The 57,671-nt window shown below is 72.8% G+C and carries 37 protein-coding genes (2 of these 37 only partly in view); 17 read left to right on the top strand and 20 right to left on the bottom strand.

Annotated features, from left to right (window positions below; all coding sequences use genetic code 11):
- The 5 genes from WME76_RS45815 to WME76_RS45795 all read right to left on the bottom strand — a co-directional run.
- Positions 1-679 carry the 5' portion of a hypothetical protein gene (locus tag WME76_RS45815; RefSeq protein WP_437962523.1) on the bottom strand. The gene continues 353 nt to the left of window position 1, outside the view, so only the first 679 of its 1,032 coding nucleotides appear in the window; its start codon is at positions 677-679; its stop codon lies beyond the left edge, outside the window.
- Positions 676-1,350 carry a hypothetical protein gene (locus WME76_RS45810; protein ID WP_437962522.1) on the bottom strand — a complete coding sequence of 225 codons (675 nt, stop codon included), beginning with the start codon at positions 1,348-1,350 and terminating at the stop codon, positions 676-678. The genes WME76_RS45815 and WME76_RS45810 overlap by 4 nt, the downstream gene beginning before the upstream one ends.
- 680 nt (positions 1,351-2,030) lie before the next feature.
- Positions 2,031-3,677, bottom strand: coding sequence for a glycerol-3-phosphate dehydrogenase/oxidase (locus tag WME76_RS45805; protein ID WP_437962521.1), 1,647 nt, complete (start codon positions 3,675-3,677; stop codon positions 2,031-2,033).
- 152 nt (positions 3,678-3,829) lie between these two features.
- Entirely contained in the window at positions 3,830-5,842 is a 2,013-nt protein-coding gene (locus WME76_RS45800) for an ABC transporter ATP-binding protein (RefSeq protein WP_437962520.1), read from the bottom strand.
- A 255-nt stretch (positions 5,843-6,097) separates the two neighbouring features.
- A complete protein-coding gene (locus WME76_RS45795; protein WP_437962519.1) occupies positions 6,098-6,682 on the bottom strand; it encodes an NAD(P)H-dependent oxidoreductase in 585 nt (194 codons plus the stop codon).
- A gap of 269 nt (positions 6,683-6,951) precedes the next feature.
- Here WME76_RS45795 and WME76_RS45790 point away from each other — a divergent pair, with 269 nt between their 5' ends.
- From WME76_RS45790 to WME76_RS45780, 3 genes are all read left to right on the top strand, one after another.
- Entirely contained in the window at positions 6,952-7,296 is a 345-nt protein-coding gene (locus tag WME76_RS45790; RefSeq protein WP_437962518.1) for a response regulator, read from the top strand.
- Between the two features lie 361 nt (positions 7,297-7,657).
- Complete coding sequence (locus WME76_RS45785) at positions 7,658-9,073, top strand: multicopper oxidase family protein (protein WP_437962517.1); 1,416 nt, start codon at positions 7,658-7,660, stop codon at positions 9,071-9,073.
- Positions 9,074-9,309: 236 nt separating this feature from the next.
- A complete protein-coding gene (locus WME76_RS45780) occupies positions 9,310-11,610 on the top strand; it encodes a nitric-oxide reductase large subunit (protein ID WP_437962516.1) in 2,301 nt (766 codons plus the stop codon).
- A 49-nt stretch (positions 11,611-11,659) separates the two neighbouring features.
- Here WME76_RS45780 and WME76_RS45775 read toward each other — a convergent pair whose 3' ends face one another.
- Entirely contained in the window at positions 11,660-12,514 is an 855-nt protein-coding gene (locus WME76_RS45775) for a hypothetical protein (protein WP_437962515.1), read from the bottom strand.
- 115 nt (positions 12,515-12,629) lie between these two features.
- Here WME76_RS45775 and WME76_RS45770 point away from each other — a divergent pair, with 115 nt between their 5' ends.
- Positions 12,630-13,502 carry a PaaI family thioesterase gene (locus WME76_RS45770; RefSeq protein ID WP_437962514.1) on the top strand — a complete coding sequence of 291 codons (873 nt, stop codon included), beginning with the start codon at positions 12,630-12,632 and terminating at the stop codon, positions 13,500-13,502.
- A gap of 217 nt (positions 13,503-13,719) precedes the next feature.
- Here the strand turns inward: WME76_RS45770 and WME76_RS45765 are convergent, their stop codons facing one another.
- The 3 genes from WME76_RS45765 to WME76_RS45755 form a co-directional block, all read right to left on the bottom strand.
- Positions 13,720-15,138, bottom strand: coding sequence for a proteinase inhibitor (locus tag WME76_RS45765; protein WP_437962513.1), 1,419 nt, complete (start codon positions 15,136-15,138; stop codon positions 13,720-13,722).
- Positions 15,139-15,860: 722 nt separating this feature from the next.
- On the bottom strand, positions 15,861-17,630 hold the full coding sequence (locus tag WME76_RS45760; RefSeq protein ID WP_437962512.1) for an FG-GAP-like repeat-containing protein: 1,770 nt from the start codon (positions 17,628-17,630) through the stop codon (positions 15,861-15,863).
- Between the two features lie 235 nt (positions 17,631-17,865).
- Positions 17,866-19,137, bottom strand: a complete 1,272-nt coding sequence (locus WME76_RS45755; protein ID WP_437962511.1) for a hypothetical protein — start codon at positions 19,135-19,137, stop codon at positions 17,866-17,868.
- Positions 19,138-19,323: 186 nt separating this feature from the next.
- Here WME76_RS45755 and WME76_RS45750 point away from each other — a divergent pair, with 186 nt between their 5' ends.
- Complete coding sequence (locus tag WME76_RS45750) at positions 19,324-19,503, top strand: hypothetical protein (RefSeq protein WP_437962510.1); 180 nt, start codon at positions 19,324-19,326, stop codon at positions 19,501-19,503.
- Positions 19,504-19,647: 144 nt separating this feature from the next.
- Here WME76_RS45750 and WME76_RS45745 read toward each other — a convergent pair whose 3' ends face one another.
- Entirely contained in the window at positions 19,648-20,583 is a 936-nt protein-coding gene (locus tag WME76_RS45745; RefSeq protein ID WP_437962509.1) for a serine/threonine-protein kinase, read from the bottom strand.
- A 156-nt stretch (positions 20,584-20,739) separates the two neighbouring features.
- Between WME76_RS45745 and WME76_RS45740 the strand changes: the two genes are divergently transcribed.
- The gene (locus WME76_RS45740) at positions 20,740-21,741 is read left to right on the top strand and encodes a lipoyl protein ligase domain-containing protein (protein ID WP_437962508.1); all 1,002 of its coding nucleotides are present in this window, start codon (positions 20,740-20,742) and stop codon (positions 21,739-21,741) included.
- 499 nt (positions 21,742-22,240) lie between these two features.
- Positions 22,241-23,890 (top strand): gamma-glutamyltransferase, encoded by a 1,650-nt coding sequence (ggt, locus tag WME76_RS45735; protein WP_437962507.1) that lies wholly within the window; start codon positions 22,241-22,243, stop codon positions 23,888-23,890.
- Positions 23,891-23,944: 54 nt separating this feature from the next.
- On the opposite strand, the gene WME76_RS45730 is transcribed toward ggt, so the two are convergent.
- From WME76_RS45730 to tssC, 3 genes are all read right to left on the bottom strand, one after another.
- Complete coding sequence (locus tag WME76_RS45730) at positions 23,945-24,577, bottom strand: glutathione S-transferase family protein (protein WP_437962506.1); 633 nt, start codon at positions 24,575-24,577, stop codon at positions 23,945-23,947.
- Between the two features lie 55 nt (positions 24,578-24,632).
- Entirely contained in the window at positions 24,633-26,747 is a 2,115-nt protein-coding gene (locus WME76_RS45725) for a M13 family metallopeptidase (RefSeq protein ID WP_437962505.1), read from the bottom strand.
- 106 nt (positions 26,748-26,853) lie between these two features.
- A complete protein-coding gene (gene tssC / locus WME76_RS45720) occupies positions 26,854-28,326 on the bottom strand; it encodes a type VI secretion system contractile sheath large subunit (RefSeq protein WP_437962504.1) in 1,473 nt (490 codons plus the stop codon).
- Between the two features lie 596 nt (positions 28,327-28,922).
- On the opposite strand from tssC, the gene WME76_RS45715 reads away from it, so the two are divergent.
- The 4 genes from WME76_RS45715 to WME76_RS45700 all read left to right on the top strand — a co-directional run bounded on the left by WME76_RS45715 (position 28,923) and on the right by WME76_RS45700 (position 32,746).
- Positions 28,923-29,168 carry a hypothetical protein gene (locus WME76_RS45715; RefSeq protein ID WP_437962503.1) on the top strand — a complete coding sequence of 82 codons (246 nt, stop codon included), beginning with the start codon at positions 28,923-28,925 and terminating at the stop codon, positions 29,166-29,168.
- 49 nt (positions 29,169-29,217) lie between these two features.
- Positions 29,218-29,808, top strand: a complete 591-nt coding sequence (locus WME76_RS45710; RefSeq protein WP_437962502.1) for a hypothetical protein — start codon at positions 29,218-29,220, stop codon at positions 29,806-29,808.
- A 2-nt stretch (positions 29,809-29,810) separates the two neighbouring features.
- Positions 29,811-31,991, top strand: a complete 2,181-nt coding sequence (locus WME76_RS45705) for a heavy metal translocating P-type ATPase (RefSeq protein WP_437962501.1) — start codon at positions 29,811-29,813, stop codon at positions 31,989-31,991.
- 209 nt (positions 31,992-32,200) lie between these two features.
- On the top strand, positions 32,201-32,746 hold the full coding sequence (locus WME76_RS45700; RefSeq protein WP_437962500.1) for a cytochrome C: 546 nt from the start codon (positions 32,201-32,203) through the stop codon (positions 32,744-32,746).
- 19 nt (positions 32,747-32,765) lie between these two features.
- On the opposite strand, the gene WME76_RS45695 is transcribed toward WME76_RS45700, so the two are convergent.
- Both WME76_RS45695 and WME76_RS45690 read right to left on the bottom strand, forming a co-directional pair.
- Positions 32,766-37,838, bottom strand: coding sequence for a sensor histidine kinase (locus tag WME76_RS45695; RefSeq protein ID WP_437962499.1), 5,073 nt, complete (start codon positions 37,836-37,838; stop codon positions 32,766-32,768).
- 220 nt (positions 37,839-38,058) lie between these two features.
- Entirely contained in the window at positions 38,059-40,377 is a 2,319-nt protein-coding gene (locus tag WME76_RS45690; RefSeq protein ID WP_437962498.1) for a Kelch repeat-containing protein, read from the bottom strand.
- Positions 40,378-40,941: 564 nt separating this feature from the next.
- On the opposite strand from WME76_RS45690, the gene WME76_RS45685 reads away from it, so the two are divergent.
- The 4 genes from WME76_RS45685 to WME76_RS45670 all read left to right on the top strand — a co-directional run bounded on the left by WME76_RS45685 (position 40,942) and on the right by WME76_RS45670 (position 47,441).
- The gene (locus WME76_RS45685; RefSeq protein WP_437962497.1) at positions 40,942-42,162 is read left to right on the top strand and encodes a serine/threonine-protein kinase; all 1,221 of its coding nucleotides are present in this window, start codon (positions 40,942-40,944) and stop codon (positions 42,160-42,162) included.
- A gap of 167 nt (positions 42,163-42,329) precedes the next feature.
- Complete coding sequence (locus WME76_RS45680; protein ID WP_437962496.1) at positions 42,330-43,445, top strand: prephenate dehydrogenase/arogenate dehydrogenase family protein; 1,116 nt, start codon at positions 42,330-42,332, stop codon at positions 43,443-43,445.
- Between the two features lie 697 nt (positions 43,446-44,142).
- Positions 44,143-46,293 carry a response regulator gene (locus WME76_RS45675; protein WP_437962495.1) on the top strand — a complete coding sequence of 717 codons (2,151 nt, stop codon included), beginning with the start codon at positions 44,143-44,145 and terminating at the stop codon, positions 46,291-46,293.
- A gap of 824 nt (positions 46,294-47,117) precedes the next feature.
- Complete coding sequence (locus WME76_RS45670; RefSeq protein ID WP_437962494.1) at positions 47,118-47,441, top strand: hypothetical protein; 324 nt, start codon at positions 47,118-47,120, stop codon at positions 47,439-47,441.
- A gap of 656 nt (positions 47,442-48,097) precedes the next feature.
- On the opposite strand, the gene WME76_RS45665 is transcribed toward WME76_RS45670, so the two are convergent.
- The gene (locus WME76_RS45665; protein ID WP_437962493.1) at positions 48,098-51,025 is read right to left on the bottom strand and encodes a GAF domain-containing protein; all 2,928 of its coding nucleotides are present in this window, start codon (positions 51,023-51,025) and stop codon (positions 48,098-48,100) included.
- Positions 51,026-51,231: 206 nt separating this feature from the next.
- Entirely contained in the window at positions 51,232-52,467 is a 1,236-nt protein-coding gene (locus tag WME76_RS45660; RefSeq protein ID WP_437962492.1) for an NAD-dependent epimerase/dehydratase family protein, read from the bottom strand.
- Between the two features lie 417 nt (positions 52,468-52,884).
- Here WME76_RS45660 and WME76_RS45655 point away from each other — a divergent pair, with 417 nt between their 5' ends.
- Positions 52,885-54,111 (top strand): hypothetical protein, encoded by a 1,227-nt coding sequence (locus tag WME76_RS45655; RefSeq protein WP_437962491.1) that lies wholly within the window; start codon positions 52,885-52,887, stop codon positions 54,109-54,111.
- 33 nt (positions 54,112-54,144) lie between these two features.
- Here WME76_RS45655 and WME76_RS45650 read toward each other — a convergent pair whose 3' ends face one another.
- Positions 54,145-54,630 carry a gluconokinase gene (locus WME76_RS45650; protein ID WP_437962490.1) on the bottom strand — a complete coding sequence of 162 codons (486 nt, stop codon included), beginning with the start codon at positions 54,628-54,630 and terminating at the stop codon, positions 54,145-54,147.
- A 345-nt stretch (positions 54,631-54,975) separates the two neighbouring features.
- On the opposite strand from WME76_RS45650, the gene WME76_RS45645 reads away from it, so the two are divergent.
- A complete protein-coding gene (locus tag WME76_RS45645; RefSeq protein ID WP_437962489.1) occupies positions 54,976-56,292 on the top strand; it encodes a serpin family protein in 1,317 nt (438 codons plus the stop codon).
- A gap of 302 nt (positions 56,293-56,594) precedes the next feature.
- Here the strand turns inward: WME76_RS45645 and WME76_RS45640 are convergent, their stop codons facing one another.
- Together WME76_RS45640 and WME76_RS45635 are read right to left on the bottom strand one after the other, a co-directional pair.
- Positions 56,595-57,272 (bottom strand): methyltransferase family protein, encoded by a 678-nt coding sequence (locus WME76_RS45640; RefSeq protein WP_437962488.1) that lies wholly within the window; start codon positions 57,270-57,272, stop codon positions 56,595-56,597.
- A 44-nt stretch (positions 57,273-57,316) separates the two neighbouring features.
- Positions 57,317-57,671: the 3' portion of a Kazal-type serine protease inhibitor family protein gene (locus WME76_RS45635; protein ID WP_437962487.1), read on the bottom strand. 143 nt of this gene lie beyond the right edge of the window; only the last 355 of its 498 coding nucleotides appear in the window; its start codon lies beyond the right edge, outside the window; it ends in the stop codon at positions 57,317-57,319.

Below are 57,671 nucleotides of genomic sequence, written 5' to 3'. Positions count from 1 at the left end.
CGGCGCGGTGGAGGTTCACCAGCGCGGCGCGGAGATCCTGGACGTGCGGTTTGTTCGAGAGCTCCTCCCGCACGAAGGTCAGCTTCTCCACCTGCATGAGGTCTTCCTGCCGGGCGATATGGCGGGCGAAGCCCTGGCGGTACACGACGCCGACGCGACGGACGTCGAGGCCCAGCGTGCGCAACCCCACCATGGCCGTGACCGCCGGCACCTCGTAGGAGATCGCCACCGAGTTGGGGACGGTGCGCTGGAGCTCCTCGGCGAACGACGCCATGAGGATCAGCGCGACCGGCGGTGTCGGCGTGGTGCGCGCCCAGTTGCGGTAGAGGAGCACGGTCGAGTTGTTGACCAGCACCACCGCCCGCGGGCGATCTCGCGCCACGATCCTCCCCACGTTATCGGGGCTCGACTCCTCGACGCGCAGCGGCGAGATCGTGACACGGTAGTCGTCGGACAGCTCGACGCGGAGCGACTCCAGCATGCCGTCGAGCTGGGATCCCGCGGGAGCGATGACGGAGATGACGGGCCTCCCGTCCGGGGGCGGCGTCTCGGGCGGCGGCGCCGGATCCACGGCGACGTGCTGCGCCGTGCCCGACGAGCAGCTCAGCGCCAGCATCAGCGCCGCGAGGGCAGAGGCTCGCCACAGCGAGCGCCGGCGGAGGGGGCGGGTCGATCTCATTTCCATTCGTCCACCCCCAGGTCGGCCATCACGTGTTGTGGGAGCTTCCGGACGGCGTACTCGACAGCGTGACGATCGCTCAGGAACGTGACCGCCACGAGGCCTACCTTGGCTGTCGAAAGACTCAGGATGGTGAAGCTCATCTTGCTCTTGGACTCGAAATCAGCGCGGAACCGCTCCGGGAGGAGCACCGCGTCGGCCGTCTGGAACTGGAGGAGCTGCAGCAGATCCTCGATCTTCGTGACGCGCTGGACCTCCGGCGCGACGCTCACGCCGAGGAGCCCGGCGACGAACTTCGGGAGCGACTTTCGCTCGACCAGATCGACCATCCCGTACCGCAGCGACGGGAACATCTCCCTGGTCAGCCCCCTCGTCGAGATCAGGAGGTATTGCTCCGCGTCGCTCCCCGCCCTCATGCCCTGGAGGTCGGCGCCCCGGTTGAGCGAAGTCAGGACCGGCCTCGGCGAGAGCGCCGCGTTCGGCGGGTTCGTCTCGAGCGCCGTCTTGAAGTCGCTCAGCTTACCGAACACCGTGACATCGACGCCGGGCATCGACTCCTCGATCTTCTGCTCGAGCGCTCGCGCGCGGAGCGGCGTCACCGCATAAACATAGAGCGTGGCCTCGGGGCCGGCGGTGCTGGGCGGGCTGAGCAGCAGCAGGCAACACCCCACGAGCACCGCCGCCGCGAGCAGGACCGCCGGCGCGCGCGGGGCCCGGAGGATCCGGCGAGGCCCGCGGTGGGCCTCCTCGCGCCGACGGCGCGCGCCGAGAAGGCCGATCAGGGAGCGAAGCGCGCGGGACCGAACAGAAACAGCCGAATCATTGTCTTGCCGCGCACACGATGACATCCAGCGGTGCGCGATCCGTGCTTGACACGTGAGGTGCCACAGGGCCGCCTCGATCGCTGACCGCCGTGCCCGTGTGGAGCGCCTGCATATCCTTTTCACGCTCCTCATGTCCTCCCGGTCATCGTAATTGGCTAGCGTACCCGACGGCCAACCCTGCTTGTCAAGCGCGCCATCGAAGGGCCATGCGATCCGATCAGCCTGGCGAATGGGGACGTTGGAGAGGGCGACAACACGGGGCGGACGCGGCCGCGTGATCAGCGGGCCATCACGGCCCCGCGGGCGTCGAATCGTGAGCGGGGCGCGGTGGCGCGCCGACGTCTGGCGGCGTCCCGCCCGGCGGAAGTGGGAGATGACAACCGCAGATTCCCTCGGTGCTGCCTCGTTGACCTACATGTAGAGTGATGGTGCATGGGAGGGTCGACGACTCCCCATGATCACGCATCAGCCGCGGAATTCGTGGGTGAGCGCACGCCGTCGCCGCGCGGCGCGCGGCGCGCGCGTCGCTACCTGAGCGGCAGCTCCGCGGCGGGCGTGTTCGCGGCCCGCGGCGCGCGGCGCTCCTCGAAGTACTCCTCCAGCCGCCGGTCGGCGTCGTCGCCGAACAGGATCCGGCACGCCTCCCGGAGCCCGGGCGATCGCGCGAGCTCCTCGCGGCGGATCAGGAGCGCGATCTTCGTGCGCCGCCGCAGGAAGTCCTCGAGCTTCGCGACCATCTCGCGCCGCGCGGCATACGCGATCTCGCACCGCACGTCGTCCGCCCCGTCGATCAGCGCGTCGGCCATCCTCGGGTCGCGCCGGATCTCGTCGAGCAGCTCGAGCGCGTCGGCCCCGTAGCGGCGCCACAGGCGCGCGCTCAGCTTCTCGGAGGCGCGCGGCGGCGTCAGGGCGTCGAGGTCGAGCTGAAGCGCCCTTTGGAAGAACTCATGACGAACGACCCCGTCCGGCTCGCCGTACCAGCGCGCCGCCGGGCGGGGCAGCGCGACGCCGAGCTCCTGCGCGGCGGCGCAGACCTCGTCGCCCACGTTGATGCAGTCGGTGAGCTTGCCGCCGAAGATGCTCACGTGGCCCTGCGCCCGGTCGACCTCGAGGACGTGCTTGCGCGAGAGCTGCAGCCAGTCCGCCGCCCCGCCGCCGTCCTGCACCGCCAGGGGGCGCACGCCGCAGCGCTCGGCGATGATGTCTCCCTCGGTCAGCGGACGGGGCAGGTCGAGGCGCTTGTTGATGTTGGAGAGCACGAAGCGGCGGTCCTCGGCCGTCACCTCCGTCTGCGGGCGCTCGACGCGCGTGTCGGTCGTGCCGATGCACGTCCGCGAGCCCATCGGGATCACGAAGAAGAGCCGGCCGTCGTCCGCGAAGAACGTCAGCACGCGCCGGCTCGGGGTCAGCCGCTCCACGAGGAGGTGGATGCCCTTGGAGAAGATGTGGCGGTGGCCCGTCCGCTGCCCCGTGAGCGCGTTGTGCGCGTCCACGAACGGACCGCAGGCGTTCACGAGCACGCGCGACCGGACGGCGAGCTCCCTGCCCGACAGGACGTCGCGGGCCCGCGTGACCCACGCGTCCCCGTCGCGCCGCGCGCCCAGCGACTCGACGTAGTTGGCGGCGCACGCGCCGCGATCGAGCGCGGCGCGGACGAACCCCCAGACGAACCGCGCGTCGTTGTCGACCAGGTACGCGTCGGAGTACTCGAATCCTCCGTCGCAGCCGTCCAGGTTGATGATGGGCTCTTCCCGCGCGATCGTCCGGCGGGAGAGCAGGCGGGGGATCTTCGTGAAGAAGCTGCCGATGATCCAGTAGAGCCAGGTGCCGAGGAAGAGCTTGAACAGGCCGTGCCGGAAGCCCCGCGCGTGCGCGGTGTAGAACCGGATCTCCTGCACCGTCGAGGGGTAGCTCCGGAGCAGGAGGTTCCGCGAGACGCAGAGCTTCCGCACCAGCGGAAACTCGAGGTTCTCCATGTACTTGATACCGCCCCAGGCGAGGTTCGACGACTCCTGGCTGGTGAAGCCCGCGAAGTCGCCCCGATCGATCAGCGCGACCTTCGCGCCCCTCCCGGCGAGGGCGGCGGCCGCGACCGCGCCGTTGATCCCGGCGCCGAGGACGAGGACGTCGAACGTCTCGCGGCTCAAGCTGTCGATGTTCGTGGCCCGCAGCATCGATGGCGATCCGGCGTCAGGCGCGCGCGCGCCCCCGGACCTCTATCACGTCCGGGGGCGCGCCGGGGCGCCGGGCGGGCCGAAAAGCGCGGCTTCCGTCCGGCTCCGCCCCTCAGCCCCTCAGCCCATCAGCCCATCAGCCCCTCAGCCCATCAGCCCATCGCGGCGTCGTCGCCGCGGAACGGCTCCGGGTGGGCGCGGCGCGGGCCGGGCCGGGCCTCGGCGCGCGCGCCGGCGTGGCCGGTGTGGAGGTGCTGCCAGCGCGCCATGGTGGTGTAGACGCCGCCGCGCCGCAGGAGGTCCGCGTGCGCGCCGTGCTCGACGATGCGGCCGCGCTCCATCACGAAGATCTGGTCGCAGTCGACGACGGTGCTCAGGCGGTGGCTCATGAGGATGATCGTGCGCTGGCCCTTCAGCGCGCGCAGCGCCTCGCCGAGGGGCCGCTCGTGCGCGGCGTCGAGCCCGTCGGTCGGCTCGTCGATCACGAGGATGGGCGCGCCCGACAGGAGCGCGCGCGCGATCGCGATGCGCTGCCGCTGGCCGGCGGACAGGTTCAGCCCGCCGTCGGCGATCTGCGTCCCGTAGCCGTCCGGCAGCGCCTCGACGAAGCCCGCCGCCCCCGCCATCTCGGCCGCCTTGCGGATCTCCGCGTCGGTCGCGGACGGGCAGCCGTAGGCGATGTTCTCGGCGATCGTCGCCGGCAAGAGGATGCTGTCCTGGAGGACGAGCGCCATGTGCCGGCGCAGGTCGGCCACGCGGACCGCGCGCGTGTCGATGCCGTCGAGCCGCAGCGCCCCGTGCGTCGGGTTGTGGAAGCGCGGCAGCAGGCTGAACAGCGTCGTCTTGCCGGCGCCGGCCGAGCCCACGAACGCGACCATCTCCCCCGGCCGGATCGTCGCGTCGACCCCGCGCAGCACCGGGTGCCCGGGGCGGTACTCGAACCCGACGCTCTCGAGCGAGAGCGTGCGCGGCTCGGGCGGCAGCGCGGCCGCGTCGTGGAGGTCGGTCACCGCCTGGTCGCGGTCCAGCACCTCGAAGACGCGCTGCGCGCCCGCGACGCCGCCCTGCACCGCGGCGCCGGCGCCGGTCAGCTTGCACAGCGGGTCGTAGAGCATCCCGAGGTAGCCGAGGAACGCCGTCAGCGCGCCCAGGGTCATGCCGGCGCCGCCCGCGCCCGCGCGGGCCTCGACCACGAGGTGGCCGCCGTAGCCGAGCACGAGCGCGCCGCCGAGCCCGAGGATCGAGCCGACCGTGAGCGTGTGGCGGAGCTCGTCGTGGTGGAGCCTGAGCCAGGCCCTCACGCTGTGGCCCAGCGTCGCGTGGAAGCGCGCCTCCTCGTCGGCCTCGCGCCCGCACGCCTGGACGAGCCCGATCGACGCCATCGAGCGCTGCACGGACGTCGTGAGCTGGCTCTCGACCTCCTTCGCCTCGGTGCACTTCCGGTGCAGCGCGCGGCCGAACTTGACGTTCGTCAGGAGCAGCGGCGGCACCACGGCGAGCGCGAGCAGCGTGAGCCCCGGGCTGCGCGCGGCCATGATGCAGAGCATGACCGCGAGCGTCAGCGCGCTCCCCAGCACCGAGACCGCCACGTTGAGGATCCCGTGGAACCCGGTGGCGTCCTGGTTGAGGCGGTAGAGGGCGTCGCCCTGCGGCTGCGCGCGGTGGTAGCCGATGTGGAGCGCCTGGAGCTTCCGGTACACGTCGCACCGCACGCGCATGAGCCCGCCGTAGCCGATGCGGAAGTTGAGCAGGGCGCGGCCCATGCCCACGAACTCCTGCGCCACGCGGAGCACGAGCGTCATCGCCGCGAGCCCGAGGACGCGGCCGAGCAGGCTGTCCGGGAGCGGCGCGAGCAGCAGGCGATGGGCGAAGTCCCCCTCGCGCGGCCCGCTCGAGATGAGGTCCACGATCACGGCGACCGGCCACACCTGGAGCAGGCTGATCGCGATGGAGACGCAGACCAGCAGGGAGAGCGCCCCGATGCGCGCCCACTCGCCCTTGAAATAGGCGCCCACCCGGAGGAAGAACCGGAGCCGCTCCGCGCCCGCCGAACGGCTGGGCGCGGCGAGCCGCTGCGCGGTGCTCCTCAGGGAGAGCCTCGATATCCTTCCTTCGCGCCGCGGCGGCGAAGGGCGATAGTTCTTGCGCTGAGCCTGTGCGCTCATTGGATGGTTGGGCTTTCTTCCTGTCTACGGCTGAGGTGAGCGCCGGCGGCCCCTTAGGGCGATGCCTGGCAGTCCATCGGTTCCGACCAGTAGCGAGGTACCGAGGTGTAACAGCCCATCGCGGCCGCGCTCTTCCCGTGCGCCGGAAAGCGAGGCGAGCTCCTGCTGATTTGCTGCGCCCTTGTCCGGGACTCCAGGGCCCGAGGCGCCGGCGCGGTCACGGCACAGGCCGACGGATCGGCCGGGTCTCCGCGCCTATCCGTGAATCCGATCCTCGAGCAGCGCGAGCCGGCGGCCGAGGGCGCGCGCCAGGGCGAGATCGAGCCCGCCCGGCGGGCCGCGGCGCGCCGCCGCGCTCGTCGTCTCCGCCGGATCCATCTGCGCGCGGGCCGGCGCCTGGACGATGACTCCGTGGCGGAGGAGCGAGGTTATCATCGCGTGGAGCGCGGCGCGCTGGGCGCCCTGGATCGGAGACGGAGAGCAGAACACACAGGCCACCTTGCCGGCGAGGTCTCCCGCGAGCTGCCCCGGGCCGTCGAGGAAGCGGCGGAGCTCCGCGCTCATCGCGCCGTAGCGCGCGGGCGAGCCGAGGGCGATGGCGTCCGCCCAGAACAGGTCTGCGTGCCGCGCGAGCGGGACGGACGCGAGGCGCTCCCGCGTGGCACGGATCCGCTCACTCGAGCTCCACCTGTCCTGCGGCGGCGCGAGGCCCTCGAGCTGCCGGAGCCGCACGGTCGCCCCGGCCTGCTCGGCGCCCTGCGCGACGGCGGCCGCCAGCGCGGCCGTATCGCCGTGGAGAGAATAGAAGATCACGGCGACGTTCATGCCGTGCGCGTTCATGCCCAGCGCGCATGCAGCCCTCGTACCGCGGTCATCGTGACCGGGGCGCGCCTCGCCGACCCGGAAGAGCCCGCCTCGCGTACCGTCATGAGCGCATCCATGGTCGATCCGTCGGCGCGCGCCCTCGACCCGCGCGGCGCGATTCAAATTGCGCGCTGCGGAGGAAAGGCTTATGGGGTCGTTCGATGGACGCGAACGGAGCGCGCGGGGGGGACAGCGCGGATGTCCCGCGCGGACCTGAGCTGGGGAGTGACCCCTCGCGAGAGGGCGTGATCTTCGTCATCGAAGACGACCGCGGCGTCAGCGAGGCGCTCGTCGAGGTCCTGTCGGAGGAGGGCTATCGGGTGATGACGGCCGGGAACGGCGCGGAGGCGCTGGCCCGGCTCCGCGAGGCGCCGACTCCGGCGCTCATCGTGCTCGATCTGATGATGCCTGTCATGGATGGATATGCGTTCCGCGCAGAGCAGCTCCGCACGCCCGCGATCGCCGATGTCCCCGTGATCGTGCTCACGGCCGGGGCGGCGCCGCGCGCGACCGAGCTCGGACACGTCGATATCCTGAAGAAGCCCATCGATCTCATCGCGCTGCTCGACGCGGTCGGGCGCTACGTCTGACGAGCTCGCCAAGGCGCGCTCGGCGCGCTCGTGCGGAGATCGCGCAGGGGTGATGGACTTGACGTCGCAGGACGCGTTTGCTCGTCTGTCCGCACGGACGTCCAGGAATGAAGCCAGCCCCTTGCACGCCATTCGCTCCCGCCGAGAGCGCCGAGACCGCCGGCGGAGGCCGCCGCGCGGCCACCGTCGATGAAGTGTTTCCGGGCACGAGCGCGCTGGCCGCGCTCTGCCGGGCGAAGGACTGGGGCTCGACGGCGCTACGCAGCGTGTCACGCGTGTATGACGCGGCGCCACACGGCAGTATTTGCGGGTACGGCGTCCTTTTTCGGCCCTGGACGGGATGGTAAGCTCGACGCGCGTCATGTCGAGCGAGAACACGGGCCTTCCTCTCTGCCTCTTGCTGGTGGCCGCGTCGGGCTGCGCGGGGGGGCCGCCGTCTCAGCCCGAGGGGTGGGATCGCGCGGTGGCGCTGCGCCCTGCGGTGGATCGCGATGCAACGGCCGGGGTCGTCGAGGTCGATCTGACGGCGCGCGTCGAGGAGGTGGAGATCGTCCCCGGCCTGCGGACGCCGGCCTGGACCTACGATGGCGGGATCCCTGGCCCGATGATCCGCGCCCGGATCGGCGATCGGGTGATCGTGCATTTTCGCAACGAGCTCCCGGCGCCCACGACGGTTCACTGGCACGGCGTGCGGCTCTCGGCGGAGATGGACGGCGCGCCCGGGCACAGCCAGCCCGAGACCGTGCCGGGCGGCAGCTTCACCTACGACTTCGTCGTCCCCGACGCGGGCCTCTACTGGTATCACCCGCACGTCGACTCGGCCGCGCAGGCGGGCAATGGCCTGTACGGCGCGCTGCTCGTCGAGGATCCGGCCGAGCCCGCGGCGCTCGGGGACGAGCTCGTCCTCGTGCTGAGCGACATCGGCGTGGAGGACGACGGCGCGCTGGTGCCGCCGGACACGGGCGGGAGCTTCGGCACGCTGTTCGGGCGCGAGGGCGACGTCCTGCTCGTCAACGGCCGCGTCAACCCGGTGATCGAGGCGCGCGCCGGGCTGCGGCAGCGGTGGCGGCTCGTCAACGCGGCCAGGTCACGTTATTACCAGCTCGCGATCGACGGACATCGCTTCACCCGCATCGGCGGCGACGGCGGGCTGCTGGAGCACCCGGTCGAGACGGACCGCATCCTGCTCACCCCCGGCGAGCGCGCCGACGTGCTGATCGAGCCCCGCGGCGCGCCCGGCGCGACGCTCCCCGTGCGCTGGGTGCCTTATGATCGCGGCTATGGCGCCACCTTCGGGCGGCCCGAGGTCGAGGCCTTCCGGCTCCGCCTCGCGGACGAGCCCGCGGCCGAGGACGAGCCGCTCCCCGAGGTCGCGCGGGCCATCGCGCCGCTCGACACGGCGGGCGCGAGGCGCGTCGATCTGCAGCTCACGCAGCGGGACGGCCCGGGCGACCTCGTGCTGGGGATCAACGGCGTGCCCTCGTGGGAGGCGGAGCCGCTCGTGGCCGCGGTGGGAGAGACAGCGGTGTGGACGGTCGAGAACACGATGGTCTTCGACCATCCGTTTCATCTGCACGGCTTCTTCTTCCAGGTGCTCGGCCCAGGCGGTCAGCCGGTCAGGCCGCTGGAGTGGAAGGACACGGTGAACGTGCCTGTCGACGGCGCGACCCGCTTCGTGGTGCGCTACGACAACCGGCCCGGGATGTGGATGTTTCATTGCCACATCCTCGACCACGCCGACGCCGGCATGATGGGGATGCTGCACGTCGTGCGGTGACGGCGTCGGGTCCGAACACCGCGCCTCGGCTCCCTCGCCTGGAGGGATGAGCCGGCTGGCTCCCTGACGCCGCGTCTCCGGAGCTGCCGGGCCCGCACCGCCGTGGCCGCAGCGCCGCGCCCTCGGCCACGGCCACGGTATTGCGCGCTGGTCCATCTTGTGCTTACTCGGGGGCCGTTCCGCTGCGCCCGCGTGCGCAGCGCAGGTGAGCAGCGGCACGAGACTGGAGATCAGCAATGGAGTACCGAAAGCTCTGGATAGCCCTCGCGGTCGTCGTGTTGGCCTCCTTTGCCGTGCTCGGGGGTGTCGGGTACCGGGCCGTCCTCGCGGGGCCGCCCATCCCGGCGCGCGTGGTCACGACCGAGGGCCGGACGCTCTTCGAGGGCCGCACCATCCAGGACGGGCAGAACGTCTGGCAGTCGATCGGCGGCCAGCAGATCGGCTCGATCTGGGGTCACGGCGCCTACGTGGCGCCGGACTGGACCGCCGACTGGCTCCATCGCGAGGCCGTCTTCGTCCTAGACCGGTGGGCGCGGGATCAGGGCGCTTCCTCGTTCGCCGCGCTCGACGTCGAGCGACAGGCGGCCCTCCAGGCGCGGCTCCAGGAGCGCATGCGCCGGAACACCTACGACCCCGCGCAGGGCACGATCTCCATCGATCCCGCGCGCGCCGAGGCGTTCGACGTGCTCGCCGCGTATTACGCGAGCGTCTTCGGCGACGGCCGGGACGAGTACGCGATCCCGCGGGGCGCGCTCGTCGACGCCGAGAAGCAGCGCGCGATGGCGGCCTTCTTCTGGTGGACGGCCTGGGCGTCCGCCGCGGAGCGCCCCGGAGAGACCGTCTCGTACACGCAGAACTGGCCGCACGAGCCGCTCGTCGGCAACCGGCCGACCGGCGAGGCGGTGGTCTGGAGCGTGGTGAGCTTCGTCCTGCTCCTCGCCGGGGTCGGCGGGATGGTGTGGTATTTTGCGTCGAGGGAGCATGAGCCTGAGGCAGCGTCGCCGCCCGGGCGGGATCCGCTGCTCGGCCTGAGCCCGACGCCCTCGCAGCGGGCGACGGTGAAGTACTTCTTCGTCGTCGCGGCGCTCTGGGTCGTCCAGGTGGCGCTCGGCGCGATCACGGCGCACTACGGCGTGGAGGGGTCGGGCTTCTACGGCATCCCGCTCGATCGCTGGCTGCCGTACTCCGTCGCGCGGACATGGCATGTCCAGATCGGCATCTTCTGGATCGCGACATCGTGGCTCGCGACCGGGCTCTATGTCGCGCCCGCGGTGGGCGGCGTCGAGCCGAGAGGGCAGCGGCTCTACGTCAACGTGCTCTTCGCCGCGCTGCTCTTCGTGGTGGTGGGCTCGCTCGCGGGCGAGTGGCTCGGCATCCAGCAGCGGCTCGGCGAGTACTGGTTCTGGTTCGGCGCGCAGGGCTACGAGTACGTCGATCTCGGCCGCTTCTGGCAGATCCTGCTCTTCGGCGGCCTGGTCTTCTGGTTCTGGCTGATGATGCGGGCGCTGCGCCCGGCGCTGGCCCGCCGCGACGAGAGCCGGCCGCTCTTGCTCCTGTTCGCGCTGGCGAGCCTCGCCATCCCGCTCTTCTATGCGGCCGGCCTGATGTACGGGCAGCGCAGCCCGCTCGTCACGGCCGAGTACTGGCGCTGGTGGGTCGTCCACCTCTGGGTCGAGGGGTTCTTCGAGGTGTTCGCCACGGTCGTGATCGCGTTCCTCTTCGCGCGTCTCCGGCTGATCCGCGTGGCGCCGGCGACGCGCGCGGTGCTGTTCTCGACGGTGATATTCCTCGCCGGGGGCATCATCGGCACGTTCCACCACCTCTATTTCACGGGGGTGCCGAGCGAGGTGCTCGCGCTCGGCGCCGCGTTCAGCGCGCTCGAGGTCGTCCCGCTCGTCCTCATCGGCTTCGAGGCGTGGGGGAACGTCCGTATCGCGCGCGGGGCCGAGCGGGCGGCGTGGATAAGCGCTTACCGGTGGCCCATCTACTTCTTCGTGGCGGTGGCGTTCTGGAACCTCGTGGGCGCGGGGCTGTTCGGGTTCTTCATCAACCCGCCGATCGCGCTCTATTACATGCAGGGGCTCAACACGACGCCGGTCCACGGCCACACGGCCCTGTTCGGCGTGTACGGGATGCTGGGCCTCGGGCTGATGCTCTTCTGCCTGCGCGCGCTCCGGCCCGGGCTCGCGTGGAAGGAGCGCGCGCTCGCCGCCGCGTTCTGGCTGATCAACGGCGGCCTCGCCGCGATGGTGCTCCTGAGCCTGTTGCCGATCGGCCTGCTGCAGGCGTGGGCCGCTGTCGAGCACGGCACCTGGTATGCGCGGTCGGCGGAGTTCCTGCAGACGGGGTTGATGGACGCGCTGCGCTGGATGCGGGTGCTCGGCGACACGGCGTTCGCGCTGGGCGCGCTCTTGCTCGGCTGGTTCGTCTTCGGGCTCTGGACGGGGCGGTCGTTCGATCCCACGAAGGGGACGGTCGAGGCGGGGGAGCCGGGGATCCAGCCCGGTCCGGGGTCGCGGCCGTCGGCCGCCGAGTGAGGTGGGGCGGGCGAGGGGGGCGCGGGCGGGAGCCTGCCTATCCGCGTGTCTATCCGCGTGCGTGCTGCTTCTCCCGCGGCGCGCCCTCGCGCCCGCCCTGGGCCGCGCCCGCGAAGACCTGGAGCGCGCCGGCGGGGTCGGGGAAGACGACCACGTCGCGCGCGGGCTCGCCGGGGCCATAGCGCAGCCAGAGCAGCGGCCACGCGTAGGCGCGCACCGCCTGCGCCACGACGCGGCCGCCGGCGGCGAGCGCGGCGAGCGCGGCCGCCGCGATCTCGACGGTGCCGGCAAATCGGTGGTTGTAAAATTCCGGCTCGACCACCCGGTCGCCGCCGCCCCTGTAGGCGGTTCGTACCGCGCGGGGGCGGAGGTCGAGGCAGCGCAGGGGCTCGGGGGGATCGGCGGCGCCCAGGGAGCGCTTCAGGGTGCCCTCGAACGAGAACAGCGCGGGCACGAAGGACATCTCGGGCGGGGCGTACAGCTCGCGCACCTCGATCGGGCGGTCGTGCACGTGGCGGAGGCGCACCCGCCGCACGCGGCCGCCTCCCTCGCAGGACGCGCATCGGGCCGGCGCAGCGCCGGCGGCCCCCGCGTCCGCCGGCGCTGCGGCGGCGCCGAGGCACGCGGTGCAGGGCCGGGAGCCGAGGTCCTCGGCCAGGCGCCGGTGGGCGCGGGCCTCGAAGGCGTCCGGCAGCGGCGGCTCTCCCCGTTCGAGCTGCTGCGCGGCCTCGGGGCTGAGGTCGACGACCTCGGCCCAGCCCTCGCGGCGCACGATCGACGCGAGCACCACCAGCGCGGCCACGCGGCGCTCCTCGGCCGGGTCGCCGGGCGGCAGCTCGAGGCCCTCCGCGCGGGCGCGCCCGAGGGTCGGCAGGTACCGGGCGACGGGGGCGGACGGATCCACGCTGGTGAGGCTACCGTACGTCGCCGCCCGGGTTCATCTGCGGATCGCGCGCCGACCGCGGGAGGCATCTCCCCGGATTTCCTCACCGCTGCTGGCACGCTACCGAGGAGCCCCGATGACGAACGACATCTCCCCCTCGCCCATCGACGCGCCCTACGCGCAAGACCTCGCTGTCTCGCTGCAACCCGGCGAGGCCGCCGTCGTCCTCGCCCTCCCGTTCGAGGAACGCAACACGATGTTCGGGCACATCCACGGCGGCGCCCTGGCGTCGCTGGTTCCGATCTCCACGTCCTCGTCGATGCGTGCGCGCGGTGCGGCCGCCGCGGAGCTCCGCACTGTATCGCTGCATGTCGACTACGTCCGCGCGGCGCGCAAACCGGTGGTGGCAGAGACCCGATCCGTGCGCCGGGCGCGCGAGCTCGAGTTCTTCGAGACGCGGATCACCGACGCCGACGGCAATGCGATCGCCCTCGCGTCCTCGATCGTCCGTCAAGGCACCTCGCCGGGTCCGGCAGAGATCGCCGGACCATCGCAACGCCCGCTGGGCAGCGCGTCGCGCGAGGTCGAGAGCGCGATCCAGGAGGCGATCGCGGCCAGCCCGTTTCTGTCGCGCCGCCGCGTGAGCCTCGCAGGGGCGGCGCGCGGCGCCGTCGAGCTCTCGCTGAGCGCGGCGCCGGTGAACCTCGACCGCACCGGCAGCGTGCACGAGGGCGCGGTCCTGTCGCTCCTCGACGCGGCGGGAGCCACATGTCCATGGACGGTCGTCCCGGCGACGGCCGGGGCAGGCGGAGCCACCATCGCGTTGCACGCCCAGATCCTGGGACCGCTGCCGGCGGCGGATCTGGTCGCGCGCGCCGCCGTCCGCGCGCACAAGGACCGTGTGCACTGGATCGACGTCACCGTCACGAGCCCGGCGACGGGGGACGTGCACGCCCTGGGGACGGTGGTCTATCGCTTCAACGAGGCGAGCGTCATCGGATCCACCTGAGGCATCCCCTCGAATTCTTCGGAGAATAATCACAGGGAGGCGGGGAGGCGGGGAGGGAATCTTCAAGATACTCCCCGCCTCCCCGCCTCCCTGTTCAATTTCCCCGCTGGAAAGGGCTGCACCATGAGGGGATTCCCCAGGTGATCCATCGGTGGCCACGGCGACGCTCCCTCTCCCGACGCGGAGAGGGAACGTCGCCGCGCCCTCGCGCGCTCTCTCAGGGCGAGACCTCGAACAGGCACCGCGTGATCGGGATGCCGACGTCGGCCCACACATACAGGTAGTATTTCGTCCCCGGGACGAGCTCCTCGGGGCTCCCCTGGGCGGGATAGCCCTGCTTCGTGTTCGGCAGGACCTCGCCGTAGGTGATACCGCTCTTCACGGGCTCGGCCTGCCAGGGCACGTCGAGCCGCCAGATCGTCCCCTCGGGCAGGTCGAGGTTGGGCGGAGCGCCCGGGTTCGCGGCGTCCGCCGACAGGACGTAGACATAGCGGGCGTCGCCGCCGGCCCAGGTGACCTTGCCGGCGGCGTCCACGCCTTCCCCTGCCGCGCAATCGCTCGGCTCGTACAGGCTCTGCTCATGGATGGGCCCGCCGAACGGGGTCATGTCCGCGAAATCCTCCCTCGTGTATCCGCGGCGCTCGAGCTCGCCCTCGAAGAACGCGATCATGCGCGCCGGGTCCGTGGTGGGCAGGCCGGCGGTGTCGCGGGAGAAGCCGTTGTTCTGATCGGCCGGATACGCGCCGAGCGCCGCCGAGGAGACCCAGCCGGCGGCCAGCGCGAGGCCCGTCGGATAGAAGCTGTCGGTCCAGACCGGCCCGGCCTCGATGTACCAGTTCGACGTCCCCGTGGCCGGCGCGGCCTTCTCCGAGTGACAGCACACGCACCCGCACGCCTCGGTCTGCTCCGTGACCCACGCGAGCTCGCCGAGCCACTCCGGGTCGGACAGGCGTGGGTCGTCGCTCGGGGTCTTGAAGTCGGAGGGAGGCGCGGGCCAGTAGGGGCGCTGCGTGAGGACCGGCTCGCACGACGCATAGTCGGTGAACAGGCGGCCGGGCTCGGTGCAGGCCGAGATCGTGCCGAACGTGCAGACCTTGCCGTCGCTCTGCCCTGCCGGCTCGCCGTCCTTCGGATCGACGCAGACCTGCTCGGGCCACTGAAAGACGGCGCCCCCCGTGCCGATCCCGCTGCCGCCGGTCTCCTCGGTCACGCCCTGGCAGGCGTCGGGCTCGAACCGGCCGCCGCCGAAGACCTCGCAGCCGCGCTGGGTCGCGGCGCACTGGCTCGCGTCGTCGCCGGGCAGGACGATGCTGTACTCGTCCTCGGTCCCGCCGCCGAGCACGCACCGGCCGAGCGCCTGCGGATAGGCGCAGCTCGCCCCCGCCGCGAAGGTGCCGCCCTGGAGCGCCTTGCAGTCGGCCTCCGCAGCCTCCGCGGTCCAGCCTGTGCCGGTGTAATCGCGGCACTCCTCGGCCTGGGTGATGGCGCTCGTATAGACGCAGCGACCCGGCGCCACGAACGCCTCCGGGGCGCCCTCGTCCTCGTCTCCTTGACAGGCGCCAAGCCCTCCGAGGGCCGAAACCACGAGCGCAGCGCCCAGCAGCGCATGCGGTGAACGGAGGAGATCTTGCTTCACGGTCGAACCTCCTGAACGTCGCCTTCGAGCGACGGTCGAGTGTTTTCTGGCTCACTTTTGTTTGTGCGGCGAGCGCTCCGGTTAATATCGTTTGTTCATGCTTGTGCAACCTTTGTTAACTCTTTGGGCGAAAATTGCGGTTCCAGAATTGTTGTACAAAATACATTCACGTCGATGGCGTGTCGCACCCGAGGCGCGTCAGTGGGCGTGGGTGAGGTGCCGTCGGCGCGAAACGCATCGGTCTCGGCCTGCGCCCTGGCGGCGCGGACCGGACCCCGCGAGAGCAGGCAGCGACGGGGCACGAGCGAGAGGCTCGAGTCCATCGAGGCCCTCGCGCCGCCCGGGAGATCCTTACCCGCGAGCAAACAGTGGCTGACAGCAGCGTCCAGCGCGCCGGGGAGAGCTCACGCCCGGGCTGGGATCACGTCGATCTCAGGTGCGTCGCCCCGAACGCGCCCCGACCCTGGAGTCTCTCGGATACCGAACAGGCGAAACCCCGAGAAAACGAACCACAGAGGGCACAGAGGGCACAGAGGGCACAGAGGGCACAGAGGGCACAGAGGGCACAGAGGGCACAGAGTTCTATTGTTGTTCCTCTGTGTCCTCTGTGCCTCTGTGGTTCAAATCTCTTCTTCCTCGTTGTTTCAGGCTGATCGGCGCTCCAGGCCCGTGCCCAGGAGCTCCTCGAAGATCGGCCGCCGCGCTGCGCCCGTTCGCGCCGGCTAGGGCGACACGGCCGATCCGAAGGCCTCGTCGCTCGTCGCGCCCGCCCCTTCCAGGGCCGCCTGGGCGCTGTCGGCGAGGTTGCCGCCGAGGAACACGAGCACCTCCCGGCGGGCGTCGCCGAACGCCACGACGACGTCCCCGAGGCCATCGCGGTTGAAATCGCCGGCGCGCGAGAGCTCCGTCTCCACCGCGCCCCCGCGCCGCGGGGTCATCGCGGCGTCGGGCTCCGCGTCGAGGCTCTCGCCGCCGCGGAACACGTACACCTTGCCGGAGGCCCCGACCTCCGGCGCGCCAACGAGCACCTCGGCGAAGCCATCCCCGTCCAGGTCCCCGCCCGACGAGACCGTCTGACCGAAGCGGTCGGACGGCCCTTCACCGTGGAGCTCGAGGTCGGCGGTCGCGTCGAACTCCGCTCCCGGCCCGCCGAGGAACAGGAGAGCCATGCTGCTCACCGGCTCTCCAACGAGCAGGTCGGCAAACCCGTCTCCGTTGACGTCCCCTGCGTCGAGCGAAAGGCCGAATTCTCCCTCACCGACCAGGAGGCCGTCAGGTACGGTGTCGAACGCGCCGGCCGAGCCGAGATAGACATGGACGCGCTGGCTGCCAGGCGCGCCGACCGCGACGTCCGAGAAACCATCGCCGTTGAAGTCCGCCGAGGCGACCGACGTGCCGAACGCGCTGGAGCTCTGCACCCCCGTGAACATCACGCTGGCGTCGCGATCGAGGCCATCGGGGCCGCCCGGGAACACGTAGGCGCTGCCGGGGTCGCTCGTGATGGGGGGGCCCTGCCCCGGGGCGCCGACCACGACGTCCGCGTAGCCGTCACCGTCGATGTCCCCGGACGCCAGCGCTTCACCGAACCTGCGATTGTCGCCAGGCAGGCTCCCCGAGAGGTCCTGGGCCGGAGGCCACGTCCCCGGATCCGTGGAGCTCCCGAAGACCACGCGGACGAAGCCCTTGTCGTCCCCGAACGCCGTTGCCGCGATCAGGGCGTCGGCGAACCCATCGCCGTTCACGTCCGCGGTGGCCGCGGTGCTCCCGAACCCGGCCGCTTCGATGGGGGTTCCGCTCATGTTCACCCCCAGCAGGAGCCCGTCGGACGCCGCATCGAAGCCGTCGCCTGCTCCGCCCAGGAACACGTAAGCGGCTCCGCAAGGGATGTAGCCCGGGACCGCGTAACCTGTCGCGCCGACGAGGATGTCGTCGAAGGCGTCGCCGTCGAGATCGCGGTGGCCCCGTCCCACGTTGATCCGTCGGACGGCAGAGGGAGCGGAGCAGGCGTCGCCCGCGCACGCGCGGACCCGCCAGTACACGCGGCTGCCCACGGGAGGAGCCGCGGAGCCCTCGAGATCGGCGGCCGGCCGCCAGCGCGTCGCCGTCGTCGTCTCGGTCGCGAGGAGCGCGGCGAACGAAGGGTCCTCGCTGAGCTCGATCGTGTACTCGATGGCACGCTCGCCGGCCGACACCGAGGGTTCCCAGACGAAGGTGGGTCGACGGGTGTCGGGCACGCGCATCGAGCCCACCGCGGCATCCTGGAGCGGCAGCCTCGGGACAGGCGTCGTGGGAGGCCGCCCCTCGTCGCTCCCGCCGCTGCCGCCGCCGCCATCGCTGCCATCGCTGCCGCCGCCGCCATCGCTGCTCCCGCCGCCATCGCTGCTCCCGCCGCCCAGACCGGGGTCTCTTGTCACGTCGTTGATCCCGAGGAGATCGGCGCATCCGAGCGAGAGGGGGGCGAGCGCAAGCCACAGGGGAAAGGAGCTCCGCATCCGTCAAGGCTACGCGAGGGGTGAAATGCTCACAAGACGAGCTGTCGCGCTCGGGTGTCGCTGATTCGATGCGCGGGTCGCCGCAATGTCACGACGCCTGAGAGCCGGCATGATCCTTATACAGTCGCTCGGGAGCTGTCTACGCCGCAGGGGCGGCGTGGCGGTCGCTCCCTCCAGCTCGCTGGTGGCTGCCCCCTCCAGACCCGGAGGGCCGAGGTCCCATGCCCCGCGACGGCTAGTCGACGAAGAGCGGCGCGAGGGAGCCCGTGCGCAACCGCGCCGCGAGGTCGGCGATGGCATCGCGCAGGGCGGGCAGCGCGCCGCTCACGGACGCCACGCGCGCGGCGAGGGCGTCGCCGGTGTGACCGTCGAGCATGCCCTCGATCGTGGCGTGCAGCAGGTCGGCGACGCGCATGTCGTCGATCGGCGCGTCGAGCTCGAGCTCGAGCTCCAGCAGGACCGCGTGGTTCGGCGCGCGGGCGGTCGTCAGCGCCCGGATCCAGCGCATCACCGTCGCGCGCGGATCACCTGGCGCGTGCGCGGCCACGAGGTCGAGCAGCTCCGCGCGGGTCGGCACGTTCAGCAGCAGCGCGAGGAAGAAGCGGAGATCAGGGTCGTGGACGTCCGCGCGGCGCAGCATCAGGTCCTCGGCGCGCGCCGCCCCGTCGAGCGTCGCGAGCAGCGGGCCGGCCGAACCGCCGAAGCGGACCGCGGCGGCCCCGAGCACCGCGTCAAGCCACGCCTCCGACCTCCTGTACGGCGCCTTCCGCGCCGCCCCGTGCGCGTGCCGCGCCGCCAGCCACACGGTGGCCAGGTCGCTCTCGGCGATGGCACGCGCGATCAGGCGATCATACCCCGCCGGGTCCGTCGCCCCGAGCGCCGTCAGGAGCTGCGCGACCCGCGCGCGCGTCGGGTGCTGCTCCTCGGCGCGCTGGTCGAGCGCGAGCGCCGGCGGGAGGTAGCTCCACTGCGGGCCCAGGTCGGCCTGCCTGCGCGTCCGCACGACGACGCTGATCGACGGCCGATCGAGGTGAAAGAGCGCATGGATGAACGCGCGACCAGGCGCGATGGTGCGCACGTCGCCCGCGCGCAGCCGCTCGCTCGCCAGGAACCTCAGCGCGCCGATCTCGAGGGTGCTGCCGAGGGTCCGCTGCGGGGTGAAGCCGTAGGTCGTGTGCAGGCTCGATCCCTCGAGGACGCAGAACGCGCCGGCGAAGCTGTGCTGGTGGATCGCTGTCGTGGCGTCGACCCAGCAGAGGACCTCGATGTAGAAGTCCGGCGCCTCGTGAACGACGATCTGTGGCTGGCCGAAGCGGGGATCGGGCGGCTGCACGGGCAGCGCGTCGTCAAAGACGAACGCGTCCACGACGTCGCGGTAGGTTGTGTGATCGCAGGGGGGCAGCTTGCGCAGCGCAGCGGCGGCGATCTCGGCGAACGCGCCGGGCTCGAAGTCGCGCGCGCGCCAGCGTCGCTGGATGAGCGTGCCAAGCTGGTCGAAGAACTCCACGGTGCCTCCTGGGGGCGCGGTCGACGCGCGGCTGGAACAGCGCCCGCCGAGCGCGCATTGCAGACCACGTGCCAGGCCGGTCGCGCCGGCTTTCTGCGCTGGCACCGCCCATGCTTGGCGGACACCGAGCGCGGTGCATCGTCCGAGACCACCTCGGAGGCGCAGTGCTCGATGGGAGTCATGACGATGAACAGCATCACACCGAGCCACCCCGATGAGCTGATCCGTGCGAGCCAGGAGACCGGCGCGAGCCGCGAGGCCGCCGCGCGGCCCGCGCACGGCCTGCGGATCAGGTCGAACCTCAAGGCCGGCGAGCAGCCCGTCGATTTCTGGATCCCGCTCCCGTGGATTCCGCTCCCGGGCTGATCCCAGAACCCACCTGGGCCACGAACACCGCGACTTCAACCCACCTGGGCCACGAACACCGCGACTTCAACCCACCTGGGCCACGAACACCACGATGAGACGGGCCAGCGGCTCCGCTGCTGGCCTCATCAGCGGCTCGGCGCTCTAGGCTCGCCCTCTCGCCGCCGCCGTCGCATAGGGCGGCTCGCGGCCGGCGCGCACGGCGGCGAGGTCGGCGCGCATCGTCCTCGCGTCGGGGTAGCGCTCGTGCTTGAGGAAGGCGAGGGCGCGGTCGACGACGGCGCACAGGCCGGGGGGCGCCGTGGGGGCGTGCTGCGCGAGCGGCGGCGCCTTCTCCGTGGCGACGGCGATGAGCAGGCGCGCGTCCTCCAGCTTGCCGTGGATCGTGCGGCCCGCGAGCAGGCGGAACATCGTCGCGCCGAGGCCGAACAGATCGGTGCGGCCGTCGATCTCGCGGATCAGGCCCAGGGCCTGCTCGGGCGCCATGTAGTCGTCGGTGCCGATCGACACGCCCGTGCTGGTCTTCGTCATCTCCGGCACGCCCGCGACGTTCTCGAGCAGCGGATCGAGGACGCGCGCGAGGCCGAAATCGAGCACCCGCACGCGCCCGTCGTTGCCGATGTGCAGGTTCTCGGGCTTGAGATCGCGGTGAACGATGCCGTGGTCGTGCGCCACGATCAGCACGTCGAGGACCCGCTCGGCGAGCGCGATGACCTGGCCGACAGGGAGCGTCCCGTGCCGGACCATGCGGTCGAACACCGTCTCTCCCTCGAGCAGCTCCATGGCCATGTAGACGACGCCGTCGTCCGTCGCCCCCGACTCCAGCACCTGGGGCAGCCCCTCGCAGAGCGGCGCCACCGCGGCCAGCGCGCTGCCGATCGGCCCCTCGCGCAAGAACCGCTTTCGCACCTCGTCGATGCAGGCGAGCTCGCTGTGCAGGACCTTGACCGCCGCCACGCACCCGTCCGCGCGGATGCCGTAGAAGACGCTGGCCATGCCGCCGATCCCGAGGACGCGCACCGCGGTCCATGGGCCGATCCGCGTGCCGACGCGCTGCTCTGCCAGCTCCTCTTCGGTCATGCGGCGATGCTATCACCGGCGCCGCCCGGCCGATCTCGTCTTCGGCCGGCGGCCACGGCCCGCTCCGCCGCGCAGGGGCCGCGGTCCTCGGCGCAGGGGCCGCGGTCCTCGGCGCAGGGGCCGCTTCCCTCGGCGCAACGGAGGATACTCGACGCGATGCCTGCCACGCCCCTGTGCTCCCTCCCGCCTGCTCACCGCCCCCTCGCGGACGCCCTCGCGCTCGGCCCCGCCTTGCTCGAGCGCGCCCGCTCGGCGGCGGCCCCGTGGCTCGCCGCCAGCCTCGTCGACGGCCCCGCCGTGGTGCTCGGCGCGGCCCAGCGCGCCGGGCGCGTGGTCGACCTCGCCGCCTGCGCGGCGCGCGGCGCGCCGGTGCTCCGGCGCGCCACGACGGGCACGGCCGCGTTCCTCGGCGGGCGCGGCGTCGTCTGGACCCTCGCGCTGCCGCACGTCGCCGCCCTCGCGCCCGACGCCACGGCGCGCACGCTCCTGAACCGCAACGTGCGCGGCTTCCTCCGGGGCTTCGCCCGCGCGGGCGCGCCCGCGCACTACTTCGGGCGCGAGTGGATCTCCCTGCAGCACCGCCCCGCCGCGCTGCTCGGCGTCGACGCCGCGCAGGACGGCGCGGTGCTCATCGAGGTCCTCGCGGGCCACGACGCGCCGCTCGCGATCCCGGCCGAGCTCGCGGCGCCGGACGAGCGCGCGGTCGACCGCTGGCAGGGCAAGGCGCCGGCGGCGCTCGCCGAGGTCCTCCCTGCGCGCCGCTCGCTCGAGGAGCTGGCGGGCGTCGTGATCGAGGCCGTCGCCGTCCGCGCGGGGCTCCCGCTGACCGACGGCGGCGGCGCGCCGGAGCTCGCGGTCGAGCGCTTCCAGCCCATCGCCTCGCCCGACGACCCGGCGCCGCCGGGCGCCGGCCCCGCGGTGGCCGCGCGGGTGCCCATCGGCTGGATCGAGGCCGCCGCGCTCGGCGCGCCGTCGCCGCCACGCGCGTGGATCGGCGGCGATGTCCTCACGGCGCGCTGGCTCCTCGAGGCGCTCGGCCAGGGCGCGGCCCCCGCGCCCCTGGACGCCGAGGCCTCGCCGCTCGAGGGCGCCAGCCTCGCCGACCTGCGCGCGCTCGCGCAGCGCGCGCTCTCCGCGGAGCGCAATTCCGATCGATGACCGCGCCGCCCGGCCGCCGCGGCGCTCCTCGTCCTCTCTTCCTTCTCCGCTCCTCGCGGGCCGCCGCGACTACACCCTTGGGGTGAGAATGCCATCCACCCGCACGTCGCCGCTTGAACATCGGTATCCGGCTTCCTGACGAAATCGCGACGTTCGGGTCGGAACATGGCAATCAGGAACATTCTATAAACGCTTGCCTGCTCATCCAGCCTCGGAAACGATGCGTTTGACCGCGGAACGCTCGAAGCGAAACCATCACAAGGGACTCCGCTCGCGTTCACCGGCGGCCGGAAGGAAGATCCTCATGTCAAAGGATTTGCTCTGCCTCATCGTCGTGGGCACGGCCCTCGCGCTCGCGACATCACCAACCCTGGGGGCTGGACACTCGCCCGCCCCGGACAGCCACCCAGCCGATGGGCCGACGGCGGATCTCGCGAGGGGCCGCGGCGCTCATGCACCGTCATGCCGTGCAAGATCACGCCGCTGCGGCGTGGTCGCGGTGAACGATCCGCTCGCCGCCGACGTCGGCGCGCAGATCCTCGAGCAGGGCGGCAACGCGATCGACGCCGCGGTCGCCATGGCCTTCGCGATGAACGTCGTGGAGCCCCCCGCGTCGGGGATCGGCGGAGGCGGCTTCATGATGGTGCACCTCGCGCACAGCGGCGAGACGCTCGCGCTCGACTTCCGGGAAAAGGCGCCCGCGGCGGCCGAGGTGGGCATGCTCGCCGGAGGGTCGTTCACCGAGGTCTCGACCAGCGGAATCTCCGTCGGGGTGCCAGGCGCCGTCCTCGGGCTCGCCACGGCGCTGGAGGCGTGGGGGACATTCACCCTGGCAGAGACGCTCGATCCGGCCATCGTGCTCGCGGAGGTCGGGGTCCCCGTGAGCGAGTTCGTCGCCGAGAACGCCGCGAGCGCGAGGACGACGCTCCAGCCGGAGACCAGGGCGATCTTCAGGCGCCCCGACGGCACGCCGCTGCAGGCCGGGGACATCCTCGTCCAGCCGGATCTCGCCCGCACGCTCGATCTCATCGCGCAGGAAGGCCCCGCCGCCTTCTACGAGGGCGAGATCGCCGAGGCCATCGTCGACGCCCAGCGCCGCGCTCGGTACGACGGCGGGGAAGGCCGGATGACCCTCGACGATCTCGCGCTCTACGACGTCGCGCTCCGGACGCCAGTCATCGACGATTATCGAGGCTTCACCGTCGCCTCGATGCCCTCGCCGTCCTCGGGCGGGCTCACGATGATCCAGATCCTGAAGATGCTCGAGCGGTTCCCCGCCGGCAACGAGCGCCGCGGGTTCGGCTTCGGCGAGACCAGGACGCTGCACGTGATGATCGAGGGCATGCGCCTCGCGTTCGCGGATCGGGCGGTGTGGATGGGAGACGACGATCTCGTGGACGTCCCGGCGGCCGGCCTCCTCGCCGATCCTTATGTGGCCACGCGGAGCGCGATGATCTCGGAGACGACCCGGATGGCCAGGCCAGCGGCGGGCGAGCCTCTACCGTTCGACGGCCGCGTCCCCGCGGCGCCGCTCGCCGACGACCACGAGGAGGGATCGACGACCCATTTCAGCGTGGTCGACGGCTGGGGGAACGTGGTCGCGTGCACCGTGACGATCGAGCAGCTCTGGGGGACGGGCATCACCGTCCCTGGATATGGCTTCCTGCTCAACAACGAGCTCACCGATTTCAATCGCCAGCCCGCCCCGGCGCCGGGCACGAACAACGTCGCGCCGTTCAAGCGGCCGAGGAGCAGCATCTCGCCGACCCTCCTCTTCAAGCGAGGCGAGCCCTTCGCGGCGCTCGGCTCTCCCGGAGGGGCCACGATCATCAACTCCGTCCTGCAGGTGGTGATGAACCTCCTCGATCACCGGATGACGCTTCAGGAGGCCGTCGACGCGCCGCGGATCTCGATCACGTCTCCGGCAGGGGAGGTCACGGTCGAGCCCGGCTTCCCGCAGACGTCGCTCGACGGGCTCGCGGCCCTCGGTCACCCCCTCACCGAGGGGGAGATCGGCGCGGTGAACGCCGTGCTCATCGATCTCCGGAGCGGAAAGCGGTACGGGGCGGCCGACGGGCGGCGCGGAGGCGCGGTCGGCGAGGCGTGCCGGCCGCGGCGCGGGCGGGGCTGCGCGGCTGCCCACGAGTGAGCGGGCAGCCGCGGCGCCCTGATCAGCCGTTGCGGGATCTTGTCGATGCCAGCGCTACACGGCGACGTGGAGCGGCTGGACCACCGCGGCGAACACCGGGAGCGCCTCGCAGCGGGCCGCCAGCGCGGCCAGCGCCGGCCGCCGCGCGGCGTCGGTGAGGGTCGGGTGCGCCTCGCCGAGGAAGCGCAGCGCGCAGGCCACCGCGATGTCGGCGTGGCTGAAGGCGCCCAGCCACCAGTCGTCGCCGCGCCGGGCGGCGCGCTCGCGCTCCAGCAGATCGAGCGTCTCGCCGATCTGCGTGACGCAGCGGCTCACCCACACCGGGCTGCGGCGATCGCCGGAGCGCAGCACGTGCTCGTAGAGCAGGCTCACCGCCTTGTCCGCGAGCCCGGTGGCGAGCGCGCAGACCCGCAGCCCGGCGCGGCGCGCCTCGCCCGAGGGCGGCAGGAGCGCGCGCTCGGGCCCCACCATGCCGTCGAGGGCGTCGAGGATCGCCGCGCTCTCCACGAGCGACTCTCCGTCGTCCGTGACGAGCACCGGCACGCGCCGGAGCGGGTTGTACTTCGCGATGGACTCGGCGTCTGCCCACACCGACCACGGGCGGTGCTCATACGCGAGCCCATGATGCTGGAGCGCCACGGCGACGCGGCGCACGAACGGCGAGTCGTACTGGCCAATCAGGATCATGGCCTGCCTGTAACCGAGGACGCCGCGCGCCGCAACGCGCGGCCCGGCGCGCTGCCTACCAGACCGCGCACGTGCGGGTCGGCCGCATCGGCGTGCCGGGCGCGCACTTGAAGGCCTCGCCGAACTCCGGGAGGTTCGCGAGCGGCCCGTTCACGCGGAAGCGCGGCGGGGAGTGCGGGTTCACCTGCACCATCAGCCGCAGCGCCTCGTCGCGCATCTTGCCGCACCAGGACTGCCCGTGCGCCAGGAAGAACTGCTGATCTTCCGTGAGCCCGCCCGCCACCGTCTGCTCCGCCGCGCCCTTGCGCATCTCCCGGTACGCCATGAACGCGAGCTTCAGGCCCCCGAGGTCCGCGATGTTCTCGCCGAGCGTCAGCTTGCCGTTCACCTTGAGCCCCGGCAGCACCTCATAGGCCGAATACTGCGCCTCGACACAGCCGGTCTTCTCCCTGAACGCCGCCCCCACCTCCTTCGCCCACCAGTCCTCCAGGTTGCCCTTCGCGTCGAACTGCGACCCCTCGTCGTCGAACCCGTGCGTGAGCTCGTGCCCGACCACCATGCCGATGCCGCCGAGGTTCACCGCCACGCCCGACTTCACGCTGTAGAACGGCGGCTGAAGGATGCCGGCGGGGAACACCATGTGATTCCGCTGCGGGTCGTAATAGGCGTTCACGGCGGGCGGGCTCATCTGCCACTCGTCGCGGTCGACCGGCTTGTCGATCTTCCCGAGGTGCCAGCGCACGTCGAAGGCGCGCGACGCGAGCTCGTTCTTCGCGTACTCCTTCGGATCCACCTCGAAGTCGTACGTCCTCCACTTGTCGGGATACCCGATGAGGTTCGCCATCGCGCCGAGCTTCGCGAGCGCGCGCTGCTTCGTCCCCTCATCCATCCAGTCGAGCGACCGGACCTCGCGCCCGAACGCGCCGCTGATCTCGCGCACCATCGCCTCGGCCGCCGGCTTGCTCTCGCCGGGGAAGCTCGTCTTGACGAACGGCTGCGCGAGCAGCTCCCCGAGCGCGTCGTCGGTCGCGCTCACGCAGCGCTTCCAGCGCGGCCGCTCCTCCTGCTGCCCCGTGAGCGCCGCGCGCAGCGTGAAGCTCTCGTCGACGAACGCCTTGGGCAGCGCGGGCGCCATCGAGCGCACCACGTGCCACGCCAGGTAATTCTGCCACGCGGCGGGCTTCGCCGCCTTGAGCAGCCGCGAGAGCCCCTCGAAGAAGCGCACGGAGGTCACGTTGACCTCCTTGACGTCGGGGCGGCCGAGCCCCTGGAAGTACGCGTCCCACGGGAAGTCCGGCGACGCCTTCGCGAGCGCCGCCCGGTCCAGCTTGTTGTAAAGCCCCTTCGGATCCCGGCGCTCGACCCGCGTCTTCGAGACCTTCGCGAGCTCGGTCTCGACCTGCATCACGTCGGCCGCCGCCTTCCTCGCCGCGGCCTCCTGCGCCCCGGCGAGCCGCATCATCCGCGCGACGTGCTCTTCATACGTCCTGCGGAGCGCCTTCGATTTGTCGTCCTCGTTGAGGTAGTAATCGCGGTCCGGCAGGCCGAGCCCGCTCTGGTCGAGCTGCGCGATGACGCGCGTCGCGTCCTTCATGTCCTGCGCGGCGGCGATGTCGAACAGCGCCCAGATGCCGCGGCCGTGGAGCTCGGTGACGAGCGCCCCGACGCCCTTCGCGTCACGCACCCGCCGCGCCTTCGCGAGGAGGTCCGCGATCGGCTTCACGCCGGCGGCCTCGACCGCGGCCTCGTCCATGCACGCCCCGTAGTAGGCCCCGATCTTCTTGCTCACCGGATCCCGGTCGCCGGTCTGCGCGGCCTCCTCGAGGATGCGCCGCAGCTCCGCCTCGTTGCGCTTCTCGATCTCGTTGAAGCTCCGCATCCAGTAAGGCTCGTCCCCCGGGATCTCCGCCTTCGCCAGCCACCCGCCGCAGGCGAACTGGTAGAAGTCCTCGCAGGGGTTCGCCGAGCGATCGAGCGCGGACTCGTCGAGCCCGACGTTCTCGAGCCGCGTCTCGACCACCGGCAGGCCCTGCGGCGCGGGCGGCGCAGGTGTCGCCTTGGCGCCGCCGGCGGGGAGCGGCGGCGGGCTCGCGGCGGGGCCGCAGGCCGGCAGCGCAGAGAGGGCCAGGGTGATCGCGAGGAGAGCTCCAGGCTGTCGTTGCGTGCGCATGTGGCGCTTTACCACGATCTGCGCGATGCGCGGTGCGCATCACGCGGGCACGATCTACGCGATGCGCGGTCGCGGACCGTACGTCCGCCCGGAACCACGGGCTACATCACTCCTTGTCGAGCTTTCCCATCAGGCTCAGGGTGAAGTAAGCCCCCATGTACTTGAGGTGCGGGCGCACCTCGAGGTGCACCCGGTACCAGCCCGCGCTCCCCTCGACCTCGGTCACCGCGGTCCGCGCCTTGCGGAGCGGCCTGCGCGAGCGCACGGCGGGCGACACGACATCCATGTCCGCGACGTACTGGCTCAGCCAGCCGTTCAGCTCGCGCTCGAGATCGGCGCGCTCCTTCCATGTGCCGATCTGCTCCCGCTGCATCACCTTGAGGTAGTGCGCGAGCCGGCTGACGAGGAAGATGTACGGTAGCTGCGTGCCGAGCCGGTAATTGACCTCCGCGGTGCGCCCCTCCTCGCTCTGACCGAAGAATTTGGGCTTCTGCACGGAGTTCGCGGAGAAGAAGCAGGCGTTGTCGGTGTCCTTCCGGAACGTGAGCCCGATGAAGCCCTCCTCGCTGAGCTCGAACTCGCGGCGCTCGGTCAGCATGATCTCGGTCGGGATCTTCGTCTGGATCGCGCCCAGCGCCTCGTACTCGTGGAGCGTGAGCCCCTCGACCGTGCCGCCTGACTGCGGCCCGATGATGTGCAGACACCAGCGGTGGCGCGCGAAGCTCTCGGCGAGCCGGGTCGCCATCGCGTACGTCGGGGCGCCCCAGCAGTAGGCCGCGTGGTCGCCGACGACGTCCTCCTCGTACGAGAACGCCTTGACCGGGACGGTGCTCGCGCCGTAGGGCAGGCGCAGGAGGAAGCGCGGGAGGAGCAGGCCCACGTAGCGCGCGTCCTCGGACTCGCGGAACGCTGTGTACTTCACGTACTGCGGCCCCTCGAAGAGCGCCTTGACGTCGCCGAGGTGCGGCACCTTCCGGTAGTCCGTGAGCCCGAAGAACTGCGGGCCAGCGACGGCCAGGAACGGCGCGTGCGACATCGTCGCCACCGCCGCGCATTTCTGGAGGAGCGCGATGTCCTGGGGCCCGGGGCCAAACTCGTAGTTCGAGATGACGGCCGCGAACGGCTTGCCGCCGAAGGAGCCGAACTCCGAGGAATAGACGATCTTGTAAAGGCCGCTCCTCACCACCTCGGACGAGTCCTCGAAATCTGCGAGCAGATCGTCCTTCGAGCAATTGAGGACCTCGATCCGGATGTTCTCGCGGAAGTCGATGTGATCGATCGCGAACTTGAGCCCGCGCCACGCGGCCTCCAGCCGCTGGAACACCGGGTGGTGCAGGATCTCGTCGATCTGGCGCGACAGCCGCTGGTCGATCTCGGCGATCCACAGGTCGACCAGGGCGTTGTCGATCCCCGCGCCGTCCTCCGGCCGGCGGACCGCCTTGCCCAGCGCGACCTCCACGCCCCGCTTGACGCCCTCGTACGCGTCGCTGGCCGGCGCGACCCCCGCCTCCGCAAGGAGCGCCGCGATCAGAGAGCCGCCGCCCTCCTTCGCGGGCTCTTCGTGCTGCCCCGCTTGCATGTCCACAAATTTACCACGGTCGCTCGCCGGCTGGAAGCGACGGACAACCGGGCGCCCCCGCGGCCCCGCGCCCGACCAGCGCGGACTCGCGCCCGGCGAGGCGACCGACATGGCGGCCGACGTGGCCGACGTGGCGGCGCGCCTCGCCCGGAGGTCCGGACAGGACGCTCCGCCAGCACCTGAGTCAGGTGTCGAGTGGACATGAAATGTACGTGGCGATCGAGCGACTAGGGTGTTACAAATTCCTGTGGGTGCTCTCACGGAAGTCGCGGAAGCAGGGGGTTTTGCTCGAAGGCGGCCTCTCATGATCCCGGATCCGGCGCCGCCGCCAGCGCGGGTGCGCCCGTCCAGGTCGTGGCCGCGAGGCGCCCGCGCCGCGCGGCCCTGGCGCCCCGCGCGGCCCACACTCCAGAGGACCAGCCGCGCCGAGGCGCGGAGAGCGGGATTCTCGTTCTGACTCTCTCCCTCTGTGCCCTCTGTGCCTCTGTGGTTCAAATGCTCTGTCATCTCATGATTCTGTGATTCCGTGATTCCATGCGTCCGCGGCGCGCGCCTGTCGGCGCCGCCGGTCGTGTAATTCGAGGAGAGGAGGGGAGATGGAACGCCTCGGGCTCGGCATCATCATCGGTGTTGGTCTCGCCAGCTTGACGAGGATCACCCGTCCGACCGTCAAGCGGGCCATGCGGCTCGGCTTCGTCGCGTTCGAGGCGGTCAAGGGCGCGCTCGGCGAGGGCAGGGAGCGGCTCGCCGACCTCGTCGCCGAGGTGAAGGACGAGATGGCGCGGCAGCAGCAGAGCGCCGACGCCGGGGTGCGCGTCGAGATGGAGCCGCCCGCGCGCTGAGGAGAGGGCTGTCCTGGTGACCCGGCCTCCGCCGGCCGGGAGGTGTGCCATGCCGAGCGATCGAGGGGTCTTCATCATTCACTGCATTCCAGGGCGCGCGCGCCTCGGCGTCCCCGCCCTCCGCCGGGACCCGGCGCGGGCGGCGGAGATCGCGGAGCTGGCGCGCGCGTGCCCGAGCGTCGTCGACGCGCGGGAGAACGCGTGGGCCGCGAGCCTCACCGTCGAGCACGAGCCGGACGTCCCGCTCGAGGACGTCCTCTCCGAGCTCGCGCGCATCCCCGAGCTCTCCGGCTGCGGCTGCGGCTCGCTCGACGAGCTCGCGCCCCCGCCGCCGCGCTGCGCCGGGCCGGTCGAGCCGCCGAGCCCGGGCCGGACGGCGCGCCTCGTCGTCAAGGCCGTGGACCGGCTGAACGCGGCGTCGCAGGTCGTCCCGCCGCCGCAGGTCGATCTCAAGATCGTGATCCCCGGGCTCCTCGTCGGCTCCGGGCTGCTCCAGGTGCTCCTGCGGCGCGCCCCGAGCGCGCCTCACTGGATCACGCTGGTCAAGTATGGATTCGACGCGTTCGTGGTGCTGAACCACGGCCGCATCCAGGGCTTCCTCGCGAGCGCGGGGGCGCCCACCGGCGGCGAGGCGGGGTGACGATGGCAGCGCTTCCGTCGAGCGGGGCCGAGCCGCTCTCCGTCGTGGACCGCGCGGGCAGCGTCGACGTCGTCCACGCGATCCCGGGCAGGGTCCGCCTGCGGCTCCCGCGCCTGCGCCGGGACGCGGCCTTCGGCCCGCTGCTCGAGGCGGGGCTCACCGCCGTGCCGGGGGTCCTGTCCGTGCGCCTCGCCGAGGGCGCGGCGAGCGCCGTCGTCGAGCACGACCCGCGGCAGGCGGACGTCGCCGCCATCGTGCGCGCCGCCGCCCAGGCCTCCGCCGCGCCGGCCCCGCGCGGGGCGCTGCGCGTCGCCCGCCACGCCCGGGAGGCGCGCCGCGCGTCCGCCGTCGCGCGGCGCCCGCTCTACCTCTCGAGCGCCGGGATGCTCCTCTCGCTCGGCTTCGTCTCGCCGCTGCTCGCGTACCCGTTCATCGCCGCGACGTGCGCGCCCATCTTCAAGCGGGCGTGGGACTCGGTGGTGCGGCAGCGCAAGCTCAACGTCGACCTGCTCGACAGCCTCGCGATCGCCTCGGCCGTGGCGACCGGGGACGCGATCAACGCCGCCGGGATCATCTGGCTTGTCACGCTCGGCGACCACATCCGCGACCGCACCCAGGCCCGCGCCCGGCGCGCGATCGTCGGCCTGCTCGGGTACCAGAAGGACCTCGCGTGGGTGGTCCGCGGCGACGCCAAGGTGCAGGTCCCGGTGGCCGAGCTCGCCGTGGGCGACGTCCTCGTCGTCTACACCGGCTCGGTGATCCCGGTCGACGGCACGGTCACGGACGGAGAGGGGCTCGTCGACCAGCAGTCGCTGACCGGCGAGTCGATGCCCGTGCTCAAGGGCCCCGGCGACCGCTGCTTCGCGGCGACCGCCATCAAGGACGGCAAGCTGTACATCCGCGCCGAGCGCGTCGGCGGCGACACGACCGCCGCGAGCACGGCGCGGCTCATCGAGAGCGCGCCCGCGCTGGAGACGCGCGCGCAGAACTACGCGGAGGTCGTGGCGGACCGCCTCGTCCCGCCGGCGCTCGCCTGCTCGGCCGTCGTGCTCGCGGCCACGCGCGATCTCGGCCGCGTGTCCGCGATCCTGACGATCGACTTCGGCACCGGCCCGCGCGTCTCGGCGCCGACCACGGTGCTCGCCTCGATGAACGCCGCGGCGCGCCGCGGGATCCTCATCAAGGGCGGCGCCTACATCGAGAAGCTCGCGAAGGTGTCGACCGTGGTCTTCGACAAGACGGGCACGCTGACCTCCGGCGTCCCCGAGGTCACGGACTTCCTCGTCCACGACGCGCTGTCCGAGCGCGAGGCGGCGACGCTCGCGGCCGCGGTGTCCGCGCGGCAGACCCACCCCGTCTCGCAGGCGGTGCTGCGGCTCGCCGACGCGTGGCGGCTGTCGATCCCGGACCGGGAGGAGTCGCGCTACCTCGTCGGCCGGGGGGTGCAGGCGAGGGTCCTCGGCAGGGTCGTGCAGCTCGGCAGCCCGCGCTTCATCGAGGAGCTCGGCATCGCCTGCCGCACCGAGGCCAGCGCCAGGCAGGCGCTCGAGTCGACGGCGAAATCGCTCCTCTTCCTCGCCGTCGACGGGCGGCACGTCGCCACGCTCGCCTACCGCGACGCGATCCGGGCCGAGAGCCGCGCGACGATCCGGAGCCTGCGCGAGCGCGGGATCGACGACATCGTCATGCTGACGGGCGACAGCCGCGAGGTGGCCCGGCAGGTGTCCCTCGAGCTCGGGATCACGCGGTTCTTCGCGGAGATGCTGCCCGAGGACAAGGCGGAGATCACGCGCCGGCTCACGCAGGAGGGCCGCACGGTCGCGGTCGTCGGGGACGGCATCAACGACTCGCCGGCGCTCTCGTACGCCGATATCGGCATCTCCGTCTCCGCGGGCGCGGAGATCGCCCGGGAGACGGCGGGCGTCGTCCTCGTGGAGGACGATCTGTCCAAGCTCGTCGAGGCGATCGACATCTCGCGCGCCGCGATGCGCATCATCCACCAGAACTTCTCGATGATCCTCGCCGTGAACGCGGCCGCGTACGCGCTGTCGATCCCCGGGCTGCTGAACCCGGTCATGGCGACGCTCATGAACAACGGCTCCGCGGTCCTCGCCTGCGTGAACGGCCTCCGGCCGCTCATGGCGGCGCCGCGCCGGCGGTCCCGCGCCGTCCGCGGCGCATGAGCGCGCAGCGCGCCGGCGCGACGCGGCGCCAGGCGTGCGAGGCGTGCGAGACGTGCGAGACGCGCGAGACGCTGTCGACGTTTGCGACGTAGGATCCACCGCGCGTCCGACGCCGGCGGACGCGTTCCGCCGCGCGCCGCGCTGCGGCCCGGCACGCTCGCTGCACTACGGATGGAATGGCTGGCATGGGGAGCGCAATGCGAACTGACGTGACCTCCTCCTCGGCCGCGCGGGCGCGCGCGGCGCGCTGGGCTGTGCGCGGGCTGCCGGGCGCGGCGCTGGCGGCGGTGATCGGGTGTGCGGCCTTCGCCCAGCCCGAGAGCCCGCCGTACGTGAGAGCGTCCAGCCCGGAGGAGGCCGGCCGGTATCTGATCCTCGTGGGCGGGTGCAACGATTGCCACACGCCCGGCTGGGACCGCTCGAGCGGCAGGCTCCCGGCCTCGGAGTGGCTCACGGGCAACGACGTCGGCTACCGGGGTCCGTGGGGGACGAGCTACGCGGCGAACCTCCGGATCACCGCCCAGAACCTCAGCGAGGAGGCGTGGGTGCAGATGTTCCGCGCGGCCGCCGGCCGCCCGCCGATGCCCTGGCTGAACTACGTGACCATGCACGAGGGCGATCTCGTGGCGATGTACCGCTTCATCCGGAGCCTCGGTGAGAAGGGCGCCCCCGCGCCCCGGGCGGTGCCGCCGGGCGAGGAGCCGGAGACGCCGTACATCCTGATGGTCCCGCAGCAGCCGGCGCGCAGTCCGTAGCGCCTCCGGGCCGTTCGCCTCAGGCAGCAGGCCGCCGAGCGCCGCCGGCGCTGCCCGCGACGTCGCAGGGCAGCTCCACCGTGATCCGCGCCCCCTCGCCCGGGCGGCTGTCCGCGCGCGCCGCCCCGCCGAGCGCCTCGACGATGCTCTTCACCACGTGGAGCCCCAGGCCGAGCCCCCCGAAATGGCGGCTCGACACGGCCCGCTCGAACCGCTCGAACACGTGCGGGAGCCGCTCCGCCGGGATCCCGATGCCGTGGTCCTGCACCACGAGCTCTGCCGTGCCGTCCCTGCGCGCGACCGCGATCTCGATCGGCGCGCCCGCGCCGAACTTGAGGGCGTTGTCGAGCAGGTTCGAGATCACCTGCTCCAGCCTGCTCCTGTCCCACGAGCCCACGATCGACGGCTCCGCGCGCACGCTCACGGTCGAGCCCGATTGCGCGATGCGCGCGCCGAGCCGCTCCACGACGTCGCCCACGGCCTCCGCGAGGTCGACCGGCTCCACGTGCAGCTCCAGCCGGCCGGTGTGGAGCTGCGAGACGTCCAGGAGATCGTCGATCAGCCGGACGAGCCGCTGCACCTGCCTGTCCATCCTGTGCAGGCCGCGCGTGATGTGCTCCTCGGGCGCGAGGTCGTTGCGGCGGAGCATCGACTGCAGGCCGAGGCGCAGCGAGGTGACGGGCGTCCTCAGCTCGTGCGACGCGACGCTGAGGAAGTCGTCGCGGACGCGGATCGCGCGCTGCGCTTCGCGGTAGAGCCGGGCGTTCTCGAGGGCGATCGCGATCTGGTCGGACAGGAGCTCCAGCACGTGGACGCGGTCGCGCGTGAACGCGCGCGTGGCGAGCTTGTTCTCGAGGTAGACGACCCCGAGCCGGGCCTCGTTCCGGCGGATCGGCAGGACCAGGACCGACCTCGAGCCGCCCTCGGCGAAGTAGGGGTCGCCGGCGAGCGCCGGATCGCCGGCCGCGTCGTCGCTCACGAGGATCTCCTGCGTCGCGTGCGCGCGCTCGACGACCTTCGCCGGGACCTCGCGCGACCCGGCGAGCGGCGTGCGCTCGATGGAGACCGGCGCCGCGACGCGGCCCACGGCCTGCACGAAGAGCTCCCCCTCCTCCTCGAACACGAGCGCGCCGCGCTGCGCGCCGGCGGCCTCCAGGCAGACGCCGAGGAGCTTCTCGAGCAGCCGATCGAGCACGATCTCGCCCGAGAGGGTCTCGGCGGCCTTGAGCAGGCTGAGCGCGTCGAGGGCGGCCGCGGGCAAGCGCTCCCCGGCGAGCTCGGGATCCTCGCCGGGCGCGCCGAGGCTGAACTCGTCCGCGAGCGCGCGCGCCTTCTCCGTGGCCCCCCAGCGGTCGAACCCCTGCCGCGCGGCGCGCAGGTACATGGCCGCGATCCGCGCCCGGCCGAGCCCGTGATAGAAGCGCCCGGCCAGCTCGTTGCCGAACGCCGCCCCGTGGAGGAACCCCGCGCGCGTCGCCGCCTCGATGGCCTCGTCGTACCGCGCGGCGGCGGCCTCGAACCGGCGCTCGACGCGGGCGATCTCCGCGTCGACCAGGAGGCGCCTCGACCGGAAGTTCTCCGCGCAGCCGCGCTCCCACCGCTGGAGGGCGCGCCGCAGCTCGGCCACGCGCGCGAGCAGCGCGGCCCTCTCCTGCTCGTCGGCCCCGTCGCACCGCCAGAGCAGCGTGAGCGCGGTGAAGTACGCGTGCTGGCACTCGGGGATGTAGCCGCCGATGAAATGCATGTACGGGATCGCCGCGTCGGCGTGCGCGACGGCCTGCGCCCGATCCCGGAACACGTACGAGGTCGCGAGGCGCAGGATGTGGTACACGCAGCACGCTGGCGGCTCTCGCTGCGCCTCCGCGAGGAAGGCCCGCTCGTCGAACTCGTCGTCCTCGACCGCGTTGCGGCCCCGCGTGAGCCCCTTGAGGCACCGGATGGTCTGCCGGTAGGCGAGCTGGTAGAGGAGCGTGGATCGGTTGCCCGTCTGCCGGCTGAACGCGAGCGCGTCGTCCACATCGACGAGCACCCGATCGAGCTCGACCCCCGCGGCGAACGAGTGCTCGACGATCCCCGTGTGCGCGTAGGAGGCGAAGCGGAGCTCGCCGCACGACACGCCCCGGGCGACGACCTCGCGGCTCTGCGCCGCGCACGACGCGAGCGGCGCGATCCACGGGCGCACGAAGTCGTTGTACATGTACAGCGCTGTCGTCTCCTGCGCGCAATCCTCGAACCGCCGCGCGAGCTCCACGGCGAGCCGGCCGAAGCCCTCGGCGCTCTGCAGCGCGCCCTCGGCCGCCAGGAACATCGCGTGCGCCGCGTAGGGGAGGATCGCCTCGCTCGAGTTGCCGTGCTCCAGCGTGAAGCGGACGCCGAGCAGGGTGAGGAGCAGGAGCCGCTTCCGGTCCGCGAACCAGGCGGGCGCCAGCATCCCGGCGAGGATCTTCATGTACGCCCGCCCCTCGGGGCTGGTCAGGCGCGGGAGGTCGACGAGCGACGCGGGCGGGCGCACCCCGAGGCGCGCGGCGATCGCCCGCCGCTGCGCCGCGATCTCCTCGTCGAGCCCCGCCGCGGGCAGCTCGACCCCGAAGCCGGCGCGCATCGCCTCGCGCCCCCACCCGAGCGCCAGCGCGTGCTCGCCGGTGATCGTCGCGCTCATGAGGCGGATCTCCTCGAGCTCGGCCCGCTCGGCGGTGGACGTCGCGCGGCGGAGCCCCTCCTCGACGAGCGCGCGGGCCATGGCGTGCCGATCGGTCAGCGCGGCGCACTCCGCGGCGTCGCGGCGGAGGGCGACCCAGAGCTCGCGCCGCGCGCGGGGCGCGCCCTCCGGCAGCAGCCGGATGCCGCCGCGGAAGTACTCGAGCGCCGGGCCGAACGCCGCGGCGCGCCGCGCCTTGACGCCGGCGCGGTGGTTCAGCCGCGCGAGGTGGTCGCGCTGGTCGTCGTCGAGCAGCGCGGCGCCGAGGTTGAGCTGGTCCACGGCGTCGAACAGCGCGCCGTCCGCCCCGCCGTCGCACGAGGCCTCGAGGAAGCGGCCGATCGCCAGGTGCAGCTCCTGCCGCCGCGCCTCGGGCGCGAGCTCGTAGGCGGTCTGCTGGACGCGATCGTGGGCGAACCGGACCGCGAGCTCCGCCTCGCGCTCGCGCGCGCTGTCGGGCACGAGGAGCCCCTCGCGGAGCGGCTGGCCGAGCGCCGCGGTCGCCTCGTCGATCGACCGGCCCGACACCGCCGCGGCGGTCCTGAGCTCCGCGCGCTTGCCGATGCACGCGGCGACCTGCAGGAGCTCCTGCGCCTGCTCGGGCAGCTTGCGGACCGACTCCGTCATGAGCTGGACCACGTTGTCGGTGACCCCGACCCGCTCGATCCGGCCGATGTCCCAGGTCCACGTCGCGCGGTCCGCGTCGAACACGAGCAGCCCTTGCTCCTGGAGCGACCGGACGAGCTGGCGGATGAAGAAGGGGTTGCCCGCGGTCTTGGCGAGGATGAGCTCGGCGAGCGGCCGCGCCCGCTCGGGCGCGCAGCGGAGCGCCTCGGCGAGCAGCGCGACGACGGCCTTGACGTCGAGCGGCCCGAGCGAGAGGCGGGTGATCGCGGCGCCCTGCGCCTGCCGGAGATCCCCGAGGGTCGCGTGGAGCGGGTGCATGAGGCCCAGCGCCAGCGGCCGGTACGCGGCGAGCAGGAGCACGCGCTCGCTGCTCGGGTCCGCGGCGAGGGCGCGGAGGACGCGGAGCGACGCCGCGTCGGTCCACTGGAGGTCGTCGAGGAAGATCGCGAGCGGCGGCCGCTGGCTGGCCACGGCGCGCACGAACGCCTGGACCGCGAGCAGGAAGCGGCGCTCGGCGCGCATCGGATCCACGGCGGGCAGCTCGGGGAGCTCACCGAAGAGCTCTGCCAGCGCCGGGCAGAGCTCGCCGAGCGCGCGGCACGGCTCGCCCACCGCGTCCCTGAGCGCTGCGCGGCGCTCCTCCGGCTCGGCGCGGAGCGCGTCCGCGAGGCCGCAGAGCGCCTCGACCACGGACGAGTAGGGCACGTTCGCGGCGCGCAGATCGAACTTGCCCGCGATGAACCGCCCGCCCCGCTCGGCGATGGTGTCGCGCAGCGCCTCGACGAGGGCGGTCTTGCCGATGCCCGCCTCTCCGGTCACCAGCGCGAGCTCGGTCCCGCCGCGCGACGCGCGGTCGAGCGCGCCGCGCAGCGCGGCGAGCTCGCGCTCGCGCCCGAACAGGCGCTCGGGCAGCGGGAGCCGCCGCGCGAGGTCGAGGCGGCCGAGCTCGAAGGGCGCGATGGCGCCCGCGGTCGACCATCGCCGCCGCGCCTCGCGCAGGTCGTCGGCGAGGCTCTCGGCGCTCTGGTACCGCAGCTCCGGCATCTTCGCGAGCAGCCGCTGCACGATGCCGGAGAGCGCCGCCGGGACGTGCGGGCTCACCACGTGCGGGGGCACGGGGCTCCTCGCCATGTGGGCGTGCACGAGCGCGAGCGGATCGGCGTCGCGGAAGGGCGGCGCGCCGGTGAGCATGGCGTGGAACGTCGCGCCCAGCGCGTACAGGTCGGAGCGCCAGTCCACGAACCGGTTCATCCGCCCGAGCTGCTCGGGGGACATGAAGGGCAGCGCCCTGAGCGTCTCGATCTCCACGGCGCCGGGCACGCTCGTGAGCTCGGCCGCGTCCGCGAAGTGGACGAGGGTGACCTGCCCATCCGCGCCGAGGACCACGCGGCCAGGGGCGATCGCGCGGTGGACCACGCCGCCGCCGTGGACGCGCACGCACGTGTCGGCGAGCGCGATGGCGACGTGGAAGAACGTCGCCAGCGCGAGCGGCCCCCGGGCGAGCCGTCGCTCCAGGTCCTCGGGGCCTGCGTCCTCGAGGACGAGCACGGGCGCGGCCTCGGTGCCCTCCAGCGCGAGCGGCCGCGCGACCCCCGGCGCGTCGAGCCGGCGCAGGAAGGCGTGCTCCCGGAGCAGGAGGGCTGCTGCGCCCGGGGCCGGATGGCTCCCCCGGACGGTCTTCTGCACCACCGTCTTGCCAGCGATCGTCAGCCTGCGGAGCAGGAAGCGACCGCAGCGGTGGACCTCAGCCGCTTCCACCCGAGTCATACGCGTTCCCCCTCGCGCGACGCGGGGGAATGTAAAGCACGAGGCGCGGGCGTGCGAGCTGGGAAGTCCGCGCTTTCGCGGCAGGCCGGGAGCGCGCGCCTGTCGCGAAAGCGCCTGGAGGGATGTCTCCTCGAGACGTCTTCAGCCCATCGAACCTCGCGGGGCGCGCTGCGCGGCCGGCCCGCGTCGCGCGGGCGAGCAGGCCTGTCGGACGGGCTTGCTACCGAGAGCGCGCGGCGCTGCTCGTTCGCCTGCGGCGCGAGGCGAGGAGCAGCCCCAGGCCGGCGACGGCGGCCGTCCACCCGTCGTCCCTCGAGCCCGCCGCGCTGCAGCCGCCCGGCGGGGTGACCTCGTCGCCCGGCTCGGCGGTGGCGCCGACATACGTGACGCCGGCGTCTTCCTCGGGGCCGCCATCCTCCTCGGCGGCCGCAGCGTCGCTGCCGGCGTCGACGGGGCCAGCTCCGGCGTCTGCCCCGCCGCCCTCGCCGCCTCCGCACGCTCCGGCGCTCGACGGGGTGCCGGCGCAGACGCCGGCGCGACAGGAGTCGCCGCCCGTGCACGGGTCGCCATCATCGCACGCCGTCCCATCCGGCTGCGGCGGCGCGACGCACGCGCCCGTCGCTGGATTGCACGCGGCGACATGGCAGCCGTCGGGCGCGGCGCACTGCACGGGATCGGCGCCGGCGCAGGCGCCTGCCCGGCAGGTGTCGACCTGCGTGCAGGCATTGCCGTCGTTGCAGGGCGCGCCGTCGGGCGCGGGCGCGGAGACGCAGGTGCCGTCGTCCGGGTTGCAGGAGGCGACATGGCAGCTATCGGGGGCGGCGCACCGCACGGGATCGGCGCCGGCGCAGGCGCCTGCCTGGCAGGTGTCGACCTGCGTGCACGCGTCGCCGTCGTCGCAGGGCGCGCCGTCGGGGGCGGTCGCGACGGCGCAGGCGCCGCTCTCCGGGTCGCACGCGGCGACGTGGCAGCCGTCGGGCGCGGCGCACGCGACCGGGCTGCCGCCCGTGCAGGCGCCTGCCTGGCAGGTGTCGACCTGCGTGCACGCGTCGCCGTCGTCGCAGGGCGCGCCGTCGGGGGCGGCCGCGACGGCGCAGGCGCCGCTCTCCGGGTCGCACGCGGCGACGTGGCAGCCGTCGGGCGCGGCGCACGCGACCGGGCTGCCGCCCGTGCAGGCGCCTGCCTGACAGGTGTCGACCTGCGTGCACGCGTCGCCGTCGTCACACGCGGTGCCCTCGAACGGGGTGCAGAGGCCGTCCTGCGTGCTTCCTGCCGCCACCGAGCAGGCGTCGCACACGCCGCCATCGCAAGCCGACGCGCAGCACACGCCGTCCACGCAGTGCCCGCTCGCGCACTGGCCAGCGAGGGAACAGCCGGCGCCGTTCTCCTTCAGGCCGTCGTAAACGACCGCGAGCGGGGTGCTCTCGACATCCCGGGCGCCCCAGGAGAAGGTGTATCCGCCGGCCACGAGGAGGGATCCGTCCTGGAGCGGAGTCGCCGTGTGGTACCCGCGCGCGGGGAGCGAGGGCGCCGGCGACCACGCGTCGCCGGCGGGATCGTACGTCTGGACCCGGCCGTGGATGTTATGAGCGTGCTCGTTCGCCGCCGACGAGCAGCTGGTCCCTACCCAGGGGTCTGTGACGGTGATCCCCTCGACGCCTCCGCTGATCATGACCTGGCCGTCGGGGAGCCGCGCGGCCGCCTCGCCGAACACGCCGTTGCTGTAGGTGTAGTCGAGCTCCCCGGGCGAGCCGCTCGGGGGCGTGTCGCCGAGCTTGCCGGGGGCCGCTGTCCAGACGTCCGCGACGGGGTCGTAGACCTCGGCGACGCCGGCCCGCTCGGTGGTGAGCACCCGGCCGTCCTGGAGCAGCGTCGCGGTGAGGTCGTGGAAGACGCTGTCGCGCGGGGCGGTGAACGACCAGCTCGACGTCGTCGGGTCGAAGATCTCGGCGCTGCCTGCGTGCTCCCCGCGTGCGCCGCCGGTGACGAGCACGCGCCCGTCGAGCAGGCGGACGGACTGATGGGTCTGGCGGGTCGCTGCCATGGGCGGTCCCTCGCTCCACGTACCCGCGATCGGGTCGTAGAGCTCGACGCTCGCCGTGGGCGAGCCTCCGGCGTCGGCTCCTCCGCTGAGGAGGACCCTGCCGTCGGCGAGCAGCGTGGCCGCGTGGCGCTTTCGCCCGAGGTGCGGCGGCGCGGCCGCATGCCACGCGTCGAGCGCCGGGTCGTAGATCTCGGCGCTTTCCTCCGCGTCGAGCCCGCCGACGATCAGCACGCGCCCGTCCGAGAGACGCGTGGCCGTGTGCTCCAGACGCGCGCGGGACATCGACGCCGCGGGCGCGAACGCGGCGGTCGCGGGATCGTAGATCTCCGCGCTGTCCAGGTGGGTTTGCGAGAACGAAATGGGGCACAACCAGAGCCCCATGTAGTTCCCGTAAAGCCCCCCGGCGATGAGGACCCTGCCATCGTCCAGCAAGGTCGCCGTATGCTCGCCGCGCGGCGTCACCATCCAGCCGACGGCGATCCACACAGGATCCACCGGCGCCGCGTCTTCAGGCGCCGCGCCGCCCCGAGCTGCGGTGAGATCGCGGTCCTTCGCGCGCAACAGGGCGTCGCCGGCCGCGAGGGCCGGGTGCGCGGGCGGGGCGCGCAGCTCGTCCCGGGCGGCCTCGTGATCGTCGAGCGGCGCGCTCGCGCACCCGAGCGCGTGGAGGAGGGCGATCGCCGCGAGCCGGCGCGCGCGCGCTCCCGCCGGCCGTGGCCTGCCGTGATGGCCCGCCCTCCCGGCGGCGGGGGGGCGCGCGCCTGAAGGCTCGCCGGGCCCCGAGCCCCGGGACGGGGGAGAGCGATGTCCGTGGTGCTGGGGCGAGCTGTCCCGTGGTGCGAGATCTCGTGTCGGTTTGTCGGCTGGCCTCATCTCGAGGGCTCAGGTGCGCCCGGTCGGGCGATATTCACGCGCTCTCGTGCTCGTCTCCGGGCCTCTCTGTCCGGCCGTCCTCACGCACGACCGCCAATCCAGGGAACCGATGTGATAGGGTGAACCTGAGCATGTCCGGGGGGGGCGGCTGCGCCTGAGCCGGTGCGCGTGCTTCGGGGAGCCTTGATGAACGCACCTGTGATCGCAGGGGACGTGATCGCGGAGCAGTACCGGGTCGACGGGGTCCTTGGCGGGGGCGGGACCGAGACGGTGGTCGCCGCCAGCCACCTCGCTCGCGGGCAGCGGGTCGCGATAAGGCTCCTGCCCGGCGACTGCACCCCGGCGCGCGCCGAGCGGTTCCTCCGGGAGGCGCGCGCGGCGATGCAGCTCAAGGGCGAGCACGTCGCGCGGGTGCTCGACGTCGGCCAGCTCGGCTCGGGCGTGCCCTACGCGGTCACGGAGTACCTCGAGGGACGAGGCCTCTCCGAGCTGCTCCGCGAGGGGGGCCAGCTGGACGTCACGGAGGCCCTCGATTGCGTGCTGCAGGCCTGCGTGGCGATCGCCGAGGCGCACGCCGCGGGGATCGTGCACCGCGCGCTCGAGCCGGCGAGCCTGCTCCTGACGACGACGCCCGAGGGCGCGACGCTGGTGAAGGTGCTCGACCTCGGCATCGCGAAGGAGCTGCCCAGCGCGCGCGAGGGCGACGGCGGCGACCCGGCGCAGCCCCGGGAGGCGCTCGGCGCCGCCCTCTACATGGCGCCGGAGCAGGTGCGGTCGTCGCAGCCGGTCGACGCCCGCGCCGACATCTATTCGCTCGGCGCGATCCTCTACCGGCTCCTCACCGGGCAGCCGCCGTTCGAGGCGGGCTCGCTCGCCGATCTCGCGCTGCGCGTCGGGAGCGCGGAGCCGGCGCTCCCGAGCGCGCTCCAGCCCGACATCCCCCCCGCCGTCGAGCGCGCCCTCCTCGGCTGCCTCGCGAAGGATCCGGCGCGGCGGCCCGCGAACGTGGCCGAGCTGGCGCTCGCGCTCGCCCCCCACGCCTCGGCGACCGGCCAGGAGCGCGCGCAGCGCGCCGCGCGGATGCTCGGCGCGACGCTCCCTCCGCGCCCCCGCGCCTCGCTCCCCACCATCGGCCTCGGGCTCGGGTTGGACGCGCGGCCGCGCGCCGCGCCGGCGCGCCCCCCGCACGAGGGCGCCGGGCAGAGCGCGCCGGCGTCCTCGAGGGCCTCGCAGCGGGGCGCGGCGGACCGGGCGAGCAGCGCGGCGCGCCTCGCGGTGCTCGCGGCGATCGCGTCGCTGATCGCGATCCTCGGCGTGGCCGCGGTGCGCTCCGGGGCGCCCGGCGCTCCGTCGGCGGAGCGCCCGGAGGCGGCCGCGCCGCCGCCGACGACCGCCGCCCCTCGCTGAAGCGACGCGGCCGCGCGCCCTCGCCGCGCGGGCATGGAGAAGCGGGAGAGCGGCGCGCGGCCATCCCGCGGGCGCGGGCGCAGGCGCACGCGGGATGGATGGATCGCCGCGCGGCGCGGCGCGAAAACGTCGCGTCGGCCTGGACGGGCTGGCGTAGTATCCGCCGCATGGCGCACACTCTCCCGCCTTCCGGGGGCGGTTCCGCTCCGCCCGCGCGCATCGGCAAGGTCGCATTCCTCGGGTATGGCCGCTTCGGCGCGGCGCTCGGATCGCTGCTGCGCGACGCCGGGATCGCGGTGCGCGCGCTCGATCCTCGCGCCGAGATCCCGAACGCCGCGCGGGCCGCCTCGATCCCGGAGCTCGTGGACGGCGCGGACCTCGTCCTCGTCGCCGTCCCCGTCCCGGCGATGCGCGAGGCGCTCGTGTCGCTGCGGCCGCACCTCGCGCCGGGCCAGGTGGTGGCCGACGTGGGCAGCGTGAAGACCGTGCCGGCGGCCGCCATGGCCGAGGTGATCGGCGCCCACCGGCCGTGGGTGGCGACGCACCCGCTGTTCGGCCCGGCGAGCCTCGCCCGCGGCGAGCGCCCGCTGCGCGCCGTCGTGTGCCCGAACCCGGCGCACCCGGACGCCGTGCGCCGCGTCGTCGCGCTGTTCGAGCGGATCGGCTGCCAGGTGCTGGAGCAGGCCCCGGACGAGCACGATCGCGTGATGGCCTTCACGCACGCGCTCGCGTTCTTCATCGCGAAGGGCATGCTGGACGCGGGCGTGCCCGCTGGCGCCCCGTACGCGCCGCCCTCGTTCCAGGGCATCGCGCACACGATCGAGACGGTGCGCGTCGACGCCGGCCACCTGTTCGCGGCGCTGCACCGCGAGAACCCGTTCGCGGGCGAGGCGCGCCGCCGCCTCATCAACGCGCTCCTCTCCATCGACCGCACCCTCGACGTCCCGACCGAGGACGCCGCGCCCGAGGACATCGCCGCGCTCGCGATCCCCGACCTCGGCTCGCTCTCCCCCGAGCTCCGCGAGACGCGGGAGCTCATCGACGAGCTGGATCAGGAGCTCGTCGGGCTGCTCGCGCGCCGCTCCGAGCTCGTCCAGCGCGCCGCGCGCGCCAAGGCCACGATCGGCGCGGCGGTCCGGGATCCCGTGCGCGAGGCGCGGCTCATGGAGGCGCGCCGCCGCTGCGCCGTCGAGCTCGGCCTAGACCCCGACGGCGTCGCCGAGGTCTTCGAGGTGATCCTCCGCCACTCGCGCTCCCTCCAGGAGCGGCGCTCTTCGTCCTAGCCCCGCGCGCCGCGCGACGGAGGCGAGAAGCTCCTCACTCCGGAAACACGAGGGACACAGAGGCACTCTGCAGCGCCTACCTCTCTGCGCCTCTCGCGCTGTCTCGTCGGGGGCCGGATCCTCCTTGCCGATTCGCGATCTTCCTCACGGCATCTCCGAGCAGCGGCGCTCGCGGATGTGACGCCGAATTCCTCTTTCCACGCGAGCGCGCTTCGGTGTAGGGTTTGGCTGCGGGGATCATGGAGGAGCGTCGGGAGACCCCCCATTGGCACTGCAGGTCAGCCCTGGGTCGCCGGTAAGACCGCGACTCGATTACGATACGGGCTCGTCAGTGCATTCAGGGAGGGCTGAAATGATCGAGGGGAGCGGCCTTGCCGAGGGGTCCGAGCGTTCCGGGGGCGGCAGCGGCAGGGCCGAGGAACGCGCGCCGGCGCACCGGGCACCTGCCGGGAGGTCTCCTGGCGCGCGGGGGGTGACGCCGGCCTCTGTGCTGGCGCGGTGCGGACGCCGGTTCGCGGTCCGCCGCGGGCACGCGTGGCGCCGATCAGGCGACATCGTCCCCCTGTGTCTCCTCGGGCGGCGTATTCGCGCAAGTGCGCCAGAGCCAGCCTGGATCCGGTGGACAGAAGCGACTTACTGACGATGCTGCGAGGCGGTCGACGGCGCTGACGTCGGGGCGGGGGCAAGGAGACGCGGGATGCGGGCAGAAGTAGGCAGAGTCAACATCCTCGTCGTTGACGACAGGCCCGAGCAGCTCCTCTCCCTGGAGGCTGTCCTCGCGCCGCTCGGCGAGAACATCGTCAAGGCGGCGTCCGGCAGGGAGGCGCTCCGCTGCCTCCTTCAGGAGGAGTTCGCGGTCGTCCTCCTCGACATCAACATGCCGGAGATAGATGGGTTCGAGACCGCGACCCTCGTCCGCCAGCGGCGGAGCACGCGGCACACGCCGATCATCTTCCTGACGGCGCACACCGAGCGCCTCTATGTCGAGCGCTGCTATTCGCTCGGGGCCGTCGACTACCTCATGACGCCGTTTGCCCCCGAGGTCCTGCGCACCAAGGTGTCTGTCTTCGTCGATCTCTTCAAGAAGACGCAGCAGATCCGGCTCCAGGCGGAGTCGCTGCGCGCCCACGCCGAGCAGCTCCAGCGGCTCAACCGCGCCGCGCTCACCATCAACTCTGCGCTGTCGCTCGACGCCATGGTCGCGGCGATCACGGAGGCGGCGCGCGACGTCGCCTGCGCCCATCAGGCCATGACGCTCGTGAAGCTGGAGAGGCCCGGCGAGCGGGGGCGGACCGCGGTGTCGCTCTCGGAGCGGTACGCGACGTTCCAGCAGGAGGCGCCGCCCCCGATCGCCGGCAGGCTGTGCGCGTTCGTGTGCGGCAGGAACAGGCCGCTCCGGATGACGCAACGCGAGCTCGCGCAGCACCCGGAGTGGCTGGACGAGGGCGGGAGCACGCCGCCGCCGCGGGGGCACCTCGCCGTGCCGCTCACCGCGGCGGACGGACAGAACATCGGGTGCATCCAGCTCTCGGACCGGCGCGACGGCGAGTTCTCGGACGACGACGAGACCGTCCTCGTGCAGCTCGCGCAGCTCGCGTCGATCGCCATCCAGAACTGCGTCCACGCTGAAGCGCGCGAGGCGAACCGCCTGAAGGACGAGTTCCTCGCCACGCTCTCCCACGAGCTGCGCAGCCCGCTCAACGCGATCCTCGGCTGGACGCACCTCCTGCGCAGCGAGCCGTTCGACGAGCAGCGGGTGTCCCACGGCCTCGACGTGATCGAGCGCAACGTGGCCGCCCAGACGAAGCTCATCGAGGATCTCCTCGACGTCTCCCGGGTGGCCACGGGCAAGCTGCGCATCAGCGCGGCGCCGATATCGCTCGCGTCCGTCGTCGAGGTCGCCATCGACGCGATCCGCCCGGCCGCCGAGGCGAAGCGGCTCACGATCGACGTCTCGCTCGACCCCGCGATCGAGGTGAACGGCGACGCGGATCGGCTGCAGCAGGTCGTCTCGAACCTGACGTCGAACGCGCTCAAGTTCACGCGCCCCGGCGATCACATCCTCGTCTCCCTGCGGCGGGCCGGCGCCTACGCGGAGCTCACGGTGCGCGACACCGGGGAGGGGATCGCGCCGGACTTCCTGCCCTTCGTCTTCGAGCGTTTCCGCCAGGCGGACAGCACGAGCCGGAGGTCGCACGCCGGGCTCGGGATCGGCCTGTCCCTCGTGCGCCACATCGTGGAGGCCCACGGCGGCTCGGTCGTGGCCGAGAGCCCGGGGCTCCAGAAGGGGTCGACGTTCGTGGTCCGCCTGCCGCTGCTCGGCATCGGGCGCGCCCTGCTGGCCGGATCGCCGCGGGAGGCGCGCTCGCGCGGGCACGCCGCTCACGCGTGTTCGGAGGCCTCGTCCGATCTCGGCGGGCTCCACGTCCTGCTCGTCGAGGACGACGCGGACGCGAGGGAGCTCCTCCAGGAGGTGCTGTCGCAGCACCGCGCCCAGGTGACGGCCGTCGCGTCGGCCCGCGAGGCGCTCGCGGCGTTCGTCGCGGCCCGCCCGCACGTGCTCGTGAGCGACATCGCGATGCCGGGCGAGGACGGCTACGAGCTCATCCGCGCCATCCGGCAGCGCCCGCCGCACGCCGGCGGCGATCTGCCCGCGCTGGCGCTGACGGCCTATGCCCGCAAGGAGGATCAGCAGCGCGCGCTCGACGCCGGCTTCCACATGCACGCCACGAAGCCGATCGAGCCCGCCGCCCTCGTGGCCGCCGTGGCCAGCCTCGCGGCGAGGGCCCGCGCCGGCGAGCTCTCCTCCGCCCGCGAGCACGGCGCCAGCGACGAGATCAACCCCTGACGCCGACGGGAGGCCGTGGGGTACGAAGCCTCACGCGCCCTCTACCCCGCTGCTCTTCGGGGAGCGTACGAAGGGCCCTCAGGTAACGGAGCATCCTTTGCGGGGATCTCCTTCGCCCGCCCTCGTGCTCGCTCACCGCACCTGAGCCCTCCCGGGGGCGCTCGAGGTCGATAGCGTTCGTCGGGGAAGTCCCGCGCTCACGACAACGGACAACGGCGCTCCTCGAGGGCGCGACGGCGAGCGCAGCGCGGAGCGCCGAGCTCGGCAAGCTTCAGGCCTGGTACTTGCAGCTCACGTGACGTCTCATGATCAGACCGGAGCCAACCCCAGAGCGGGATCCAGACGAAGCTCGCCCGCGCCGCTGCGCGGCTCTGTTCGCGCTGCGCGCGCCGGCGGCGCTCGGCCACCTCGCTCAAGCGAGCAGGGCTCCGGCTCAGGGGGCTTCACCTCAGGAGGTGTATCCGTTATAACGGACGCCCTGTCAACCGTCGCTCACTGCCCACGATGCACTTCGATATGTGTCCGGGCATGTCTGCGAATGTGCTTGACCGGCGGGCGCTCGCGGTGAGATGCGCACATGCAACGATGATGCAGTGAGACAAAAAGCTTGCGTAATCCAGTATGGTGGCCTATCATCCACAATAACGGAATTGTCGTGAGAATGACACCGAGCCACTGCATGTGAGCGCTCGTGGGGCTCGCTAGCGCACATTTCGTGCACATTTCCGCATGATCGACCTGCACAGGGGTGTGGTGCAGTGGTCGGCGCGGGGCTGTGCCGAGCCATTCTTTGGGGGGGAACAACCCAACGGAGAGAACGATACATGAAAGCTTCGAAGAGCATCTTTGCAAGCGCGCTGCTGCTTGGCGCAACCATGATGATGATCGGCGCGGGATGCGGCGATGACGCCGATGATCCGCCCTCGTCCGGCTCGACCACCTCGTCCAGCTCCAGCTCGGGCGGTGGCGACGGCGGCAACGGCGGCGACGACGGCGAGGGCGGCGAGGGCGGCGAGGGCGGCGACGACGGTGAGGGCGGCGCTGGCGGCGCGGGTGGCGCTGGTGGCGCTGGCGGCGCTGGCGGCGCGGGTGGCGCGGGTGGCGCTGGCGGCGCTGGCGGCGCTGGCGGCGCGGGCGGCGGCGCCTGAGCCCAGCTCGCCTGTAGCGCTCTTCCCTCGCCGGGCCCGCGACGCGGGTGGCGAGGGAAGAGCCCCTTCCTGACCCGGAAGGGGATCGCGGGAGAGGGGCGGTAGATGCTTTGCCTCCCCTCGTTCCCGTGAGATCCCGCGCACTTTCACCTCAACACATCGGCCCGCGGTGCCGGTTCAATCCGGCCTGGAGGGCGGAGTTGCTCCGAGGATGCCCGTGCTGTCGCGCCGCGCAGCCCCGCTGCCACGCCCCTTTCGCGCAGCGGCGCGGCTCTTTTGCATTGCGGCACACGGCTTTCGCAGCGCGGCGACCCGCATTGCTCAGGATGGGCTCGGTCGCGCCGGGCACAGCGCCCCGGGTCCAGCAGATCGCCAGGAGGACCCTGGGTGGATGACGGCGCGCTGGAGGTTCAAGTCCTCATCCTGCACCGCGAAATCAATGTCATGCCCGCGTCCAATCGCGACACCGGTGTCATGCCGCGTCGGCGATAGGCGCGAGGGGCCGCGCTGCCTCTCCTGGGCGGTGGACCCCGAGGAGACCCTGTTCGTCGCGCGGCGCGGGACCGCTCTCCGAGACGGCGGCCCGAGGAGACCCCGGTTCGACGAGACCTCCGGCCCCGGTCTCGACCAGAAGCAACGCCTGGTCGACGCTGTCCCTAGGGGCCATGCCCCTCGCGGCCACCCGCCTGGCGGAGCTCCTCGGTGAGCCGCTCGACCTCCGCCGCCAGCGCCTCGTTGGCGCGCCGTAGCTCGTTCGACGCGCTCTGCGCCTCGCGGTAGCGCAGCGCATTGTGCACAGCGACCGCCGCGTGCGACGCGAGCAGCCCGCAGAGCTCGACCTGCCCGGCGCGGAAGTACCCGGCGGTCGCGTCGTTCTCCATGTAGATCACGCCCGCGAGGCGACCCTGGTGCGTCATGGCCAGGCACAGGATCGACCTCCCGCCGGCCTCGATCACGTACGGGTCCTCCGCGAACCGCTCGTCGGTCGCCGCGCTTCCGAGGACGACCGGCTGCTGCGTCTCCGCGACGTGCTGGACGACGCTCGCGGCGAGACCGGCGGCCTCCTCGAGCGGCGTCGAGGGGCCGACGTGGACCACCTCGGGATCGCTCGTGCGCTCGGCCTCCACGGTCAGCGCCCCGTCGCGCGCGAGGAGCAGCACCGCCCGCCGCGCCCCCGTGCTCTCGCTCAGGACGCGCAGCAGCCGCTCGAAGAGCCGCTCGAGCACGAGCTCCCCGCTGAGCGCGCGCGACGCGCGGAGGACGGCCATCGCGTCGAGCGCGCCGCCGCGCTCCACGCTCGGCGGGATCGACCCCTCCGCCGGCCGGCTCGGCTGCCCGAGGATCCCCATGCGCGCCACGAGGTGTGGGTACTTTCGCGACAGCTGTCGCACCTTGGCCGTCGCGCCCCACCGCGCGTAGCCCTCGTGCGCGTCCATCATGTAGACGTGCGCGATCCGCTCCCTCCCGCTCGCCAGGTGGAACTTCGCGCAGAGCTCGCTGGCGAGCGCCTCGTCCCGCACGAAGCCGTTCACCTTCGCCGCCTCGATCGCCTGATCGTAGAGCTTCATCGCGGCGAGCTCCTCGCCGGCGGCCCGCGCGGACTCCGCGCGGACGAGGAGGTGCTTGTGACGGTAGTTGTCCGGGCACTGGTCCGCCCACGCCGAGAGCCGGTCCCGGTAGCTCGCCAGCGAGACGGCGCTGAGCTGCCGGCCGCGCGACAGCGCCGGGGAGAGCTGCGTGAGGCACGTGTAGAAGAAGACCTCGGTCGCGAGGTGGTCGCCGACCCCGCCCTGCACCTTCGCCTCCGCCAGCGACCCCATTCGCAGCGCGCCCTCGTAGTCCTCCAGGAGGAAGCAGAGCTGCTGCCGCAGCGCGCAATGGATGAGCGCGACGGCGCTGTAGCTCGGCGCCGCCAGCCGCTCTTCCTGGGCCGCGTCGTGGAACGCGCGGCTGTCCGGCGCGCGCGAGATGCCGCCGCGCGACGGGTCCATCAGCTCGTCGAGCGCGCGCCGCGCGCTGGTCAGCGCCGCGACGGCGAGCTCCTCCCGCGCGCCCCGCGCCAGCGCCAGGAACCCGTCGACCTCGTCCCGCACCGCCTCGCACTCGTCGCCGAGCCCGAAGCGGACCAAGGCGGTGTGGACGCACGCCTGCGCGACGTAGGTGAGATCGCCCGCCCTGATCCCGGCCTCGTGGGCCTCCTTGAAGAGATCGAGGCTCGAGAGCAGGTGCTTCGCGAAGGGGCTGACGTGCGCCCCGAGCAGGAGGCGGAGCCGGCACGAGAGCTCGTGCTGCCCGGACCTGTCGCCCATCTCGAGCGCGAGCTCGCCGAGCTCGTAGGCCTCGTCGTAGCGGCGGAACGCCCGCGCGGCGACCCAGGCGTACGCCATGTAGCCGTAGGCGGACACGCCGCCGTGCCCGCGCTCCAGCGACAGGTTGACCTGCCTCGCCGCGATGAAGGCGAAGAGCGGCGGGCTCACGAGCGCCGCGGGCAGCGTCAGCGACATGAGCAGCCGGAGCGCCGCGCGCGTCCGGGCGTCCGACGTCTCGGGCTCGTCGAGCAGGTCCCTGAGCCGGCGCGCGCCGAGCGCCGTGCGCGCGGCCGCGATCTCGGCGTCCGCGGCCGCCTTCCGCGCCGCCGCCCCGTCCTCGGGGAGGGGCACGCCGAGCAGCGCGAGCGCCGTCTTCCCGAGCGCCAGCGCCTCCTCGATCTGGCCCCGCGTCGTGTGCACCGCGATGCGCAGCTCGTGCGCCCGGGCGCGCTCGAGGTCCGAGCGCGCCTCGGCCGCGAGCACCTCGAGCAGCGCCTCCGCGCGCTCGATCTGGCCGGCGAGGTACGCGCACTCGGCCGCCTCCGCGTGCAGCGAGAAGGCGAGCTCGTGGTCGTCCTTGAAGCACCCGTCCGGCAGCGCCGAGATCCCGGCCTCGAAGAAGTCGGCCGCCGCCGGGGGCGCGCCGCGCTCCTTCGCCTTGCGGCCTGCCGTGAGGTTCATCGCCGCGAGCTCCGCGCGCTCGCGCGGCTCGACGATCAGGGTCGCGCCGAGGTTCAGGTGCTGCGCCGCCTCGAAGAGCGCCTCGTCCGAGCGCTGGCGCTGCGACCGCGCCTCGGCCATGCGCCCGAGGCGCAGGTGCACCGCGCGCCGCTCCGCGTCCGGCAGAGCGGCGTAGGCGGCCTGGTGCACGCCGTCGTGCAGGAAGCGCAGCCGCAGCGCGTCATCGTCGAGCGGCTCGGGCGCGGCGTCGTCGCGCTGCGGCGTGAGGATGCCGGCGCTCTCCGCCTCGCGGAGCAGCGCGTTCACCTCGGCCTGCGGCTGCTCGGCGAGCTGCGAGAGCGTGGCCGCGTCGAGCTCGTGGCCGATGCAGGCGCCGAGCGCCACGGCGCGGCGCGCGGCGGGCGAGAGCCGGTCGAGCGTGCGCTGCGTGGACGAGGCGCCGTCGTCGAGGCGCTGCGCCTCGGCGAGGGCCCCGAGGTCCCACGAGACGGTGCCCGCGCGCGCGTCCCAGCGCCGCAGGCACGCCTCGACATCGACCTTCAGCGCCTGCGCGCCCGGATAGCGCTCGTCAGCCGGCTTGCAGAGGAGCTTCATCACGATCTCCGAGGCGATCGCGGGGGCGCCGGCAGAGAGCTCCGGGCGTCCGCGCGGCGGCCCCTTCGCTCACACGGAGCTCCTTCGTGATCGTGGATGGGTAGGGGACCATGGAGGGACGTCGCCCGCGACAACGGGCTCCCCCAGCGGCGCGACGTCCGCTGGCGTCGTGCTCAGGCATCCTACCTGAAAGCGGCACGGGTGCGCTACGGTGGCAGTGCCCCGGTCTTCTTCGGCTGCGCTCGCCACGCGCGCCAGGCCCCGAGGAGCTCGGCCTCGCGCTCCGGCGAGAGCCCCGCCCGCGGTCTGGACTGCCGCTCCGGCGGTAAAGTCTTCCACCACGACAGCGTGTCCTTGACCGTGTCCTGCACGGCGCGGAACTTGAGCCCTGCCTTGCGCGCGCGCTCGGCGCTGCGCAGGTGAAAGGCCCTGGTCTCGCCCTCCGCGGGCGCCCAGATCGGCAGGTCGACCGGCTCGCCGGGCGGCTTCTCGAGGAACTTCGCGCTGACCCACGTGAAGCGCGCGCTCGACCCCGAGGCGGCCTTGCACGCGTCGAGCAGCCCGCCCATCGTGAGCGGCTCTCCGGGCCCGGCGGCGTTGAAGATGCCTGTCGTCCGGCTCTCCACGACGGTGACGAGCCACTCGGCCAGATCGCGGACATCGATGATCTGGATCGGGTCGAGCGGCGCGCCCGGCGCGAGGACCTCTCCGCCTCTCTCGACGCGGACAGGCCAGTACGTGAATCGGTCGGTCGGGTCCTCGGGACCCACGATGAAGCCCGGGCGAACCCGCGTGACCCGGCCGGGCATCGCGGCCTCGGCGGCCTGCTCGCAGAGCGCCTTGAGAGGGCCGTAGTTCTCGAACTCCTTGCCCATCGTCTCGACGGTGGGATCGGGCATCGTCGCGACAGGGGCCGTCTCGTCCTCGCCTGGCGTCGTGTGGCTCGCATATACGGAGAGGCTCGAGATGAACACGTACTGTCGCACGTTCGGGGCGAGCAGCTCCGCCGACGCCTTGACGATGCGCGGCACGTACCCGGAGTTGTCGATGACGGCGTCCCACGAGCGGCCGGCGAGGGCCTTGAGCCCGTCGCCCTTGGCCGGGTCCCTGTCGCCGTGCAGCTTCTCGATATCGGGGAAGAGGTGAGGCCGCGTCTTGCCGCGGTTGAAGAGGGTGATCGTATAGCCGCGCGCCTTCGCCGCCTCGACGACGGACGGCCCGAGGAAGCCTGTTCCCCCGAGGACGAGCAGCGTCTTGTTCCCGGAGGGCGACCGCGGCGCTTGCGGCGTGGACGGCTGGGTCGGCTCGGGGCCGCGCGATGGGCCGCTCCCCGGGCCGGCGGCTGCCGGCGCGCTGAGCCTGGCCGGCGCCGAGCAGCCGAGCGCAGCCATCGAGCCCGCCGCGGCGGTGAGCGAGAGGAAATGGCGGCGCGAAGAGGGCATGAGGCGGTTTTACCCGATCGCGTTCTCCCGTCCCAGATGAGTTCGCATGGATCCAGAAAAATTGGAGTGCGCGTAGTGGGGATAAGTTTGAAAGCGAGGGGCCCTGGTCCACATCCTGCAATGTTTCCAGCCTGCCCGCTCGATGCGGGAGAGGAGAAGTGCCGTATGCGGTCTGTCTTGGGGGCGTTGAGCGCGCTTTGTGGGGTCATCTGCTGGGGAGCTGGTTGCGCTTCGGGGGGGGCGGATGGCGCGGCGCAGGGCGAGCCGTGGCGCGACGGCGTCGACCCCGTGGGGGCGAACGCGGAGCACAGATCGCCTTCGGGGATGTGCGGGACGGGCGCAGCGGACGCGACGGGGGTGTGCCAGGACGCCGCGGTCGAACGCGGCGGGATCCCCTCCGGTGTGGCCGAGCCCGGCATGAGCGCGCGGTCCGAGCCGGCGTGCCGGCGGCGGTCGTTCGTCCGGCAGTTCCCCGGATCGGGCGCGATCTTGCGCGGCTTCGCGGTCGACACGGCGGGCCGCGCCTTGCTCGCCGGCTCTTTCGAGGGGCAGCTCGACTTCGGCGGCACCCGGCTGGAGAGCGCGGGCGAGTCCGACGCCTTCGTGGCGCGGCTCGATACCTGCGGCGACCTCATCTGGGCGAAGCGGTTCGGCGGCGCCGCGACGGAGCGGGCCATCGACGTCGTCGCGGGCAACGGCGGCAACGCGCTCGTGCTCGGCTCCTTCTCGGGCGCCATCGACCTCGGGACGCGCCAGCTCACCGCGGCGTCGTCCTGGGGCGTCGATCTGTTCGTCGCCAAGCTCGGCCCGACCGGCACCGCCCGCTGGGCGGCGCAGATCTCCGGGGAGGAGGACGCCATCCTGGGCGGCACGGCGCTGGCCTGGGACGGCAAGGGCGGCGTGCTCGTGCTCGGCAAGCTCGAGGGGGCCGCGACGGTCGGCGGCGTGCGGATCGAGCGGCGGGGCCTCGGCACCTTCGTCGTCCGGCTGGACGCCGCGGGCCGCTTCCAGTGGGTCAGCCTGCCGCCGAGCGGCTCGGACACCGAGGAGATCGGCATCGAGGTCGACGACGACGGCAACGCGTTCATCGCGGCCCAGGACGCGCGGGGCTCGGCCACGTTCGTCACCAAGCTCGACGAGGACGGCGAGGTCGAGTGGCACCAGCGGTTCCGCGGCTCCCCGGATCAGCTCGAGATGGCGTACGACGTCGCCGTGGATCCGGACGGCGCCGTGCTGCTCTCCGGCAGCGGCGTCTTCGGCGACGCCGGTCTGCCGGGCGGGCCGCGGCCGTTCGTGGCCAAGATCGACGACGACGGCGAGGTGCTCTGGGTGAAGCGCTACGACGCGCAGAGCCCCCGCCAGGTCACGGCGACCGAGCAGAGCGTGGTGCTGGCCGGCGACGCGCTGTGCGACGTCGCGGAGCCCGCGTCGTGCGGCGCGTGGACGGCCAGGCTCAGCGAGGACGGAGAGGAGCAGTGGACGCAGCGCCTCGGCGCCGACGTCCAGTTCTCCGGGCTGGAGCTCGACCCGTGGGAGCAGCCGATGCTGGCCGGATCGTTCCGGGGCGCGATCGAGCTCGGGAGCGAGCGCCTCTCCAGCGATCAGGGCGCGCTGTTCCTGAGCCGCATGGCAGAACGGGACTGACCGCGCGCCGCGGCAGCGCGCCGCGCGCCCGGCTCACACGCCGAGCGCGCGGCGGATGTCGGCGGCGATCTCGTCCGGGGTGCCGCCGATGTCGACGCGGAGGGCGTCCTCGGGCGGCTCGAGCGCGGCGAGCTGGGTCGACAGGAGGCCGGCGGGCATGAAGTGGCCCGACCGCGACGCGAGGCGCGCGGCGATCAGCGCGGGGTCGCCGGTCAGGTGCACGAGGCGCATCCGCGCGGGATCGACGAGGAGCTGCGCGCGGTAGGCGGCCTTCAGCGCCGAGCAGGCGATCACGGCGTCGCGCCCCTCGTCGAGGAGGCGGCGGATGCACGCCGCGAGCGCGGCGAGCCACGGCGCGCGGTCCTGGTCGTCGAGCGGCTTGCCGGCCCGCATCTTCTCGACGTTGGCGGCGGGGTGGAGGTCGTCGGCGTCGACGAACTCCCAGGCGAGGTCGCGCGCGAGGCGCTGCCCCACCGTGGTTTTTCCGGCGCCGCTCACGCCCATCACGAGCACGATCACGGTCGCCGCGCCTCCGTCAGGGCCGCCTCTCGCTCTCTCGACATGTCCAGCGCGATGCTACCACGCGCGGCCGCGGCGCACGGCTCGCCCGCCGGCGCGTGCGCCACAGTGCGCCGTCCCGGGCCCCGCGATCACGGTCCGTGGCGGCGCCGCGCGCCGGGCTGCGGCCCGGTCCGGCGCTCGCCGCGCCCGGGCTGCGGCCCGGCCCGGCGCGCTCGATGCTCCGCTATCGCGGCCCCGCCGGCGCGCTCGGCGCACCCGGTTACGGCCCCGCCAGCGCGCCCGTCTCACCCGGGTTGCGGCCCGTCCTGGCGCTCCGGCATGCCCTCTGCTCTGCCGGGCGGCATGCGTAGGCCCTCGATCCCCGCCGCCGTGTTGCCACTTTCCCTGCTCGTCGCGGGTTGCGCCTCCAGGAGCGCCGATCCGGAGCCGCAGCCCTCGCCGTCCGCGTGCAGCGATGCCGACACCGCGGGCTGCGTCGTCACCTCGGACAAGCCGCGGGACCGCGAGCCTGCCGTGCCGGCGGCCGACGCGAAGGCGCTCGTCGCCGGCAACACGACCTTTGCGCTCGACCTCTACGGCAGGGTCTCCAGCTGGTCGAGCAACCTCATCTATTCGCCGTACAGCGTGTCGAGCGCGCTCGCGATGACGTACGCCGGCGCACGAGGCGAGACGGAGGCGCAAATGTCGCGCGCGCTCCGCTTCACGCTGCCGCAGGAGCGGCTGCACCCGGCGTTCAACGCGCTCGACCTGGCGCTCGCGAGCCGCGGCAAGGGCGCCGGGGGGCAGGACGGCGAGGGGTTCCGTCTCAACGTCGCCAACGCGCTCTGGGGGCAGGTCGGCTCCTCGTTCGCGCCGTCGTTCCTCGACGTGCTCGCCCAGAGCTACGGGGCCGGGCTGCACGTCGTCGACTTCGCGCAGGCGCCCGACGAGGCGCGGGGGATCATCAACGGCTGGGTGGCCGATCGGACCGAGGACCGGATCAAGGACATCATCCCCGAGGGCGCCATCCAGCCCGTGACCCGGCTGGTCCTGACGAACGCCGTCTATTTCAACGCAGCATGGCAGTTCCCCTTCGACGAGGACGACACGGCCCCGGGCGACTTCACGCTGGTGGACGGCACTGCGATCTCCGTGCCGATGATGAGCAACGGCGCGCAGGTCCGTCATGGCGAGGGCGACGGTTTCGAGGCGCTGGAGCTGCCCTATGACGGCGGCGAGCTGTCGATGGTGCTCGTGCTCCCGTCGGCCGGCGGGGCGCGCTTCCTGGAGATCGATCAGGAGTGGCTCGAGGGCGTCTTCGCCTCGCTCGAGACGCGGAGCGTCACGATGACGCTGCCGAGGTTCAAGTTCGAGTCGAGTCTGGACCTCGTCGATCCGCTCGTGCAGCTCGGGATGCCCCTCGCCTTCACCGGCCTCGCGGATTTCTCGGGGATCGACGCGCAAGGCGGCCTCTTCATCACCGACGTGGTCCACAAGGCGTTCATCTCCGTGAACGAGGCGGGCACCGAGGCGGCGGCGGCGACGGGGGTTGTCATCGGCGAGACGTCGGCGCCCGAGCCCGCCACGATCCGCTTCGACCGCCCGTTCCTCTTCTTCATCCGCGACACCGCGACGGGCGCGATCCTGTTCGTCGGCCGCGTCATGGAACCGTCCCGCTGAGCGGCCGAGTCCGTCCCCTGACGGCGCCGCCGTTTCGCGGGACTCCGGTCGAGTCCGCGCGCGTTCACGCTCAGCGCTCAGTCCGTCGAGGCGTTTTTCCTCTCGAGATCTGTCCGCTGCCCGCCCCGCTCTTCATGAAGCCTCGTCCACCGCGGTGCGCCGCGGTGTCGCGCGCCCGTCTCGCACCCTGTGCTGCACCGGGCGCCTCTGCGACAGGCGTGGCATTTTGCATCGGAGCGCCGGCGGCACATCGCACGCTCCAGGGGGTCACTCGAGGGGGGTAAGCCGAGGCGAGCGGCTCGTCAGTAGAGGCCGGGGACGAGCCGCGCGGAGGTCTGGCGCGCGTAGTCGTCGTATTCGGGGAAGGTCTCGCGCAGCACGCGCTCTTCGTACCCCATGCGCGCGACCTGCAGGATCAGCTCGACCGTGTAGATCAGGACAGCGATCAGGGACGGATAGAGCAGGAGCACCCCGGCGCCCTGGATCAACGACGCGAGGTAGACCGGATGGCGCACGTGCCGGTACGGACCGCTCGTGATGAGGCGGCGCGCCTCGGGCATGACGCTGAACGATTTGCCCAGCCACCCGAGGCTGACCAGCGAGAGCGCCAGCCCCGCCGTGATGAGCAGCGCCCCGAGCACCTGGCGCCCTGGTGTCGGCGGGATCTTGGGCAGCCACGCCAGGCTCGCGGGCAGCAGGCCCGCGACGAGCGCGGTGACGCGGGGAACGACGCCCTTCAGCTTGCGCAGCGGGCGGAGGCGCACCAGCGTGAGCGTCGCGACCAGCAGCAGGTACGCCTCCGTCGCGAGGAGCGCGGCCAGCGTCGTCCCGTACGTGAGCCCCATGGGCTCGCGCCAGAGAAACAGATGAGCATGGATATCCCGCCCGACGAACAGGGCGTTATAGAGCATCAGGACGGCGAGCGGCAGCCGCATCGCGAGGTCGTAGAGCACCGCGCCATTCATTGTGATCCCCCTCATGTGGGATCGTGCAAGCGGGCGCGTGCGCGGTCAAGCGCGCTCGATCAATCGCTCTTGGGCGTGCCCGCGCACTCGCCTTTCGTGTAGACGGCGACGCCGTCCATCGCGGCCAGACAGGCATTCGCGTAAGTCCGGTTGTCGCATCCGCAGACAGGCATGTACTCCTCTGTGCAGGACGCAGGTCGCTCCGCGCAGAGGCCCGACGCGTCCGCCCAGCCGCACACGTCCTCGAGCGTGTAGTCGCAATAGAGCCCCTCGGCGCAGACGGGGGCGGGGCCCCGCGTGAAGCCGCCGCAGCTCTCCCCGACCTCGGCGATCGGAGCAGGGGTGTCGGTCGGGGGCTCGCCTTCATCGATCCATGCGGCGCCGGCGGGCGCCGCGCCCCGGGGCGCCTGGCCG

The organism is Sorangium sp. So ce119 (assembly GCF_051524405.1).
In the GTDB taxonomy this organism is placed as follows: domain Bacteria; phylum Myxococcota_A; class Polyangia; order Polyangiales; family Polyangiaceae; genus Sorangium; species Sorangium cellulosum_G.
The sequence above is the reverse complement of the archived record's forward strand: the minus strand, read 5'-3'. Positions and strand labels throughout refer to the sequence as shown.

Excerpts from the sequence above, each read along its gene's own strand:
- WME76_RS45805 (WP_437962521.1), bottom strand. The coding sequence starts at position 3,677 with ATGCTGCGGGCCACGAACATCGACAGCTTGAGCCGCGAGACGTTCGAC.
- WME76_RS45800 (WP_437962520.1), bottom strand. The coding sequence starts at position 5,842 with ATGAGCGCACAGGCTCAGCGCAAGAACTATCGCCCTTCGCCGCCGCGG.
- WME76_RS45795 (WP_437962519.1), bottom strand. The coding sequence starts at position 6,682 with ATGAACGCGCACGGCATGAACGTCGCCGTGATCTTCTATTCTCTCCAC.
- WME76_RS45785 (WP_437962517.1), top strand. The coding sequence starts at position 7,658 with ATGTCGAGCGAGAACACGGGCCTTCCTCTCTGCCTCTTGCTGGTGGCC.
- WME76_RS45780 (WP_437962516.1), top strand. The coding sequence starts at position 9,310 with ATGGAGTACCGAAAGCTCTGGATAGCCCTCGCGGTCGTCGTGTTGGCC.
- WME76_RS45770 (WP_437962514.1), top strand. The coding sequence starts at position 12,630 with ATGACGAACGACATCTCCCCCTCGCCCATCGACGCGCCCTACGCGCAA.
- WME76_RS45760 (WP_437962512.1), bottom strand. The coding sequence starts at position 17,630 with ATGCGGAGCTCCTTTCCCCTGTGGCTTGCGCTCGCCCCCCTCTCGCTC.
- WME76_RS45750 (WP_437962510.1), top strand. The coding sequence starts at position 19,324 with ATGAACAGCATCACACCGAGCCACCCCGATGAGCTGATCCGTGCGAGC.
- WME76_RS45745 (WP_437962509.1), bottom strand. The coding sequence starts at position 20,583 with ATGACCGAAGAGGAGCTGGCAGAGCAGCGCGTCGGCACGCGGATCGGC.
- WME76_RS45740 (WP_437962508.1), top strand. The coding sequence starts at position 20,740 with ATGCCTGCCACGCCCCTGTGCTCCCTCCCGCCTGCTCACCGCCCCCTC.
- WME76_RS45730 (WP_437962506.1), bottom strand. The coding sequence starts at position 24,577 with ATGATCCTGATTGGCCAGTACGACTCGCCGTTCGTGCGCCGCGTCGCC.
- WME76_RS45725 (WP_437962505.1), bottom strand. The coding sequence starts at position 26,747 with ATGCGCACGCAACGACAGCCTGGAGCTCTCCTCGCGATCACCCTGGCC.
- tssC (WP_437962504.1), bottom strand. The coding sequence starts at position 28,326 with ATGCAAGCGGGGCAGCACGAAGAGCCCGCGAAGGAGGGCGGCGGCTCT.
- WME76_RS45715 (WP_437962503.1), top strand. The coding sequence starts at position 28,923 with ATGGAACGCCTCGGGCTCGGCATCATCATCGGTGTTGGTCTCGCCAGC.
- WME76_RS45710 (WP_437962502.1), top strand. The coding sequence starts at position 29,218 with ATGCCGAGCGATCGAGGGGTCTTCATCATTCACTGCATTCCAGGGCGC.
- WME76_RS45705 (WP_437962501.1), top strand. The coding sequence starts at position 29,811 with ATGGCAGCGCTTCCGTCGAGCGGGGCCGAGCCGCTCTCCGTCGTGGAC.
- WME76_RS45695 (WP_437962499.1), bottom strand. The coding sequence starts at position 37,838 with ATGACTCGGGTGGAAGCGGCTGAGGTCCACCGCTGCGGTCGCTTCCTG.
- WME76_RS45685 (WP_437962497.1), top strand. The coding sequence starts at position 40,942 with ATGAACGCACCTGTGATCGCAGGGGACGTGATCGCGGAGCAGTACCGG.
- WME76_RS45680 (WP_437962496.1), top strand. The coding sequence starts at position 42,330 with ATGGCGCACACTCTCCCGCCTTCCGGGGGCGGTTCCGCTCCGCCCGCG.
- WME76_RS45675 (WP_437962495.1), top strand. The coding sequence starts at position 44,143 with ATGCGGGCAGAAGTAGGCAGAGTCAACATCCTCGTCGTTGACGACAGG.
- WME76_RS45670 (WP_437962494.1), top strand. The coding sequence starts at position 47,118 with ATGAAAGCTTCGAAGAGCATCTTTGCAAGCGCGCTGCTGCTTGGCGCA.
- WME76_RS45665 (WP_437962493.1), bottom strand. The coding sequence starts at position 51,025 with ATGAAGCTCCTCTGCAAGCCGGCTGACGAGCGCTATCCGGGCGCGCAG.
- WME76_RS45660 (WP_437962492.1), bottom strand. The coding sequence starts at position 52,467 with ATGCCCTCTTCGCGCCGCCATTTCCTCTCGCTCACCGCCGCGGCGGGC.
- WME76_RS45655 (WP_437962491.1), top strand. The coding sequence starts at position 52,885 with ATGAGCGCGCGGTCCGAGCCGGCGTGCCGGCGGCGGTCGTTCGTCCGG.
- WME76_RS45645 (WP_437962489.1), top strand. The coding sequence starts at position 54,976 with ATGCGTAGGCCCTCGATCCCCGCCGCCGTGTTGCCACTTTCCCTGCTC.
- WME76_RS45640 (WP_437962488.1), bottom strand. The coding sequence starts at position 57,272 with ATGAGGGGGATCACAATGAATGGCGCGGTGCTCTACGACCTCGCGATG.